This is a genomic window from Bacillus sp. YBWC18 (assembly GCF_002998775.1).
Taxonomy (GTDB): Bacteria; Bacillota; Bacilli; order Bacillales; family Bacillaceae; genus Bacillus.
This window is the reverse complement of the sequence record NZ_PVRI01000001.1, coordinates 919,970-977,640: the sequence shown is the minus strand read 5'-3', so window position 1 is coordinate 977,640 and position 57,671 is coordinate 919,970. Positions and strand designations below refer to the sequence as shown.

Here is a 57,671-nt window from a genome sequence, read left to right as displayed (position 1 = left end):
AATTATGGATACAGCAGCTGCATTTGTTGATGAAGAGGGGTTTTCTGCATTGACCATTGCTACATTGTCTAAAAGGCTGAACATCAGACCGCCTTCCCTTTATAATCACGTATCCGGTCTTCATGAGATTCAGGCGGCACTCGCAGTAAAAGGGCTGTCCATGCTTTGTGAAGAAGGCATACACGTAACAGAGGGGCTGGATAAAGAAGAAGCTGTTTTAGCCTTCGCCAGGCAGTATGTTGAATTTGTCCGGGAACATCCAGGCCTCTATGAAGCTGCCTTTTCACATATGGATGAGAAAAAAGTAAGAAGCGAGGCAGAGCGCCTTGCTGAATTTGTCCAATCCATCATGTCCCGCTTTGGTGTAAAAGAAGAAGAGATGACACATGTGGTAAGAGGACTAAGAAGCTTATTGCACGGCTTCGGTGATATTTCAAATAAAAAGGGATTTCAACGAAAAGAACAGCTTGAAGACAGTGTGAGCTATGCGGTCAGGCTTTATATCTCAGGTGTGTTGCAAAAAGAAGATCTGTCTCATTGACAGGTCTTTTTTTGCAGTGAATCGATATCTTAAAAGGGCGGCCGTCTTGAAGAATTTTTTTAACAGAAAACGAATAAAGATTTGACAGTTTTGTGAAACATGGTATGCTTGTTATGTGAAATAATTCACATAGAGGAGTAGAGGCAGATGAAAAGAAAGCCTGTTTATGTGGAAACAACCATTCATGCACCTATAGAGAAAGTATGGGAATATACGCAAAATCCAAAGCTTCATGAACAGTGGGATTTGCGTTTTTCAACCATTTCATTAAATGAATCCCAAAATGAACAGCCCCAATCCTTTTTGTATGAAAAGCATCTTGGGTTTGGTTTAAGTGTCACAGGGACAGGAGCGTATCGAACAAGAATGATGGATGAACGGAATGAGCGGGCATCCTCACTCAATTTCAAATCGTCACACCCATTGTCTTTTATCAAAGAAGGCAGCGGCTACTGGAAGTATATGAAAACAAGCGATCACATTGTATTTCAAACTCAATTTGATTACGAAACGAAAGAAGGAAAAGGTTGGACATGGGCAGACCGGATTCTTTTTCGCCCGATGATAGGATTTATGACGGCCTTTAGTTTTGGCGCATTAAAGACGTGGCTTGAAAAGGGAACGCATCCTCGGTTATTACTAGAGAGAACACTTGCTCATTACGGGATTTGTTTGCTGTTTGCCATCGTCTGGCTATGCCAAGCGGTCATCCCTTTTTCACATTCTGCTTTTGATCATAGCACGAGTTTTCGATTGTTTTATGCGCTTTTAGGCGTATCATGGCTAATTCCTAAGCTGTCAAAGAAATATCTCTTCATTCTACAAAGCATGTTTCTGCTGATCATGCTTTGTATAGGGATCCTATCCCCGCAAACGACGCTTCATGAGCCGCTTGTGATGAGTGCATTTTTCATCTTGTCGATTGCAGGTATGATAAATCTAAAAGATTGTGTAGATGTATTTTCCATCAAACGAAAAAGGGGAGGTAGACATGGTCGTTCATCGTCATCAAGTAAAGGATTACGATAAGCTGCATCCAAAACTAAAAGAGAGATACAACCGCGCGTTTTCTGCTGAAGGCACCATGGAGGAGATAGGCGGCGGGTCAAGACTCATTCGATTGATCTTCAGAATTGGTCCATTGTTTCGTTGTTTTTTCCCTGAGAGAGGAAAAGATATTCCTTTCCAAATTGTCAATGAGCCCTTTGTGACAAATAAGGGGGAGGAAGGGATGCACTGGTATCGAACGTTTTATTTCCCAAAGAAGGAGCGGCACTTTGATGCAGATATGATCATTGATCAGAAGAGTCATACAGTCCTAGACTACTTTGGAAAGCCTAGACTTCTTGTGTCAGAGCTTCATTTTACAGTAACAAAGCATGGTTTCCTGCACATTCAATCCGGCCGGCAGAAGTTTTTGATGTTCGGCAGGGAATGGCCGCTGCCTTCATGGCTTTATGGTGTGTCAGATGTAACGGAAGGCTACGATGAGGATGCAGGTGAATATACCATTGATGTCCACGTGAAAAATCGCCTGTTTGGTACTCTTTTTACATATAAAGGCCGTTTTACAGAAAGGGTGTCTCCTGATGAATAAGTGGCATTTGACCTCCAGTCTGATCTTTATGTCTTTTTTTATCGCCACCCGTTTGATGACAGGTCCAATAGCAGAATTTTTTGTTCTCATGGCAATTCTATTTTTTCTTCCCGCTGCCTTACACTTTTTTGAGAAAGAAGGGAAGAAACAAAAGCCAGGGATGCTGATCGGCTTTTTAATGAAAGCCTTTCCACTAGCCGCTCTTTGTGCAACCGCTGCTTTTATCTATCATTCCGCCTGGTTTGCATCGGGATGGCTTTTATATACATTCCTGTTGGCGTTATTTGGCTTTGCTCGTTTGCTGAAAAGAGGAATCTTTCCGCTTCATGAACTGATGATTGATGGTGCATGGATGTATATCGCTTTAGGCGGGCTTTGGTTTTGGCTGTACACAACAGATATACAGGTGATGACATTTTCGCCGATCATTGTGCTTTTGACCGCTATTCATTTTCATTACTCGGCTTTTTTTATCCCGCTTTTTTATGGATTTTTAGGAAGGCAGCGAACAAAAGAGACAGCTTTATATAAAGCGGCAGGCTGGGTGATTTTGCTGTCGCCTGTGATGATTGCTGTTGGGATTAGCTTCTCCCGTCTATTTGATACGTTCAGCGTCGTTCTTTATGTGGTTGCCCTCTACATATATGGAATCCTTTGTGTGAAAACAAAATTTCGGTCAACTTTCGCAAAAGGTCTTGTTGTGTTTTCTAGCTTTGTTTTAATGGGGACGATCGTGTTATCTCTTCTTTATTCAGCGGGTATGCTTATGCGAGTGACCTACATCAGCATTGATCAGATGATTTGGTTTCATGGCAGTATCAATGCTTTTTTTGTGATTTTGCCAGGTTTAATTGGCTGGTTGATCGAAGGACCGAAGGATCAATTGAAGCAGAAGGATTTTCCGATTTCGAAAGTGCATGGTCGCTTTCATTTGATCTCTTTTCAAGAGGAAAGAGTGCACGATCGAGAGAAGCTCGGTTTAGTCGATTCACTTGATGAATTAAATGGAACGACATTTTCAGCTGATCGGGTTTCACCTGTGATTCGCAGATTTTATGAGAACCCTATGGCTTTTACGTTAAAAGCAGCCGTCAGCTTTCATTGGTGGGTGAGGCCTTTTGTTTTTTTACTTCAGCCAGTGTTTAAGAAAATAGGTCAGCTTTATTTGGGGTCATCTCGTATTCCTTATGAAATGCCGGGAAGCCTTTGTAGATTTCAACACCCTAAGGAAGAAAGAGAGAATGTGCGTGCGTGGATTCGTCATAACGCAAAAGGGGAGCAAGTCTTTTTTGCACTTTATGCTCTTCATCACGATGCAGCTGCGGGTTATATGAATATTGCGCTGCCGCTTCCGTATTCTCAGCTGACTGCCATTTTAAAGCCTTTTAATGAAAAGGAAGACTTTCTATTAAAAAGCACACGTCCAAAAGGCAGTACCGGTGACGAAGGATTGTATTTACATACGCCTTTTATCACCATGAAACTGCCAATGGAAGAAAGCTTTCATATGAAGCCGGAGACAGATCAAAGTCTCACAGCGGTACACCAAATGAAGCTGTTCGGTATTCCTTTTTTAACGATTCATTATCATATTGACAGCGAAAGTCATCATGTTAGTCAATGATGTCACATGGTTCACCGTGCCGAATGATGTTCACAATCGCTTGCCCATCACTCGGATGATGATCTGCATACTGGACTGGCAGCAGTGCAAAAAATACATAGTAGACTGAGAAGTAAGCAAATTGATAGAAAAATTGGTGCTCTGGCAGGAAATCATTGGCGATCATTGTATTCAGTATGAGAACACTGAGCAGGTTGCATAATGAACCGCCTAAGTAGACAAGAATGTGCGAAAATCGGTTATTTTTCCTCATTTCTTCATAGTGGCAAAATGCATCTAGAAAATAGATTCGTCTAATTTCAACGACGCCTACTTTCAACACTTTTTTGCCTCTGCCAAGAGCAAAGGAAACCTTTGCCCCAAACATCCACGCGACCACAATATGGCCAAGCTGATGAAGGATGGCAACGATAGGAAGAATGACGAAAAACGACCAGCAAAACGTCCACATATCCGATAATGTAAACAAGTGTTAACCCTCCCCAATATATTCGGGAGGAAGCAGTAGGATTATTTGCCATTTTACTGAATTCATTTTCAGGATGCAAACATTTAATACACGACTATAAATTTATTATGTAAACTAAAAGGAGATTTTAGGGCTGAATAGGCTTTTTGAACCTCCTTTTTGACGAAATGAATGTGCTACAATGGATAATCAATAGATTACGTTACCTTTCGTGAAGGGGAGAGAGTCATATGGCAGATATTGAACAGTTCTTGGCGTTAGATATTCGTGTTGGGACGATCATAGAAGCAGAATTATTTGCAGAGGCAAGAGTGCCAGCGTTGAAACTCAAGATTGATTTTGGTGAAGAAATTGGTGTAAAGCAATCTAGTGCTCAGCTGACAAAGCGTTATACAGCGGAGAATCTTACCGGCAAACAAATTGTAGCAGTCGTTAATTTCCCGCCAAGAAGAATTGCAGGGTTCAAATCAGAAGTGCTTGTCTTAGGAGGCATGCCATCAAAAGAAGACGTGGTTTTGCTAGCCACAGATGAACCGGTTGAGAATGGAACAAAAATAGGGTAAGAAAAAAGACATCTTCCTCAGAAGATGTCTTTTGCGTATTGAGGCGGAATAACCACACGCCACATTCGTGTGTGTCTCAAAGAGACATGTTACCCGACTTACACAATTCAGCTCATCGCTTGATTAATATAGCATGGGATGAGCTTGAATGCAACCATTAAATGAATTCTTTCAGATTTTCATGTCATTTTACAAGATGAATGACAAGAAATCGATTATTTGGATTATTTTTTCAAAAAATATTGAAAAGTCAGATCAGATTTTATAAAATGAATTCATCTTAGTTTGTTTGGTCAATAAACTAAGATAGATTTCAAGCATTGATTCCTATATTGAAGGAGATGATTCCGTCATTCAACTGATTTGCTGCTTAAATGGGCTAAGCTGAAAGGATGAGATGTTCAGCTACATTTTTACAACAAATTGAAAGCGCTTTATATTTCCCGCATTGATTGCTGCTGCCCTCCATCATCTGTTCGTTAGAAGAGGCTAAGTGAAGAAGGGAGAAAGCTCATGGTTAGTGAGAATTTAAAGAAGATTCGTATGTCTGAAAAAGTGGGATATGCTTCAGGAGATTTCGCATGTAATTTGATTTATGCAACTGTCTCTACGTATCTATTATTTTTTTATACAGATGTGTACGGTTTATCAGCGGCAGCAGCAGGGACGATGTTTTTGGTTGTTCGCGCCATCGATGCGCTTGCAGATCCATTTATTGGTGCATTGGTGGACCGGACGAACAGCCGTTTTGGCAGGTTCAGACCTTACTTGTTATTCGGTGCGTTTCCTTTCGTCGTACTTGCCATCCTTTGCTTTACAACACCTGATTTTTCCGAAATGGGTAAACTCATTTATGCCTACATCACGTATGTTGGTTTATCGCTTACATACACATTCATCAACGTTCCTTATGGTGCTTTAACTTCCGCAATGACAAGAAATAACCAAGAGGTTGTCAGTATTACGTCCGTTCGTATGGTTTTTGCCAATCTAGGCGGTCTAGTTGTGGCTTTTTTTGTTCCTTTTCTTGCGACCTTTTTAAGTGATACGACAGGAAATACAGCACTCGGCTGGCAGATGACGATGGCTTTTCTCGGCGTTCTTGGCGGTGCATTACTGATTTTCTGTTTTAAAAGCACGAATGAACGTGTCACGCTTCAAAAGCCAGAGGAAAAGATTAAATTCAGTGATATCTTTGTCCAGTTGCGAGTGAATCGTCCGCTTGTTGTATTAAGCATTTTCTTTATTATTATTTTTGGTGTGAACTCGATCAGCAACTCTGTTGGGATCTATTATGTGACGTATAACCTTGGCAGAGAAGATTTAGTGAAATGGTACGGACTCATTGGCAGTCTGCCAGCTTTAATGGTGCTGCCGTTTATTCCTAAGCTGCACAAGCTGTTAGGAAAGAAAAAGCTGCTGAATTATTCTTTATTGCTGAATATCGTAGGTCTTCTTGCATTACTTGTGATACCGCCGAGTCAAATCACTTTAATACTTGTTTTTAGGCTCGTCGCTGCTGCGGGGAGTATTACAGCCGGTGCTTACATGTGGGCACTTATTCCAGAGACTGTTGAATATGGCGAATATAAAACAGGGAAAAGGATGGGCGGGCTCATCTACGCAGTCATTGGGTTCTTCTTTAAATTTGGGATGGCATTAGGCGGGATTGTTCCGGGGCTTGTACTCGATCGATTTGGCTATGTCGCGAACCAAATACAGACACCAGAAGCATTACTTGGCATTTTAATCACGGTAACGGTGATTCCTGTATGCTTACTGATTTTAGCGATGATTGATATTAATTTTTACAACCTAGATGAAGAAAAACACAAAAAAGTTGTAAGGGAGCTTGAGAATAGGGATCAAGTATATATCGATCATATGGATGATTTTAAAATGTAGGTCGTGAAGAGGAGGAAGTTGAATGAAAATTACCAATCCAGTGCTCAAAGGGTTTAACCCGGACCCAAGTATTTGCCGTGTAGGAGAAGATTATTACATGGCGGTCTCTACATTTGAATGGTTTCCAGGGGTGCAAATTTATCATTCGAGGGATTTAGTTCATTGGCGGCTTGCTGCGCGTCCTTTGCAAAAAACGTCGCAGCTGGACATGAAGGGGAATCCTGATTCTGGCGGAGTATGGGCACCGTGCCTAAGCTATGCAGATGGTCAGTTTTGGCTCATTTATTCAGATATCAAAGTAGTGGATGGTCCATTTAAAGATGGTCATAATTATTTGGTCACGGCAAGTGAAGTGGATGGTGATTGGAGTGAGCCGGTCCGTCTCAATAGCTCTGGCTTTGATCCTTCTTTATTTCATGACCAAAGCGGCAAGAAATACGTCTTAAATATGCTGTGGGATCATAGGGAAAAACACCATTCCTTTGCGGGTATTGCCCTGCAAGAATATAGCGTGACGGAAAAGAAACTCATTGGTCAGCGGAAGGTCATTTTTAAAGGCACGCCGATAAAATTGACAGAAGCGCCGCATCTTTATCACATTGGTGATTACTATTATTTATTAACAGCAGAAGGAGGTACCCGGTACGAGCATGCGGCAACAATTGCCCGTTCCTCGCAGATTGAAGGGCCTTATGAGGTTCATCCTGATAACCCCATTTTAAGTGCTTTTCACGCACCTGAACATCCGCTTCAAAAATGCGGGCATGCTTCCATCGTTCAAACGCATACAAATGAATGGTATTTGGCGCATCTCACTGGCCGCCCTATTCAATCAAGCAAGGAATCGGTTTTTCAACAGAGAGGATGGTGTCCTTTAGGAAGAGAAACAGCGATTCAAAAGCTTGAATGGAAGGATGGCTGGCCGTATGTTGTGGGCGGAAAAGAGGGGGCGCTGGAGGTTGAAGCGCCAGCGATAAACGAAAAGGTTTTTGCTCCTACACACCTTACAGTCGATGAATTTAAAGAATCAACGTTAAATAGACACTTCCAAACATTAAGAATCCCTTTTACTGATCAGATCGGTTCATTAACGGAAAAACCTCAGCATTTAAGGTTATACGGTCAGGAATCTCTAACATCTAAGTTTACCCAAGCTTTCGTTGCAAGGCGCTGGCAAAGCTTTTATTTTGAAGCAGAGACAGCTGTTTCGTTCTTTCCAGAGAATTTTCAGCAAGCCGCTGGTCTTGTGAATTATTATAATACGGAAAATTGGACAGCGCTTCAGGTGACATATGACGAGGAACTTGGCCGCATTCTTGAACTATCTGTCTGTCAAAACCTTTCCTTTTCTCAGCCGTTGACACAAAAAATCGTCATTCCAGAGGAGATCACGTATGTGTATTTAAAAGTGACCGTTCAGAAAGAGACATATACCTATTCTTATTCTTTTGATCAAAGAGAATGGAAGGAAATTGAAGTGTCATTTGAATCAAGCCATTTATCCGATGACTTCATTCGAGGAGGGGGATTTTTTACAGGGGCATTTGTCGGCATGCAGTGCCAGGATACAAGCGGCGAGCGTCTTCCTGCTGATTTCAACTATTTCCGTTATGAGGAAACAGATAAATAAAAAAGACAACACGCTAAGAGCTGTCTTTTTTATCTATGAACCTGTCATGGTGAGAGGGTGGCATCTTGCAGGAAAGCTTCAATGACTAAAGATGTCATCCCTAATACCGGTGCGTTGTGTCCTAATGACGAAGGAAGCAGCTCTACATGTGAACTGAATTGCGTATCCATCCTTGAGGATACCTCCTCTTGAATCACACGTAAAACCGTTGGCTGTGCTTCAATCACCTTGTTTCGTAAAATAATCGCTTGCGGGTTAAAGGTATGCAGGACGTTTGTGAGACCCACGCCAAGGTAAAAACCAAAGTTGCGCAGGGCATTGAGCGTTTTCATATCATTTAACGTCGCCAGCTGTTCCAAGTCTTGATGGGAGATGGGCTGATCATTTGTTTGAAGGGACTGAAACAAGGCTTTCTCAGATGCGTACAGCTCCCAGCATCCACGGTTTCCGCAGCTGCATGTTGGTCCATTAAAGTCGATGGTCATATGTCCCATTTCACCAGAAAAGCCGTATGCGCCTCTGTATAAATGATGATTGATAATGATCCCGATCCCAATGCCAGTGCCGATGCTGGCATAGATCAAATGATCATAGTGTTTAGCAGCGCCAAAGATTTTTTCACCATATGCACCCGCGTTTGCTTCATTTTCAATGAAGACGGGTACTTGGAAAGCGTCTTGGAGCGTTGTTTTCAGGTCAACATTTTTCCATTTGGAATGAGGCGTAAACACGATTTGTTCATCGGTATCCACTAACCCAGGTATACATAGGCCAATACCTATGAGCCCGTATGGGGAAGAGGGGATTTGTGCCATCAACTGCTGTATTAATTCAATTAAAATGCGTATGGTCACATCAGGAGAGCTTGATGGGAGCTTGATCTGCTCTTCATGAAGAATGGACCCTTCGAGGTCGGTTAAAATGCCGTTGACATAATCAACGCCGACATCAATCCCGATGGAGCAGCCAGCACGTTTATTAAACATCAGTAAAACCGGTCTTCTCCCGCCGCTAGACTCACCTTGACCGATCTCATAGACGAGATGCTCTTTCATTAATGTACTTACTTGAGAGGAAACAGTCGATTTATTTAACCCAGTGCGTTCAGATAATTTTGCTCTGGAAATTGGCGCATGCTGGAGAATTTCTTTTAATAATAGCTTTTGATTTATTTTTTTCACAAAGTTCTGATCAGCAATATCCACGTTATCCACTCCATTTGTTTCGTCTTTAGATTAAGTTAAAAAAAAGCTGTTTTTGTTTGCCTGTATTCTGTAAGAAGGATGATTTTAACTTTATTATAACGAAAATATTTCTAAAAAACTAAAAAATATGGAAAATTCAAAGTGAATTGATCATAGATTGAACATTAGTTTGTTGAATAAACTTACTAAGTATATTCATAGGAGGAATAAAAAATGGCCAACTCAAATATGAAAACGTTACACAACTTAGAAGGAATCGGAAAAATACAATATGAAGGAAAACAATCAAAAAATCCACTCGCTTTTAAACACTATGATCCAAACGAAATGATTGGCGGAAAAACAATGAAAGATCACCTGCGCTTCTCAGTCGCTTATTGGCATACATTGACTGCAGATGGAACAGACATGTTTGGAACTGGCACGATGCAGAGAGCCTGGGACTCCTATAGCGGAATGGATTTAGCGAAAGCTAGATTGGAAGTGGCCTTTCAACTTTTTGATCTATTGGATGTTCCGTATTTTTCCTTCCATGACCGTGACATTGCACCGGAGGGAGATACGCTTCAAGAGACCAATCAACAATTAGATATCATTTTAGATAGAATGAAAGAATACATGCGGGATAGCGGAGTAAAGCTGCTCTGGAACACGGCCAATATGTTCAAACATCCTAGATTTGTACACGGCGCAGCGACATCTTGTCATGCAGATGTCTTTGCCTATGCGGCCGCACAGGTAAAAAAAGGCATCGAAACAGCTAAAGAACTCGGCGCTGAAAACTACGTTTTCTGGGGAGGACGAGAAGGATACGATACTCTGCTGAATACAGATATGAAAAGAGAGCTTGACCACATGGCGTCGTTCTTGCATATGGCTGTTGATTATGCAAAGGAAATTGGGTACACTGGCCAATTTTTAATTGAGCCTAAGCCAAAGGAGCCAACCACTCATCAATACGATGCAGATGCAGCGACATCTATCGCCTTTTTAAAGCAATACGGATTAGATTCACATTTTAAATTGAATATCGAGGCCAATCACGCGACGCTTGCCGGTCATACGTTTGAGCATGAATTACGAGTAGCAAGAATACATGGATTGCTCGGTTCTGTGGATGCGAACCAAGGGAATACGCTGCTCGGCTGGGACACTGATGAATTTCCAACAGATTTATATGCCACAACTCTTGCTATGTATGAAATTCTGCAAAATGGCGGACTAGGAACTGGTGGTCTCAATTTTGATGCAAAAGTTAGAAGAGCTTCTTTTGAGCTTGAAGATATTTTGTATGCCCATATTGCGGGTATGGATGCATTCGCAAAAGGACTGCGGGTCGCTCATAGACTCATAGAAGATCGAGTGTTTGAAGATGTGATAAAGCACAGGTATCGCAGTTTTTCTGAAGGGATTGGCCGTGACATTTCAGAAGGAAAGGCAAACTTTCATACATTAGAAGAGTATGCGCTCAAACACCCTTTGATCAGAAACGAATCGGGAAGAGAGGAACAGTTGAAAGCCCGGTTAAATCAATATTTGTTAGAAGATTGATTGAAGGAGCGGACCTGTTTTGAAGGAGTGAAGACCATGAAGTATGTGATGGGAATTGATCTTGGAACGAGCGGAGTCAAAGCAATATTAGTAGATGAGAATGGAAAGGTGTGCTGCGAGGCCTCTAAGCCTTACCGCCTCATTCAAGATAAACCTGGATATTGTGAGCAGAACCCAGAGGATTGGGTTGAGCAAACAGTGGCTGCGATGAAAGAACTGATGGCAAGACAGCCTGTTCATTCAAAGAAAGTAGAAGGCATCAGCTTTTCTGGACAGATGCATGGTCTGGTTCTTTTAAATGAATCCCGCAAGGTACTCCGCCCTGCGATTTTATGGAATGATACACGAACGACAGCGCAATGTACACGCATCACAAAAAAGCTGGGGGAACGGCTGCAAAAGATCACGAAAAATCAGGCGCTAGAAGGATTTACACTGCCAAAATTATTATGGGTAAAGGAACATGAACCAGAAATTGATCAACAAATCGACATGTTTTTACTCCCGAAAGATTATGTCAGATTTCGTTTAACAGGGTCTGTTCATATCGATTATTCTGATGCGGCTGGCACATTGCTGTTAGATATTGGAGAGCAAAAGTGGAGTGAAGAGATTTGTCAGGCATTTGATATTCCTCCTCATATTTGTCCGCCGCTTGTCTCATCAGAGGATGAGGTCGGTACACTGTTGCCGCATATTGCACGTGAGGCGGGGATCGAAGAGGGTGCAAAAGTCTTTGCTGGCGGGGCAGACAATGCTTGCGGAGCAATTGGAGCTGGCATTTTATCCTCTGGCCGCACGTTATGCAGCATTGGCACATCTGGCGTCATTCTCTCTTACGAAGAGGATCATGAAAGAGCGCTTCAAGGAAACTTGCATTTGTTTCATCATGCAAAAAAAGACGCTTTTTACACAATGGGTGTCACCCTTTCAGCAGGATATAGCCTTAACTGGGTAAAACACTTACTGGCTCCAGAGGAATCGTTCCAATCGCTTTTAGAGGGTGCGGTTGATGTCGCGCCAGGAGCGAATGGATTGCTCTTTACGCCATATTTAGTCGGGGAGAGAACACCTCATGCGGATTCTACCGTTCGTGGAAGCTTGATTGGATTAGACAGCAGACATGAAAGGACACATATCGTAAGGGCTGTGCTAGAAGGGATTACCTTCTCGTTAAATGAATCCATCGCCTTATTCCGGCAAGCAGGGAAACACATAGATTCTATTGTATCCATTGGGGGCGGCGCGAGAAGCCGGACATGGCTTCAAATGCAAGCAGACATTTTTCAGGCTGAGGTCATCCAGTTAGACAATGAACAAGGGCCTGCTTTAGGTGCAGCTATGCTGGCCGCCGTTGGCTGCGGATGGTATCCGTCGCTTGAGGCATGTGCAGATCAGTTTATTCATCAAGCTGCTGTCTATGAGCCAGAGCAGCAGCATGCAAGTATATATGCTGATCTATTTCATCTGTATCAAAAGATCTATACACAAACAAGAGACATCCATGCCGGGTTAGAACAATACCGTTCTGTCTAGCAAGAAAGGTTACATGAAAGGAGGTGATGGGCTCGTTTCATCTTAGAGAAGGCAGAATAATATGATGAAAAAAGGAGAGGGATGAAAAATGAATTTGAAAAGATTGAGGCTGTTGTTTGTGATGTGTATTGGATTTGTGCTGACACTGACTGCTGTACCAGCTCATGCGGAAACGATTTATGATAATAGAATAGGCACACACAGCGGATACGATTTTGAATTATGGAAGGATTACGGAAATACCTCAATGACACTCAATAATGGCGGAGCATTTAGCGCACAATGGAACAATATTGGAAATGCTTTGTTTCGAAAAGGGAAGAAGTTTGATTCCACTAAAACTCATCATCAACTTGGCAACATCTCCATCAATTACAACGCAGCCTTTAACCCAGGCGGGAATTCCTACTTATGTGTCTATGGCTGGACACAATCTCCATTAGCTGAATACTACATTGTTGAGTCATGGGGCACCTATCGCCCAACAGGAACGTATAAAGGATCATTTTATGCCGATGGAGGCACATATGACATTTATGAAACGCTACGTGTCAACCAGCCTTCTATTATTGGGGACGCTACCTTTAAGCAATATTGGAGTGTACGTCAAACAAAACGTACGAGCGGAACTGTATCCGTCAGTGAGCATTTCAGAAAATGGGAAAGCCTAGGTATGCCAATGGGGAAAATGTATGAAACAGCATTAACTGTAGAAGGCTACCGAAGCAACGGAAGTGCAAATGTGATGACCAACCAGCTGATTATTCGATAAAATCAAATGAAAAAAAGCCAGCAGTTTTTGCTGGCTTCAGCGTGTAGACAAACCCTCGCATTCGTTGTCAGGTCTGCGCGCTGGTGCTCACGAATGTTAAATTCGCTCCGCGCCAGTGCTCGCCCTTCCTAGACTTCAAAGGTTTTCTATCACGCTGAAAAGAAGACAAAGTGCTAAAATAAAAATCATTTTAGCACTTTGTCAACAATCTAAAGCCAGCAGTTTTTGCTGGCTTTTCTTCTGTCTATGATAATTTTTCAACTTCCACTCTGCCAGAAAAGAACGTCGCGCCGCCGCCCATATCTGCCAAGCGATCTGGTGTTAATCCATTGACTAGATGTTTTTTGCCTTTTTGATCTGCCCATAATCCTTGACTGACCACAACACCAGATAATACATTTTGACCGACTGATACGACCAGCTCACATTCTCCCCGGTCATTCAGCACACGCACCATGTCACCATCTTCAATCTGTCTTGCCTTTGCATCTTGTTCATTCATATGAAGCTTAGGAAACTTCTCAAGCTTTTGATGCTTTTCATGAAGTGAGAAGGTCGAGTTAAGAAAATTATGATTCGGTCCCGGTATAAAGGTAAGCGGATAATCGCTTTCCTGATAGAGGGGCACGTAGGTTGGTAGTGCTGGATAGCCGTCTTTTTTCATTTGTTCAGAATAAAGCTCAATTTTCCCGCTTGGAGTAGAGAGCTTTAAGTCTTGGAAAGGTCCTCGTTTTGCTTTAATCCATTTCTTTTCTTTTAATGCTTCGTACGAAATGTCCTCATAATGCGGATTTTCCGGATGGTGAAGGGCTTGTTCCATGAGCTCCGCATCTGTCTCGCGGAAGGCTTCATCTTCAAAGCCCATCGCATGGGCTAACAGGCGGAACACTTCCGTATTGGATTTACTTTCTCCATAGCGTTCAATCACCGGCTCTTGAATTTGAATATAATGGTGCCAGTATGATGTATAGAAATCCTCATTTTCAAAAGCGGATGTTGCCGGCAGGACAATGTCTGCATACGCAGCTGTCTCTGTCAGAAATAGGTCATGAACCACTGTAAATAAGTCCTCTCTCAGCAAACCTTCTCTTACTTTATTTGCTTCAGGTGTCACAACGGCTGGGTTGCACGAGTAGACAAAGAGTGAATCAATGGAAGGCGCTGCATTCGTCAGCACACTGCCTAGCTGATTCATATTAAATGATCTAGGCGTGCGGTCCTTTAATAGATCCGGCCGCTGAAGAGCGGTTTCATTATAGCTGAGAAAAGAAGAGTTTGATTTCATCGCACCGCCGCCCTTGTAGAGCCATTGACCAGTCAGGGCAGGGAGGCAGGAAATGGTTCGAATACTCATCCCGCCATTATCATGGTGCTGCAAACCATTGCCAATGCGAATGAGAGATGGCGATGTCTCTGCGTACATTCTCGCAAGTGTAAGGATGTCCTCTTTAGAAACCCCAGTGATACCCTCAACGGTGTCTGGATCATACCGCTTCACATGCTCACGCAGCTCTTTATGACCGGTTGTATATTCCTCTAAAAAGGCTTCATCTGTCAGTCCTTCTTTAAAAAGGACATGCATGATGCCAAGGGCAAGTGCGCTGTCAGTACCAGGTCGAAGCGGAATAAACCAATCTGCCATCCGTCCGGTTTGGTTCTTGTGAACATCAATCACGACAATCTTTGCTCCTTGCTTTCGCGCTTTTTGTGCGAGGGTGATTTGGTGCATATTGGTCGACACAGCATTGATGCCCCAAAAGATAAATAGTTTCGTATGAATGGTGTCTTCTGGGTCTGTCCCGATGCTTGCACCCATTGTATATTTATAGCCAGTCGTTCCTGCTGACTGACAGATGGTCCGGTCTAACTGACTTGAACCAAGACGATAGAAAAAGCGGCGGTCCATGCCTTCTGCATTCAGATTGCCCATGTTCCCATAAAAGCTGTAAGGCAGAATACTTTCTGGACCTTTTTCTTCAATCAGCTTTGTCCATTTTTGACGAATGGTTTCAATGGCTTCTTCCCACGTAATCGGTGCAAATTGACCATCGCCTTTGCGTCCAACACGTTTCAAAGGAGTGGTCAGCCGTTTTTCATCATATAAACGGGCTGTGACATTCCGCACCTTGTTGCATATGTTGCCTTGGGTAACTGGGTGGTCTGGATCTCCCTGCACTTTTACGATCTTTCCATTTTCTTTATGTATCAAAAGACCGCACTGATCCGGGCAATCTAACGAACAAACTGATTTGAATATTCCGTCTTTCATTGCTGTATAATCGGTCATGAATTTTTGGCTCCCTTTCTGCATTCCGTTATCACTTTGTATGGACTTTATTTTAGCATGTTCGGAGATGGAAGGTAAGAAAGAGATGATGAATTGAAGAAAATGAAAAAGCCCCTCAAAAGGGACTTTTAAAAACGGGTGACCTGTACAGGAAATTCTTTTACCCCAAAAACAAATGTGCTTTGAATGGGTTTTAGCTGATCTGCCGCACAGGTGATGTCTTGAAACGTCTGGAGTAAGACCTCAAGGGCAATGTTGCTCTCAAGGCGGGCAAGCGGTGCACCGAGACAAAAATGAATGCCAAAGCCAAAGCTCATATGCGGATTTGATTTCCGGTCAAGACGGAACGTATCTGGATCGTCAAATTTCTGTTCATCGCGATTTGCAGAAGCGACCCAGCTAATGAGATAGTCACCTTTTTCAATTTTTGAGCCTGCAATCTCCACATCCTCGGCCGCGATTCGCCCAATGGCTTGAACAGGCGGGTAATAGCGTAACGTTTCCTCGGTCAATTGAGGAATAAGAGAGGGGTCCTGCCGTACTGCTTCGGCGATATGCGGCTGCTCTGTAAGCAGTCGTACTGCATTTGTAATTAAATTGGTCGTTGTCTCATTACCAGCAACAAGTAATAGAATACAAAAGCCAAGCAGTTCATTCTCGGTTAAACGCTCACCATCGATTTCCGATTGAATGAGAAGTGAGATCAGGTCATCAGCAGGGGATTCTTTTCGTTTTTGGATTAAGTGAGCAAAATAAGCGGACAGCTCTTCCTCTGCGCGTTTCTGCATATCGACAACTGCCTGAATGGCTTCTTTTGATTCATCCTTAGCGCCTGCCACTAGGGCATCAGAATGTTTCTTAATCAGATCTCTATCTTTTACCTCTGCACCGAGAAGCTCAGCAATAATCATCACAGGAAGGGGAGCTGCTAGATCTTGCACGATATCAAACGTACGTTGATCCTTGACTTGTTGCAGCAGGTCATGTGTCAGGTCTTTAATCTTACCTTCTAATTGCTTGATCGCTTTTGGCGTGAATGCTTTATTCACGAGTGCTCTCATCTTTGTATGTTTTGGAGGGTCCATTGTTAAAATACTCGTTTTCGAGGTGCTTCTTCCTCGCTGTGAGGAGAACACTTTCGGCTGCTTGAGAACAGATTGGATATCCGCATATCGAAAGAGATCCCAGCACTTTCTTGTCTCATCATATCTCATATCACTCTGCGCACGTAGCTCATTGTAAATAGGGAATGGGAAAAGAAGGTCATCGGTAGAACGGATTTCTTTCATTGGAATGACATTGACATAGTTTTCTTTCACTTTCATTATGAACGCTCCTTTTTCACTTGGTTTCTCTTTCACCGTATCACCAGTAAAATGTCATTTCAACGGACATGTTTTCTAAAATATGTCAATAGTCTAATCGGAAGATTCAAGCACATTCATCGTATAGGAAAATAGAAAGTCATTAAAAATGATAGCGCTTTCTAAAAAATAGAATTGAAGTCACCGAATCAAAAATAAAATGGGGAATTCAGTCGAAAGAAAGGGTACTATGATGCTAATTCGAATAGTTCTTTTGATCTAAATTGTTGTTTCGTAAAAGCGCAGTCAGCATACATATAGCAAGCGGTTCGCTATACAATCGGGACTTTTGAAAAGCACTAGCTCTTTCTTGACACGATTTCTCATCATGTTACGATAACTAACGTGTGAAAAACACGAACAAAAAGCGAACAAGGGAGAGGATCCATATCATTGATCAAAAGAAAGTTGCTTTCATTGGAGCAGGCTCTATGGCGGAAGGAATGATTGCAGGGATTGTGCGATCAGGACAGATGCCGCTAGGCCAAATTTACGCAACAAACAGACAAAATCAACATCGATTGAATGAACTAACGAAACGATACGGAATACAAACAGCCACAATGGATTCTTTTCCTTTTGAAGAAATGGATATGTTGATCCTGGCCATGAAGCCAAAGGATGCTGAAACAGCACTTGAATCGTTAAAACCTCATATTCAGAGAGACCAGCTGATCATGTCTGTCCTTGCAGGCGTTAAGCAATCATATATTGAAAATATGCTGCATGAAGGGCAGCCTGTTATGAGGGTGATGCCCAATACGTCAAGTACGATTGGGGCTTCAGCGACCGCTTTATGTGCTGGACGTTATGTGAAAGACGACCATATCAGCATGAGTCAGGCTCTTTTATCTGAAATGGGCGAAGTCTATACCATTCAGGAAGAGCAAATGGATATTTTCACTGGAATTGCCGGAAGCGGCCCAGCCTATTTTTATTTCTTAATGGAGAGAATCGAAGAAGCAGGAGAAGAAGCAGGTTTATCTAAGGAATTGTCTCGTCAAATTGGCGCGCAGACACTTCTCGGTGCTGCGAAAATGCTGCAAGAAACAGAAGAAGACCCTTCTACTCTAAGAGAGAAAATTACGTCACCAAATGGAACAACGGCTGCTGGATTGAATGCATTAGATGATTTTGGCGGTGGAGAAGCGATCAAGCAGGCCGTCAAACATGCTGCTAATCGATCAAAAGAGATCAGCAATCAGCAAAAACAAAAAGTATCTATATAAATAGAGCTCAGGTACAGGAGTGATAAGGTGTACGCAGATAAAGAGAGAAAACGAATTGTTGTGAAAATCGGAAGCAGCTCGCTTACTAGCTTTCAAGGGGAGATTAGTTTAAAAAAACTAGAAAACCTCGTCAATCAAATTGTGAAACTCAAAGATGCAGGACACGAAGTCATTTTGGTTTCATCTGGTGCGGTTGCAGCTGGTTACCGAAAACTAGGATTTATCGATAGACCCAAAACACTGCCGGAAAAACAGGCATCTGCCTCAATTGGGCAAGGCCTTTTAATGGAATCATATTCTACTTTATTTTTATCACACGGTTATATTGCCTCACAGCTTTTAATCACAAGAAGTGATTTTTCAGATGAAACGCGCTATCAAAATGTACGCAACACGATGAATGTGTTATTAGATCGAGGCATCATCCCAATTATTAATGAAAATGACACAGTGACGATCAATCGGCTGAAGTTCGGAGATAACGATACATTGTCTGCAAAAGTAGCTGGATTGATTGATGCGGATTTCCTTGCCATTTTATCTGATATTGATGGCTTGTATGAAGATAACCCGCATACAAACCCAAATGCAAAGAGAATTCTTGAAGTCACAGACATCACAGAAGACATCGAAGCAGCGGCTGGAGATGCAGGCAGCAGTGTGGGCACAGGCGGAATGAAATCAAAGCTCGATGCGTTTAAAATTTCCATGGCCGCTGGCATCAATGGCTTTTTAGGAAAAGCGGATACGCCTCACATTTTAGATAAAGCGATCAATGGGACAGAGGACGGCACTTATTTTACGGCTGATGAAAATTTAGCTCCGCTGAATTACAAGAAGCAGTGGATTGCCTTTCATTCTGGACCAAAAGGCGAGATCGTTGTTCAAAAAAAATCACAGGAGCACCTCATGCACCGCGAGAAAAGCCTTGATTCCGATGGCATTGTCAATGTAAAGGGTTCGTTTAAAAAAGGCGATGTCGTCCGTATTTTAGATCAAGATGGTAGAGAAATAGGGCTTGGTATTGTGAATTACCCAGCTGACGAACTTGCACTGAGCAGTGACTCGTTACAGGATGAAGTGGTTCATGTCGTCGATCTTGAAGCGTTTGTTTGTCATTTAGAATTATCGATACCAGTTTGCTAACCAAAAGGGAGGAATTCCATGACACTGACAGCTGAAGTTGTCACATCGGTCAAAGAAAAAGCAAAAAAAGCAAAGCACGTTTCAAAAAAACTAGGTTTACTTCATACAGAGGATAAAAACGAGGCGCTGCTTAAACTAGCAGAAGCGTTAGAACAAAAAAGCACCTTCATTTTACAGGAGAACCAAAAGGATGTAGATGCCGGGAAGGAAAAGGGCTTCTCAGAGGCACTCTTGGATCGTTTAATGTTAAATGAAGAAAGAATTCATGAGTTTGCGGAAAGCTTACGGCTTGTGACGAGATTAACAGATCCTGTTGGAGAAATATTGGATGAATGGACTCTTGAAAACGGCTTGCACGTGAAAAGCCGAAGAGTACCGCTCGGCGTGATCGGGATGATCTATGAAGCGAGACCGAACGTCACTGTCGATGCAGCAGGGCTTGCCCTCAAGGCAGGCAACGCAGTGATTTTAAAAGGCGGTTCCTCCGCTATTTCTTCCAACAAAGCCATTGTCCGTGTCATTCATGAAACATTAGATCAAACAAAGATTCCGCGTGATGCGGTGCAATTGATTGAACAAACAGACCGTTCATCGGTTCAAGCGATGTTCCATCTAAAAGAATGGATCGATGTCTTAATTCCGCGAGGGGGAGCTTCTTTAATCAAAACAGTGGTTGAACAATCCACTATTCCCGTCCTTGAAACAGGGACAGGAAACTGCCATGTCTTTATTGATCAAACAGCCAATGTAAAAAAAGCCATTGAGATTGTCATCAATGCAAAAACGAATCGTCCGGCTGTATGTAATGCACTTGAGACGCTGATCATCCATCGCGATTGGCTGAAAGAGAATGCGGCATCATTGAATGAAGCCCTGCTGGAGCACCATGTCACCGTACATGGTGACGAGGCAGCATTGTCTCATTTTTCAAACGCCATTCCTGCTGAGGAAGTGGACTGGGCAGATGAGTATTTAAGTCTTGATCTTGCAGTAAAGGTAGTCGATTCAATCGAGGAAGCCATACACCATATTGATCAGTACGGTACAAAACATTCAGAAGCCATCGTGACAGAAGATGAAAAGCAGGCACTCACGTTTTTAAACGCAGTCGATGCGGCGGCGGTTTATCATAACGCATCTACCCGCTTTACAGACGGCGGCGCACTTGGATATGGGGCTGAAATTGGCATCTCCACTCAAAAACTGCATGCAAGAGGTCCAATGGGACTTCCTGCACTCACGACAACGAAGCTGCTTCTATCTGGCGATGGCCAGATTAGAGGCTAGAAGAGATTCAAAAAACACTACCTTTTTTATGGGGTAGTGTTTTTTAGTGTATGCATATATTTATTTGCTAGAGCAAGTTTTCTTCATAACTTTCTCAAATTTAAAGAATTCAAATTCCTCAGGTGCTGAAAGCTCATTTTCTTGATCATCTGCATGAGGTTCGTTCGGATCTGGATGTTTCATGTGATAAAATTCAACAATTTGAAAGCCGCACTTATTGACATAAAAATGAATGTTGCGTTTTTCAAAATAGGGGGTCACAACCTCCCAAACAATCGTTTCTGGATATTGCGCCTCGATGGCTTTCCATGCTGCCTGACCAATGCCTTTTCCGTGTGAGGATGAAGAGATGTATAATAGGTCAACTGAGTTGTGATGGGTCTCTTTGTTGATTTTAATGACAACTCCGCCTGCCTTTTCACCATTTAGCTTAATATGATAAACAATGTGTTCATTCGAATGAAAAGATTCATCAATCACTTCATCTGGAGGAATCGGTCCATCATGCGCATCGCCAAATGCGTCGATCACGCCAGCTGTAAAAGCTTTCTGCAGCTCTTTTTTCATAAAAGGGAAATCCTCTTTATTTGCAAGTTCTAATGTCACTTCATGTTGAGTTATGTTGTTCATGTTTTTATCCTTTCCCAGCGTAGTGGTGGTTCTGCATGTTATCATGATAAAGGGTGGAGTAACTCCATAGTCAAGAGAGGAGCCTTAATCATGATCAATGATGTGCAAAAAACGTTTTTCACTGGAGAATTTGCCAAGTTATTTGATGTAAAAAAAGATACCCTGTTTTATTACGATAAAATTGATTTATTTAAGCCAGCTGGTGTCCATGAAAATGGGTACCGTTACTATACACTCGAGCAATTTGATCATTTTATAGCGATTCAATCCCTTCGAGCTGTTCAATTTCCGATAAAAGAGTTAAAACAATATTTTACAGAGCCTTCCCGCGAAAGGCTTCAAAGCCTAGCAACCGAACAAATAGAAAAGGTCAAACAAGAGATTGAAAAACTTCAAGATATCCAGTCTTTTCTTATGCGGGTGATGGAGACGACGCAAGAACTATCATCTATAAAAATAGGGGAGGTTCAGTTTCAAGAGATGCCAGAAGAACCTGTTGTATTAAGTGCATCGAACCCAATTGACATGAATACATCCGTAGAAGAAATATCACGTATTGTTGGAAAATTTCTAAAGGGGATTGGTATAAAAGGTGCTGCGGCAAATGGTGCTGTCTTAAAAAAGGAGCAGTTTCTTCAGCGTCACTATCATCAGTCAGATCGGCTGTTTTGCCGAATGGAAGCGCCGGGAGCAGTTAAAAAACCTGCGGGCCTCTATGCGGTGATGTATGATCAAGGATCATATGAGGAGATTGAATCTGCTTATTCGCGCTTGTTAGATGAAATCGAGAAAGAGGAAATGATGCTGGATGGAGATGTATTTGAGGAGTATTTGCTTCATTCACTCATGTCTAAAGATGAAGCAGAGTATATAACGAAACTCAGTGTAAAAGTGAAAAAGCGAGCTGATTAACAAAAAAGAGGATAGACCGCATGGGTGCGTGTCTATCCTCTCTTTATATTTAACCCACTTGATTCTCCGAAAATTGGCTCATATATAAGTCTGCATAAAAGCCTTTTTGTTTCAAGAGTTCACTGTGCGTTCCTTTTTCAATGATGGTGCCATCTTTCATGACTAGAATAAGGTCTGCATCCTTGATCGTCGACAGCCTGTGTGCAATGACGAAGCTCGTTCTGCCTTTCATCAATTCATTCATCGCTTTTTGAATGTGCATCTCTGTCCGTGTATCCACACTGCTCGTCGCTTCATCTAATATTAAGATCTTTGGATCAGATAAAATCGCACGGGCGATGGTTAACAGCTGGCGCTGACCTTGGGACAGGTTGCCGGCATCTTCTGTTAAGAGTGTGTCATATCCGTCTGGTAGTGTGCGGATGAAGTCATCAGCATAAGCATGTTTGGCGGCTTTGATGACATCCTCTTTTGAGACGTTCTGCCTGCCATAGGCAATATTGTCGTGAATCGTTCCTTCAAAAAGCCACGTATCCTGAAGAACCATCGCAAATAAGTCGCGTACTTGCTGACGGCTGAGGTCAGTTGTTTTGACGCCGCCGATGCGGATAGAGCCTTGATCTAATTCATAGAAACGCATTAAAAGATTGATGATGGTTGTTTTTCCAGCGCCTGTTGGTCCGACAATGGCAACCGTTTGTCCTTCTTTTACATCTAAAGTCAAATCTTTAATAATCGGATGGTCTTTTTCATACCCAAATTGAACTTGTTCAAAGCTCACATCGCCTGAAAGTGATTCAAGATCAATTGCTGCATCTTCCTCGGCACTTTCTTCTTCCTCATCGAGGATTTCAAATACCCTTTCAGCAGAAGCAATCGCTGATTGAACCAAGTTGGCGACGCTTGATGCCTGCACGAGCGGTTGAGACATTTGCTGCGTGTATTGGATAAACGCCTGCACATCTCCGACACGAATATTCCCATTAATGACAAGAATACCGCCGGCTACACTGACTGCCACATAGCCAAGGTTCCCGATAAACGTCATCAATGGCATCATTAAACCAGAAATGAACTGCGCTTTCCTTGATGATTCATACAGCTGTTCGTTTAATTGATCAAACGTATCAATCGCTTTCTTTTCGTAGCCATACGCACGAACCGTTTGATGCCCTGAGAACATTTCATTAATATGTCCGTTGATCATCCCGAGCTCTTTTTGCTGCGCTTTAAAATGCTTTTGAGAAAATGACGTAATGCCGCGGATCGCAAACAGGCTGAGCGGCAGCGTTAAACAAACAAGCAAGGTCAATAGCGGACTAATCAATAGCATCATGACGACAATCCCAATGACCGTAATGACAGATGTAATCACTTGGGTGAGTGCCTGCTGAAGCGATGTATTAATATTATCGATATCATTCATCACACGGCTCAGCGTGTCCCCATGGGTTGTTTTATCAAAATACCGAAGGGGGAGACGTGTGAGCTTGTCATTTGCTTCTTGCCGTAATTCAGCAATGGTCTGTTGGGAGACACCCGCCATCACATATTGCTGAACGAATGAAAAGAGAGAGGCAATGACATATAGCGCGACAAGCAGTAATAAAATACGTGAAATGACATCAAATTGAACAGCTGTTCCTTGAGTAAAGCTGTCAAACAGGGAAGAGGTGGCATCCCCTAGCAGCTTTGGACTAATGACGTTAAAGACGGTTGAACCGACCGCTGCAATGAAGACAATGATCAATTGAATTTTCCTCGGTTTTAAATAACCAATCAAACGAAGCAGTGTTTTCTTAAATTCCTTCGGTTTTGCGACAGGTCCTCTAGGGTGGCCGCCTTTATGGCCCATGCCGGAAGACATTTTCTTACTCATCCTCGCTCCACCTCCTGACCTTCCTGGGATGCAACAATCTCTTGATAGACAAGATTGTCCTTCAGTAATTGTTCATGTGTTCCGATACCTGCGATTTTCCCATCATCTAGTACGATGATTTTATCACTATGCTTCACTGTGCTGATTCTTTGCGCCACAATGATGAGGGCTGCATGTGCTTTTTCGGCTTCTAATGATGCCCGAAGCTTCGCATCTGTTTTGTAATCAAGTGCTGAGAAACTATCGTCAAACAGATAGAATGACGGCTTTCTCACTAGCGCTCTTGCAATAGAAAGACGCTGCTTTTGACCGCCAGATAGATTCGATCCACCCTGGTCAATTTCCGCATTGATTCCGCCATCTTTTTGCAAAACAAATTCTTCTGCCTGCGCCGTTCGCAGCGCCTGCCAGACGTCCTCATCGCTTGCATCCTGCCTGCCAAAACGCACATTATCGGCAATGGTGCCGCTAAATAAAACCGCTTTTTGAGAGACATAGCCCATCTGGCTTCTTAGTTTCTCCTGAGGCAGCTCTCTAATGTCTACACCATCTAGTGTAATCCGGCCATCTGTTGCTTCATAAAAGCGTGTCATCAGCTGGAGAAGAGTGGTTTTCCCAGAACCTGTACTTCCGATAATAGCTGTCGTTTCGCCAGTTTTGGCTTCAAACGTAATGTCTTGAACTGCCGGCTTCTCAGCATTTGAGTAATAAAATGACACATCTTCAAAACGAATGGATTGGGCTGGCGCGCGCAGGTCAGTAACAGTTCCTTCATTGTCTTGAATCTTCGGTTCCATGTTTAACACTTCGTTCATGCGTTTAGCTGATGCTTGTGCTCTTGGGACCATAATAAAACTCATCGACAGCATAATAAGTGCCATTAAAATCATCATCGCATATTGAATGAAAGCAATGAGATTCCCAACTTCCATCTCTCCGGCATCAATTCGGTTTGCACCTAGCCAGACAATGCCGATATTCGTGAAGTTCATGATGATCAGCATAAATGGAAACAAGTAAGCCATTAATCGGTTGACTCTAAGGCCAGTATCCTTGTAGGATGTGTTGGCTTCTTGAAAACGTTCCTTTTCATCATCTACACGGTTAAAAGCACGAATGACCCGGATGCCTGAAAGAGATTCTCGCATAATTAAATTCAGCCGGTCTGTTTTCTTCTGAAGCTGGCTGAATAGCGGAATGGCTTTTCTCGATACCAAATAGATAAATCCGCCAAGAAGGGGAAGAGCTGCTAAAAAGATGAGAGACAGGACAGCATCTCGGGATACAGCCAAAATAATTCCGCCCACAAGCATGAGCGGTGCTCTCGTCATCATTTGTAAAATCATGATCGTGACATCTTGGACTTGTTTCACATCATTTGTTGATCTTGTAATAAAGGAAGACGTCCCGATCCTTTGAAATTCTTCTAGTGAAAATTGTTCGACATGCACAAACAGCTGTCTTCTCATATCACGCCCGAAGCCAAGTGCAGTCTTTGATGACAAGTAAGACTTCCAGATCGTGAGCAAGATGGCAAGCAAAGAACAGGCCACCATCCAGCCGCCAACCTTCCATATGTAAGCAATATCTCCTTGGACTATTCCAACATCGACGATATCTGCCGTAAGCGTCGGTAAATACAGCTGGAGCATGCTGCTTAAAAAGGTGAGGATAACAATGGACACAACGGACAGCCGATACGGCTTTAAAAACGATAAAATTGATTTCATACGAATACCTTTCTTCCATATAGTGTGTTGTTCTGTAACCCATCATATACAAAGAGGGATTATTTCCACAAATGAAATGTCCTGTTTTAATAAATTATTTATATTGTTCAATTTTAGAAAAGAAATCCTTCACAAACACATAAAAATCATGGGCAGAAGGAGACATTTCTCGTGACTTAGACGCAATAATTCCAACAGTTCTTCTCACTTGCGGAAAATCGATCGGAATTTTCGCTGTAAATCGCGGTGTGGTTTCATAAAAGGCGCTTTCGGGTAATAAGGTAACGCCCATACCCGCTGATACAAGACCTTTAATGGCGTCTAAATCCTCTCCTTCAGATGAAATGGTTGGCTTATAGCCTGCCTGCTTGCAAGCATCAACTGCAATTTGTCTCAGCACATACCCTTCAGGAAATAACACGAAATGATCCTTTCTTAAATCACTTAAATGAATACTCTTTTGTCCGCTAAAGGGGTGGCTAACCGGCAAAAGGGCATAAATGCTTTCTGAAAACAAAATATTTCCTTCTATTTGAGGATCGTTTGTCGGTACGGGTCCTAAAAAGGCGAGATCAATATCCCGATTTTTTACAGCTTCAATGAGAAATTTATAGGATCCTTGACGAAGTAAAAAATCGACCTCTGGATATTCCTGCTTAAAGGCGGAAATGACTGAAGGAAGCACTTGGCTTGCTAGACTTGTAGGAAAGCCGATATTCACCGTTCCTTTGTGCGGATCTAAGTATTCATCAATTTGCTCTTTCGCATAATCAATGGCTTTTAGTGCCGTTCTGACATGATCTAAAAATTGTCTGCCGATTTTCGTTAATTTGATATTTCGGCCTTCTCGTTCGAATAAGGCCACTCCAAGTTCTTCTTCTAAATTCGCAATCTGCCGGCTGATAGCAGATTGGGCGACATGTAAGTTTTCAGCCGCTTCTGACACGTGCTCACGGTCTGCGACTTCTACAAAATAACGCAACTGACGAAGCTCCATTTTTACACTTCACACCCATCTATCTCAAAAAGAGATTGTTTTCATCTAAATTATATATTGTTTATATTAATTTGAAAACTTAAAATAAGTTACAGAGTTTGTGAGATTTTATGACTGTGAAAAAACGGATCTTTTAAACGGGGGAGAGAAACGATGACTTATAATCAACTACCACAACCACAAGGTCTCTACCGTCCTGAATTTGAACATGATGCATGTGGAATCGGACTGTACGCTCATTTAAAAGGGGAAGCGACACACAGCATCGTCAAAAAGGGATTACAAATGCTTTGCCAGCTTGATCACCGCGGCGGGCAAGGCAGTGATCCGTATACAGGTGATGGTGCCGGCTTAATGGTACAGCTGCCAGACGCTTTCTTTAGAAAAAGCTGCAAAGACTTTGCACTTCCTGAAAAGGGCCGTTACGGGGTAGGAATGGTCTTCTTTTCAAAAGAGGATGACGAGAAAACGCGTCAAGCCATCGAGCAAAAAATCAACGGATTCATTAAACAAGAAGGTCAAACATTAATTGGCTGGAGAACAGTCCCTGTCGATGCCGGGAAAATTGGTACTGTCGCAGCGAAGAGCTGTCCGGTTGTGAGGCAAGTCTTTATTGGGGCAAACGACAACATCACAGATCGTTTGTCATTTGAAAGAAAATTATATGTCATTCGTAAGCAGGCTGAGAACTGGGGAACAGCAGAGGAAAAGCAATTTTACTTTGTCAGCTTGTCGAGTCAAACCATTGTATACAAGGGGCTTTTAACATCAGATCAAGTCGATGCTTTTTATCTTGATCTTCAGGATGAAACATTTGTTTCTGCATTTTCACTTGTTCATTCAAGATTTAGTACAAATACATTTCCTACATGGGAAAGAGCCCATCCAAACCGTTACTTGATTCACAACGGTGAAATCAACACATTAAGAGGAAACATCAATTGGATGAGAGCAAGAGAACAACAATTCGTATCTGAAGCTTTCGGAGACGATTTAGACAAGATTTTGCCAGTGCTGAATGCAGACGGAAGTGATTCATCCATTCTAGACAATGCCTTTGAATTCTTTGTGCTTGCAGGCCGTACACCTGCTCATACAGCCATGATGCTGATTCCAGAGCCTTGGACTGAAAACACGCACATGTCAAAAGAGAAACGGGCATTTTATGAATACCATAGTTCTCTCATGGAGCCGTGGGATGGACCAACAGCCATTTCCTTTACAGATGGTAAACAAATCGGTGCCATCTTAGACCGAAACGGATTAAGACCTGCAAGATATTACGTCACAAATGATGATCATATCATTTTCTCTTCTGAGGTCGGCGTGATCGACACAAATGAAGAGGATGTCAAATACAAAGACCGTCTTGAGCCGGGCAAAATGCTGTTAATCGATTTAGAAGAAGGACGAATTATTTCTGACGAAGAAGTGAAATCGACGATTGCGAATGAACTTCCTTATCAAAAATGGCTTGATGAAGAAATGGTTCATGTCAATCGCTCGGAAGAAAATTCAGAAAATTCTAGTATAATGGATGATTTATTGACTCGTCAGCGTGCGTTCCATTATACGTACGAAGACATTCAAAAATATTTAATTCCTTTACTAGAAGAAGGTAAGGACCCAATCGGTTCAATGGGAAGCGACACACCGCTTGCTGTGTTATCAGATCGTGCGCAGTCTCTGTTTCATTATTTCAAGCAGTTGTTTGCACAGGTGACGAACCCGCCGATTGATGCTATTCGTGAGCAGCTTGTGACATCTACCATGACTTGGTTAGGTGCTGAAGGGGATATTTTACATCCGAATGAATATTCATGCCGAAGAATTAAACTTTATACACCGGTCTTAACGAGTGGACAATTTAACGGCTTGAAAACGATTGTTCATAATGCCTTTAAAAGCAAAACGATTCATACTCTATTCACCGATGATTTAAAGCGCGGATTGGATGCGATGTTTGAAGAGGCGGAAAAAGCGATCCGCGAAGGCGTATCTTTATTAATCCTTTCAGATCGTGAAATGACAGAACAAAAAGTGCCGATTCCACCGCTTCTAGCGCTCAGTGCACTGCATCAGCATCTTGTACGCCAAGGCTTACGGACAAAGGTTAGTCTGATCGTTGAATCTGGAGAAGTCAGAGAGGTCCATCATTTTGCTGCACTGATTGGCTACGGAGCAGATGCGATCCATCCTTATCTTGTGTATGAAACGTACAAACAGTTGATTGCAGAAGAAGCGATCTCTTTCAGCTTTGATGAAGCGGTCACAAAGTTTGGTAAAAGCGTGACCGAAGGTGTCGTCAAAGTCATGTCTAAAGTGGGAATTTCCACTGTGCAAAGCTATAGAGGAGCGCAAATCTTTGAAGCCGTCGGCATTAGTGAAGACGTCATTCAGGCGTATTTCACGGGAACAGCTTCTCAGCTTGGCGGGATCGATCTTGAGACCATTGCACATGAGGCAAAACTCCGTCATGAAGCAGGGTATCAGGCAGCGACTGACCAAACACTCGAATCAGGCAGTGATTTCCAGTGGAGAAAAAATGGAGAGCACCATGCCTTTAATCCAAAAACGATCCATACGCTTCAGTGGGCATGCCGCAATGAAGATTACGATCTATTTAAGCAATATACAAAGGCAGCGGACGAAGAAAGAATCGGCTTCCTTAGAAATTTATTTTCTTTCCAGCCAAAACAAAAGCCAGTTCGTCTGGAAGAAGTTGAATCTGCTGAATCCATCGTGCGCCGATTCAAGACAGGTGCCATGTCATTTGGATCTTTAAGTAAAGAAGCGCACGAAGCGCTTGCGATTGCCATGAACCGAATTGGCGGTAAAAGTAACAGCGGAGAAGGCGGAGAAGATCCTGCACGCTTTACAGTTGATGAACGCGGCGATGATCGCAGAAGTGCGATTAAACAAATTGCTTCCGGCCGCTTTGGCGTAAAGAGTCATTATTTGGTCAATGCAGATGAACTCCAAATTAAAATGGCGCAGGGAGCAAAACCTGGAGAAGGCGGACAGCTGCCAGGAAATAAAGTATACCCTTGGGTTGCCGATGTACGTGGCTCTACACCAGGCGTCGGATTGATTTCACCACCGCCGCATCATGATATTTATTCCATCGAGGATTTGGCGCAGCTGATCCATGATTTGAAAAACGCGAACCGTGATGCCCGCATCAGCGTCAAGCTTGTGTCTAAAGCCGGCGTTGGGACGATTGCAGCAGGTGTAGCAAAAGGGACGGCGGATGTCATTGTGATCAGTGGATACGATGGCGGCACAGGAGCTTCGCCGAAAACAAGTATTAAACACACAGGACTTCCTTGGGAGCTCGGTTTGGCAGAAGCACATCAAACCCTTGTGTTAAATGGTCTTCGCGAGAGAGTCGTTCTTGAAACGGACGGCAAGTTAATGACTGGACGCGATGTTGTCATGGCTGCGATTTTAGGAGCAGAAGAATACGGCTTTGCGACAGCTCCACTTGTCGTATTGGGCTGTGTGATGATGAGAGCATGTCATTTAGATACTTGCCCAGTCGGCGTCGCTACACAGAATCCAGAGCTTCGCAAAAAATTCATGGGGAACCCTGATCACATTGTGAATTTCATGATGTTTATTGCAGAGGAAGTAAGAGAAATCTTAGCGGAACTTGGCTTTACATCAATGGATGAATTAATTGGACGCACGGATGTTCTAGGAGTCAGTGAACGAGCAAAAGCACACTGGAAAGCAGGGCAGCTAGACCTTGAAACACTGCTTTATCAGCCAGAAGGAGCTCGTACATTCAGAACACCGCAAAATCATAAAATTGATGAATCACTGGATATGAATGAAATCCTCCCTTATGTACAGGAAGCGCTGAATCATCAAACACCGGTTGATCTATCATTGAATATTCGCAATATCAATCGTGTGGCCGGAACCATTACTGGAAGTGAAGTGTCTAAGCGCTACGGGGAAGAAGGCTTGCCAGAGGATACGATCACACTAAGGTTCACTGGTTCCGCAGGACAAAGCTTCGGCGCATTTGTGCCAAAGGGCATGTCTCTCTATTTAACAGGTGATTCAAATGACTATATCGGCAAAGGACTCTCTGGAGGCAAAATTGCGGTCAAAACCTCTGATCACTTTGTACAAAATGGACATGAAAACGTCATTGTCGGAAACGTCGCATTCTACGGAGCGACAAGCGGAAAAGCCTTTATTAACGGTCGTGCAGGTGAGCGCTTTGCCGTTCGTAATTCAGGTGTGCATGTGGTCGTTGAAGGAATCGGTGATCACGGCTGTGAATACATGACTGGCGGACGTGTCGTCATTTTAGGAGACGTCGGAAAAAACTTCGGCGCAGGCATGTCTGGCGGCGTAGCTTACGTCCATACATCCGATGCGAAACAGTTCAAAAGAATGTGCAACATGGAAATGATCATGTTTGAAAAGCTCACAGATCATGAAGAAGAACAAGAAGTGAAACAGCTGATTAAAGAGCACCTTCATTATACAAACAGCTCAAAAGCGTCAGCACTTCTCGAAAACTGGGCGCAAGAAAAGGATCAATTCATCAAGGTTATTCCGAGAAATTACAAAATGATGCTTCAAAGCATTGAAGAACAAAAACAAGCGGGCCTCAGTCATGAAGAAGCTGTCATGTTCGCCTTTGAAGCAAACACTAAACCGAAAAATCAAGAAACGGCAAACGGGCAAAAAGCAGCCCTCGCTCATTAAGAAAGGGGAGAGGACAATGGGCAAAGCAACAGGTTTTATGGATTATAAAAGAGAAAAGCCAAATGAACGTGACCCTCTCACTCGTCAAAATGACTGGAAAGAATATTCCGCTCCTTATACAGATGACGTATTGAAGAAGCAGGGCGCTAGATGTATGGATTGCGGCACACCGTTTTGTCAAATTGGGATGGAGATCAAAGGCGGCGTCTCAGGCTGCCCGATCTACAATTTAATTCCAGAATGGAATGACCTTGTGTACCGCGGGAGATGGAAAGAAGCTCTCGAAAGACTGCAAAAAACAAATAATTTCCCAGAATTTACTGGGAGAGTATGTCCAGCACCTTGCGAAGGGTCATGTACAGTTGCCATCAATGATCCAGCCGTTTCGATTAAAAATATCGAACGGACGATCATTGATAAAGGCTTTGAAAATGGATGGATCACACCAAGAATTCCTTCAAGCCGTACAGGCAAGAAGATTGCCATTGTCGGCTCAGGGCCAGCAGGACTTGCAAGTGCGGATCAATTAAACCAAGCAGGCCACGCCGTAACAGTGTTCGAACGGTCTGACCGCCTTGGCGGGCTGCTGACATACGGCATTCCAAACATGAAGCTGGACAAAGAAGTGGTGGAGCGAAGAGTCAAACTGTTGAGACAAGAAGGCATTGATTTTGTAACGAACACAGAAATCGGCGTCGATGTCACTGCCGACGAACTGAAAGAACAGTTTGATGCGGTCATCCTTTGTACAGGTGCACAGAAGCAGCGTGACCTGTTGATTGAAGGCCGGGAAGCTAAAGGGATTCACCTTGCGATGGATTATTTAACCCTCGCAACAAAAAGCATGCTTGATTCAGGATTTAAAGACAAAAACTTCATTGATGCAAAAGGAAAAGACGTCATTGTCATTGGCGGGGGAGATACAGGTGCGGATTGCGTCGCAACTGCACTTCGCCAAAAAGCAAAAAGTGTTGTTCAGTTCGGGAAGCACCCAAAACTTCCGGATACACGTGTAGGGGATAACATGTGGCCTGAACAGCCTTACGTCTTCTCACTGGATTATGCTTATGAAGAAGCACAAGCAAAATTCGGAGAAGATCCGCGTCAATATTCCATTCAAACCACAAAAATTGTGGCAGACAAAAATGGGAAATTAAAAGAGCTTCATACCATTCAAATGGAAAAGGTGAAAAACGAACAGGGGAAGTTTGAATTTCATGAGATTCCAGGGACAGAAAAGGTATGGCCTGCTCAGCTAGTCTTTATTGCAATTGGTTTTGAGGGAACTGAACAGCCGCTCGTGAAACACTTTGGCGTGGACAGCAAAAACAATCGTATTGACGCAAAGTATGGGGAGTATACAACAAATGTAGAAGGCGTATTTGCAGCGGGAGATGCAAGACGCGGGCAAAGCTTGATTGTCTGGGCAATTAATGAAGGCAGACAAGTGGCGCACGAGGTAGACCGTTATTTAATGGGGAGTTCGGTTCTGCCAAAATAGGTCATACAAAGGGTGTTTACACATATAAAGAAAAGCCATGGCCAAAGAGTGGTCATGGCTTTTTATGATTCAGAAATGGTGTGGTTGATGATGACTTTTTTGCGTTTAAGCTGCGATATGACTAAACAAATAAAGACAACTAGAACAAAAAGAGAAATGGTCAAAAAGCCAAACATATATGAGCCCGTCACTTCTTTTAAACTGCCCAGAATATTAGGTAAAAAGAAGCCGCCAATGCCCCCAGCAGCACCAACAATTCCGGTCACGATCCCAATTTCTTTATGAAATACTTGAGGCACCAGCTGAAAAACTGCGCCATTCCCCATCCCAAGACACATCATCCCGGTAAATAAAAGGGTAATGACCAAAGGTAAAGCTGGAAGACTGCTCACCCCTCCTAAGCAGATGCCGATGACTGCGAATAATCCAAGCAGTACTTTCATTCCACCTATTTTATCCGCAATGAGACCACCGATGGGGCGAAAGAAGCTGCCCGCCGCCACACAAAGAGTCACAAAATCACCTGCATGAATTTTCGAGATACCATATTGATCCACAAAGAAAATACTGAGAAAACTGGAAAGCCCGACAAATCCTCCGAATGTAATCGCATAAAGCAGGCAGAAAAACCATGTCGATTTCACCTGAAATACTGAAAAATACGACCGTAGCGGCTTTGGAGCGGGCTGATTTGGTGCATCTTTTGCTGTGAAAATAAAAAACAAAAAGACAAGACTTAACGGAATCAGGGCGAGCCCCATGACTGCATGCCATCCATAAATCTCGGCAAGACGTGGACCAAATAGTGTGGAGATCAGTGTTCCGCTGTTACCGGCACCTGCAATCCCCATGGCCACGCCTTGTAAATGAGGAGGATACCAGCGGCTTGCCATTGGCAAAGCAACAGCAAAGCTTGCTCCTGCTACTCCTAACAAAATACCAATCAGCACGAGCTCGGAAAGGGTTGTACCAGCGATGAACCCCCAGATGAGCGGGATGGTGGTGAAAAGCATGCCAATTACCGCTGTCTTCTTAGGTCCTATACGATCAGTGAATAAGCCAAGTACAATCCGAAAAAAAGAACCAGATAAAATCGGAATGGCAACAATCATGCCTTTCTCTGCGGTCGATAAAGCAAAGTCTTGCGCAATAAAAGCACCCAGTGCCCCTAATAAGACCCAGATCATAAAGCTCACATCGAAATATAAAAAGGAACTTAGCAATGTCTTAGGGTGACCACTTGATTTTAACTCTGAGAGTTTCATAAAATGCCTCCTCTATTTTGAATTTTCTGACTTAAAGATAGCGAGTTATCCCAAGTAATAAAAGTATCATGTTAGAAAAATTGACATGATTACACACTTTTTTACAGGCATGTGCCATAATCTATCCATACAATGTGTTGGGCAAGAAGCTTAGAGAGGTTGATTTCATATGGCAAAACGCAAACTCGTGTTTATCGGAAACGGCATGGCGAGTATGAAATGTATCGAACAGATGGTTCAAAAACAGCCAGAACACTATGCCATAACAGTCATTGGAAAAGAGAAGCGCCCTGCCTACAATCGAATAAAACTTTCATCGATTTTACAAAAAAGCGACTCATTATCTCAAATTGAACTCAAGGAAAAAGAATGGTACACCGCGCATGACATCATCATGTACAAAGGGGAAACAGTCGTCCATATCGATACAAACAAGAAGTGTATCATGACAGAAGCGCGCCGGGAAATTCCCTATGACAAGCTCGTCATCGCAACAGGATCATTGCCGTATTTTCTTCCTATTCAGGGCGTATCCAAAAAAGGGATTTATGCGTTTCGTACAATTGATGATTATGAGGCCATTTGTGCGGATGCGATGCGTTATCAACGAGCAGCAGTGGTCGGAGGCGGTGTGCTTGGTGTAGAGGTGGCGGCTGGCCTGCAGATTTCGGGACTTGAGACAACCATCATTCATCATGCCGAGTGGCTCATGCAGCGCCAATTAGATGAAACGGCTGCTAGTCTATTACAGCAGCAATTAACGCGCAAGGGCATCCAGATGAAAACAAATGCCCATACCATTGCATGCTTAGGGGACGAGAGGGTAGAAGGCGTTCTATTGAAAAATGGCGACATCGTGGATGCTGATCTTGTTGTCTTCACAACAGGTATCCGTCCAAACATACAGCTTGCAAAGAATCACGGCATTCATACGCGAAAAGCCATTGTCGTCAATGATATGATGCAAACAAATGTCCAAGATATTTATGCCATTGGGGAATGTGCAGAGCATAAAGGAATGGTGCATGGCCTTGTTCAGCCCATTTATGAACAAGCAAATGCACTTGCCAATCATCTATTAGGCGAGCAAATTACATCTGTACCTCATCCCATTTACTCAACAAAATTAAAGGTACCTGACATGCCTATCTATTCTGCGGGATGTATTGAACACCATTCTCCGTATACGTCAGTGGTGACATATTTAGATGAAGAGCAAGAAGTGTATAAAAAATTCGTCTTTGAACGCGAGGCACTAACAGGTTTTTTATTAGTTGGAGAACTGGAGAAAGCCGATCAGCTTTTGCAAGATGTGAAAGTGGGGCGTGATAAAAGTGTCGTCATGAAAGCTCTTCATGAGGAGCAGCCATCTCCTCTAGATTCATTAAAAATGGACGATCTCGTCTGCCAATGTCAAAGCGTTACAAAAGGGACGATTTTGAACACCATATCCGCCCATCAGCTGACAAGCTTAGAAGAGGTTCAAAAACAAACAGGGGCAGCAACGGGCTGCGGCGGCTGTCAAGAGCTCGTCCGTGCCTGCTGTCAGTTATCATCACATGAACAAATAGATGCGCCGGCCTCTTTTTGTTCATGTACAGAAGCTGATGAGCAGACCATTTTTTCGTTTATCAAAAAGCAACTGCTGCTGAATGTGGAGGAAATCAGAAGACATTTTCATTGGAAAACAGAGAACGGCTGCAGCAACTGCAGGTCTGCCATTCCATACTATCTCGAGCAATTCCAATCACCGATTGAAAAAATCAGCGATGCTGATCAAGAAGACATGCTGCCTCAGCTATACGGAGGGCGTCTTGAACTGGATTTCCTGAAAATCATGACGTCTTTGTTAGAACAAAAACTGATTGATCAGGCAGAGCTGACAGAGCATAAGCGAATACGGCTCATCGGCGTGTCAAAACAGGCGGCACAGATCGTCAAAAAACATTGGCCCATCATGGCGAAAGAGAAAAGAAGACTATCTTATGTCCTTACATGTGATTGTAGTCACGATCCAGCTGTCACAGCACTAGTAATGGAGTTTGAAAGACAAGTAGAAGACACACTTTTACCAGCCGTCACCTCTATTCATGTCGCCAGCTCTTCCTGCACGTGTAAACTATCTCCAATATATGACATTTGCATGAAGAGACAGCTGGGGGAATGGAACATTTATATAGGAGGTGACGTATGTCAGCCGAAGGCCGGCCAGCTTTTTTACACTTTGCCTCAATCAAGTGAGCTGATCCCTTTTTTAAAAGCGCTGCTTGAAGATTATAGAAAAAGTGCATACTTTCAAGAATCCATCGGCGATTGGCTTCTCCGATATGGACTTATTTCTATTCGAGAAAAATTGCTTGATGAGGAAAGAAGAAAAGAGCTCTGTGAACAATTTGACCAAAGCAGACAAAAGGATGTGAAGGTATGAGTCAGTCTTTTTTACGATATGCCCAGCAAATATCAGAGCAGGAAGAACGAAAGCGAGTGTATCAATCCCAATGTCCATTTTGCAGTATGCAGTGCAAAATGCAGCTAGTAGAGCAGCATGTGGAAGGACGAACCAGATATCAAACGATTGGCGTACACAATCCAACTACGCACGGGAGACTTTGTATGAAAGGGCAGCATGCACACCAGCACGCACTGCACAAAGAACGTTTGAATCACCCGCTCATCAAAAGAAACGGGCAATTTGTAAAAGCGTCATGGCAGGAGGCACTTAATGAAATCAAAACAAACATGGAATCCCTTCAGATGGCACACGGGCATGATGCCATCAGTGTGTACGGAAGCGCATCTATTACAAATGAGGAGGCGTACTTACTCGGAAAGTTTGCGAGAGTGGCGCTGAAAACGAAATACATCGATTACAACGGGAGACTTTGTATGTCGTCAGCAGCAACTGCGGCGAATCAAACATTCGGACTTGACCGGGGTCTTACGTTTCCTCTCAGTGACATCAAGCATACACGGGTATTGATATTGGTTGGAACGAATATAGCAGAATGTCAGCCAACCTTCATGCCGTACGTCGAAGAGGCGAAAAAAAACGGTGCATTTCTCATCGTCATCGATCCGCGCAAAACACCGACAGCCCAATTAGCCGATGTACATGTCAGCCTGAAACCAGGATCAGATGCTGCACTGGCAAACGGCATCTTGCACATTATGCTTCATGAACATTTAATAGATGAATCATTTATTCGTCATCGAACGTCAGGGTTCCAAAAATTAAAGGAGCACGTCTCGCGCATGTCCCTCTCAAACATTGCTGAGCAAACCGGTGTGACGATTGAAGTTCTGCAGAAAACAGCAAGGAAATTCGCACAAGAAAAGACAGGCATGATTTTCACAGCAAGAGGCATTGAGCAGCAAATAGACGGGACAGCATCTGTACGAAATTTCCTGAATATTCTGCTTGTTACTGGGAAGATCGGCCGCGTTGGGTGCGGCTATGGCGCAATAACCGGGCAAGGAAATGGCCAGGGGGCAAGAGAGCATGGACAAAAAGCAGATCAGCTTCCAGGGTATCGAGATATCACAAATTCTGCTCACAGAAAAGAAATAGCTGACATATGGAACATTGATGAAAAAGAACTCCCTGGAAAAGGCGTGTCTGCTTTTGAGATGTTTGAAAAAATGCAGGAAGGAGAAATAAAAGCGCTCTTTTTAATGTGCTCAAACCCCGTTCAGTCAGGCCCGCACGCGCGCTTTATTCAACAAGCCATCAAGAAATTGTCCTTTTTTGTAGCTGTTGATTTATTTATGTCTGAGACAGCTGCGCTGGCAGATGTAATTTTACCTACTTCGTCATATTTAGAGGATGAAGGTACGGTGACAAATGTAGAGGGGCGCGTTACGCTTAGAGAAGCAACCTATCCACTTAAGCATCAAAGAAAACACGATTGGCAAATCATTTGTGATATAGCAGCTGTATTAGGCAAAAGCGGCTATTTCTCCTTTTCATCCGCAGAAGAGATTTTTGAAGAATTAAGAGCCGCAACGAAAGGCGCAAAAGCGGATTACTCAGGCATGACCTATGAAAGACTGAGGAAGGAGCAAGGCATATTATGGCCTTGTACGCATCTAGAAGACCCAGGAACCGAAAGATTATTTGAACATGTATTCTCACATTCTGACAGTTTAGCAAAGTTTGCCGTCGTCACACACGGAAAAAATGTGGCAAAGGAACCAGTCAGTCAAGAATATCCTCTTTATTTAACGACGGGCAGAGTGATGGCTCACTACCAAACGGGCGTTCAAACAAGAAAAAGTACCTCTCTTGTTGCCCGGCAGTTTGAATCTTATGCAGAGCTTCATCCTGACACAGCAAAAACGTATGGACTTCAGCACGGGGAGCTTGTGACCATCCAGTCAAAAAGAGGAAGTGTCATCATGAGATGCCGCATATCAGACACCATTCGAAAAGATACCGTGTTTGTTCCATTTCACTGGAGTAAACATCAATCCATTAATCAATTAATTAGTGAACAACTAGATCCGCACAGTAAAATGCCAGGCTTTAAATATTGTCCTGTACAGCTGTCAGCCTATGTGAATTAAAAAATATGTGAGAAATCATAACATGTATTTTCCATCTATGTTTAGATGATGGTACTTTCTAAAAAATGATCACATGAGGGGTGTTTTATCATGAAAGAAAAACTCGTATTAGTGGGGAACGGTATGGCTGGCATTCGAAGCCTCGAAAACATTTTAAAAGCAGACAGCGAACGATTCGACATGACGGTATTTGGAAGTGAACCGCATCCTAACTATAACCGGATTCTTTTATCGAAGGTGCTTCAAGGAGATACGAAGGTTGAAGATATTACACTAAACGATTGGAATTGGTATCAGGAGCATGATATTCAGTTGTTTACAAATGAGACCATTGTGAAGATCGATACAGATAACCAAACAGTCACCAGTGATCAAGGACGGACCGTGCATTATGACCGATTGATTTTAGCAACAGGGTCACTTCCGTTTATCCTGCCGATTCCAGGGAGTGATAAAAAAGGCGTGACGGCCTTTCGTACATTGCAAGACACAGAGGAAATGGTCAATGCCTCTAGCAGGTACAAAAAAGCAGCAGTCATTGGAGGCGGCCTTCTTGGACTGGAAGCAGCACGCGGCCTACTCAACTTAGGCATGGAAGTGAATGTCATTCACCTCAGCTCTCATTTAATGGAACGCCAGCTAGACCCTATTGCAGGTCAGCTTCTACAAAAAGCATTAGAAGAACAGGGCATGAACTTCCTGTTAGGAAAACAGACAAATGAGATTTTAGGAGATACAAGAGTTGAAGGGTTATCATTTTCAGATGGCACGACACTTGAGACAGACCTAGTCGTCATGGCTGTAGGAATTAAACCAAGTAAAATGCTTGCAGAGATAAGCGGCCTTGAAGTGAACCGAGGTATTATTGTCAATGATTTCATGGAAACGAGTGTCCCAGGCATTTATGCCGTCGGAGAATGTGTAGAACACAGAGGACAAACGTACGGGCTTGTCGCTCCTTTATACGATCAAGCGAATGTGCTTGCTGGGCATGTATGTGACATGAATCCTGTGCCATATGAAGGCTCTGTTCTGTCAACGCAACTGAAAGTATCGGGGGTTGACGTGTTTTCAGCTGGTGACTTTATAGAAAACGATGAGAAAAAAGCGATCAAAATCTTTGACGAACAAAAAGGCATCTATCAAAAACTAGTCTTCCAGCAAAACCGATTAGTAGGTGCCGTCATGTTTGGAGAAACAAGCGATGGACCTCGTCTATTCTCGTATATTAGAGAAGGGGTAGATATGTCGGATATGGAGAAGGTATCTGTCTTAACCTCGAATGATCCGGCGCAAGAAAGCACGATTGAAAGCATGGCAAATGACCATATCGTTTGCGGCTGTAATGGTGTCTCAAAGGGTCAGATTGTGGAAGCCATTCAAAAAGAAGGCTTAACAACGATTCAGGAAGTGAAGCAATGTACAAGTGCCTCACGATCATGTGGAGGCTGCAAGCCCGTTGTCGAAGAGATTCTTTGGCACACGTTGGGCGATGATGCGAACCGAACAGCCCAAAAAGAAACCATCTGCGCCTGCACCACTCGTTCACGAGATGAAGTCATTCATGAAATCAAAGAGAAGGGCCTGCAGCATGTCAAAGAAGTGATGAACGTACTTGACTGGGAGACAGAGGAAGGCTGTTCAAAATGCCGACCTGCCCTGAATTATTATTTAGGCATGCTTCAACCTCTTGAGTACAAAGATGAAAAGAGCTCACGATTTGTGAATGAACGCATGCATGCCAATATTCAAAAAGATGGCACCTATTCGGTTGTTCCGCGGATGTACGGCGGCGTGACAAATGCAAATGACCTGAGAAAAATAGCTGATGTCGTCGACAAATATGAAATACCGCTTGTGAAAATGACTGGCGGCCAGCGTATCGACCTTCTAGGTGTCAAAAAAGAAGATTTACCTAAAGTATGGGCAGACCTGGATATGCCATCTGGTTATGCATACGGAAAATCTTTAAGAACGGTCAAAACTTGTGTTGGAGAACAATTTTGCCGGTTCGGCACACAGGACTCGATGGCTCTTGGCATTGCACTTGAAAAGAAATTCGAAGGTCTTGCGACACCGCATAAAGTCAAAATGGCTGTCTCTGCTTGCCCTAGAAACTGTGCAGAATCTGGCATTAAAGACCTTGGAATTGTGGGAATTGATGGAGGGTTTGAATTGTACGCCGGCGGAAATGGCGGCACACACTTGCGGGCTGGAAATTTATTGATGAAGGTCAGTACAGCAGAAGAAGTAGAGCAAGTGGCAGCTGCGTACCTTCAATATTACAGAGAAACGGCAAATTATCTAGAAAGAACCTCTGCTTGGGTTGAACGACTTGGATTAGATCATATTCAATCAGTACTCCTAGATGATGAGAAACGAGAAGCCTTAATCCAAAGAATGGACATCGCACTGTCAACGTATGAGGAGCCTTGGCAGGAGCTGCGCGAGAGTCAAAAAGACACGAAACAATTATTTCAAAAAGCGACGGCTTCTGTATAAATCAATTGAAGGGATGAGATCATATGACAGTTTCAGTTGTAAAAGTTCACATTGGCACCCTATCAGATTTTCCGCTGCAGCTAGGAAAAACAGTCGCAGCCGGTACTCTTGAATTAGCTGTTTTTCAAACCTCTAATAAGCAGTTCAAAGCCATTGAAAACCGCTGCCCTCATAAAGGCGGTGTTCTGGCTGAAGGAATGGTAAGTGGAGACCATGTCTTCTGTCCAATGCATGATTGGAAGATTGATCTTTCGTCAGGGAACGTTCAAGCACCAGATCACGGATGCGTTAAAACGTATGAAACATTGGTCGAGGGGGACGATGTCTTTATTTTATTGCCCTCATAAATAGTTTAGATCCTTCCTTTCATGTATATGCTGTATGTAAATGCAGCAAGAAAGGAAGGAATTTCTGTGCCGTTTTTTAGTATTTTGATTGAACTATTTATCGGGTTTTTCGCCTTATTTTTTATTACAAAATTATTAGGGAAAACACAGTTTGCACAAATCACGCCGTTTGATTTTATTTCTGCACTGATTTTAGGCGAAATGGTCGGAAACGCCATTTTTGACCCAGAAGTCAAGATTCAGCACATTTTGTTTGCTGTTGCGGTATGGGGCGTTCTCATCTATACAGTTGAATGGTTTTCACAACGCTTTAAAGGTATTCGAGCCTTTTTAGAAGGAAGACCTACGCTTGTCATTGATAAAGGAAACATTCACTACAATCGTTTGAAGAAAAATATGCTTGATCTCAATCAGCTGCAGACACTGATTCGCGCGAAAGGTCATTTTGCCTTGCATGAAATAGAATATGCCATTTTGGAAACAGACGGCTCTGTCAGTGTTCTTCCGAAAATGAAATACGCAACTGCCACAGCAGAAGATGTGAACGTGAAGGGAAAAGAAGTCAAATTGCCTAGAACATTTATTATTGATGGCGAAATTTTAAAAGATGACCTACAAGAAGCTGGCTTTGACGAAACATGGCTGAGTGAGCAATTAAAAAAGCAGCACATTTCTTCTCATCGAGACGTTCTATTTTGTGAATGGATTGAAAATGAAGGGATTTATGCGATAAAATATGAAAAGTCTAAAAAACATCCACAACAAAATTAAGTGGGTGTTTTTTTTGTGTGTCATGAATAGGATCAAAAAGAATGTTTGATTGAAAATGTTCACAAAGAGGAGGAGATGTGCGATGAAGTATGGAAAGGTATGGCTTGTGGTCGTCTTGTCTTTATTACTATTTAACTCAGCTTCACTTCAAGCAGCCGAACATCAGAATCAAACAAACCGCGTCCTTGTGGTCGATCAAAAGGGAAATGGCTCGTTTCGAACCGTTCAGTCTGCCATTGATGCGATTCCAGCGAACAATCAACAGCGCGTAACGATCTATATTAAAAATGGTGTATATAAAGAAAAGATCCTGCTTCCTCAAAATAAACCACACGTGTCCTTTATCGGCGAAAACCAGCACAAGACGATTCTGACGTATGATGATACAAATGCAAGTACTGGCAGCACAACTAATAGCTCCAGCACTATGATTCGTTCGAACGACTTTTACGCAGAAAATATCACCTTTCAAAATACAGCTGGCAGACATGCTGGTCAGGCGGTTGCGCTGTATGTGTCTGGCGACCGGGCTGCGTTCAAACAAATAAGAGTCTTAGGGTATCAAGATACACTTTATGCAACAGGCTCAGGCCGGCAATATTATGAAAACTGCTATATCGAGGGCACGGTCGATTTTATTTTTGGATCAGCCACAGCTGTGTTTAAAAGAGCTGAAATAAAAAGTCTTGGAAATGGGTATATTACTGCAGCATCCACAACAGAAGCACAAAGGTATGGTTATGTATTCATCGATTCTACGTTGAAAAAGGGGACGGCAGCTGCTCAATCGGTTTATTTAGGACGTCCGTGGAGGCCTCATTCCGCTGTGACATTCCTCTATACAAAAATGGATGAACATATTAAGGCAGAGGGATGGCATAACTGGGATAACCGTGATAACGAAAGAACAGCAAGATATAAAGAATATGGATCGACTGGGACCGGAAGCAATGTAGCAAATCGCGTAAAATGGTCCAATATTTTAACGGAAAACGAAGCAAGTCAAATCACGGTGCAAGCTGTTCTTGGCGGAGCCGATGGCTGGAATCCAGAAAAAAGGTAAAGGGCTTGTCAGTTTTCGTCAAAGAAAGCTGACTTTTCTGTTTAAAAAACCTTTGAGAACAAACGTTCTTTTGTGTATAATGAACATATTCTTCTAAAATTGGCTGCGATAAAAAAGGAGGGATTGCGTGAAGCGTTTTTCACAGCTCTTGTTTTTACAAATATGTATCCTGTCGATTTTATTTCTCCCTTTTTCAGCAAAAGATGATCAACTTACAGCTCGTAACGACTCACTGCCGTGGATGACAGCTTTAGATGAATTCATACGAACAGCACCTGATTTAGAGGGCGCGATCTCCGGCATCAGCGTCCGCAATACTTCTGACTCCTCTCTTCTTTATGAACATCAAGCCGATATTCGTCTTACTCCTGCTTCTAATATGAAACTGCTCACATCAGCCATCGCCCTTGATATACTAGGAGAAACACACACATTCCTGACAGATATCTGGATGGATGGTTCTATTCAAAAGAAAACGTTACATGGCAACCTGTATCTACGCGGTACCGGGGATCCGACTTTATTAGAAGAGGATTTTGCAGCACTTGCCAAACAAGTGAAAAAGGCCGGAATACATACCATTCGCGGACAGCTTGCGGCAGATGACACTTGGTATGATGATACGCGATATTCTATTGATTTGCCTTGGAGTGATGAGGATCAATATTACGGTGCACAAATCTCTGCTCTCACAGCTTCACCGAATCAAGATTATGATGCAGGAACCGTGATTCTCGAAGTAAAACCAGGAAAGAAAGCAGGGCAAAAAGCGACCTATGACATCATCCCGAAGACTTCTGTCCCTCAAATCATGAATCAAGTAAAAACCGTGCCAGAAGGCGGAAAAAAGAAGATTTCTTTTAAGCGCTCTCACGGCACAAACAAGATTACGTTGACTGGAACCATTCCGGTTAAAGCGAGTTCATCTAGACAATGGGTAGCGTTATGGGAGCCAACCACTTATGCGTTAGATTTAATGAAACGAGCGTTAAAGGCGGAAGGGATTCAAGTAAAAGGACCGCTTAAAACAAAACAAGTTCCTAAAAAAGCTAAGAAAATTGCCACCCATTCATCGATGCCTTTATCAGATCTGCTTGTTCCCATGATGAAACTCAGCAACAATACCCATGCAGAAATTTTGCTAAAGGAACTTGGAAAACAAGTGAAAAGCAAAGGGAGCTTTGAGGATGGACTGGATGTCATGTATGAACGGCTTCCCGCGTTTGGCATCGATCCTTCGCATGCAGTGCTGCGAGATGGGTCGGGCATATCACCTATTAACCTTGTTTCTGCCAACCAGTTCACGTTATTTTTGACAAACATTCAAAAGGAAAAATGGTTTAAGACCTATGAACATGCGCTTCCGTTAGCAGGGGCAAGTGAACGAATGGTCGGAGGGACGTTAAGGAACAGATTGAAAGAACCAGCTACACTAGAAAAAGTACGTGCAAAAACAGGTTCATTAACAACGGTTAGCACACTTTCTGGATATATTGACACGAAGAGCGGAAAGACGGTCGCCTTTTCCATTTTATTAAATCATCTTGTTGATGACGAAAAAGGGAAAGAGATAGAAGACCATATTGTCAGCATTTTAGCTGAGAATCTTTAGATAGAGAAGGAGTACCATCATGACGTTAGATAACAATCAATCTTTAGTAAAAACCATGTCCATTTTTCTCGTCCCGCTTTTGCTTAGCAATATTTTGCAATCAATCGGACAGCTTGTATCCATCGTTCTTGTCGGTAGATGGATTGGAGAGGATGCAGTAGCTGCTATTTCTGCATTCTTTCCGCTTTTCTTTTTACTCGTTTCTTTTTCCATTGGAATTGGATCGGGAAGTTCCATCCTTATTGGACAAGCGTATGGAGCGAAAAATGAAAAAAGATTAAAAGAAATTATTGGCACAACGCTTTCATTCACCTTTTTAATCGGACTTTCTTTAGCGATCATTGGAGGTTTATTTGCAACAGACATCCTAAATCTCATGGGAACACCTGCAAATATTGTGGAGGAAAGTGCGGCATACGCCAGAATTCTATTCATCTCAATGCCGATCTTATTTCTTTATTTTGTTTACACGACCTTCCTGCGAGGAACTGGGGATTCAAAAACGCCTTTTTATTTCTTAATGATTAGTACGGCAACGAATATTTTAATGCTGCCCATTTTATTATTTGGCTGGCTGGGACTGCCGGCATTTGGTTTATACGGCGCTGCATATGCTTCTGTGATTTCAACCATTGTGACGTTTATTATTCTACATATCTACTTATATAAGACAAAGCACCCGCTTCGCATTGATGCATCAGTGAGAAAGCATTTATTGATGAAAGGGGATCTACTAAAAACATTATTAAAGCTCAGCATTCCATCGAGCATTAATATGATCCTTATTTCTTTATCAGAAATTGCTGTTATTTCTTTTGTCAACGATTATGGATCACAGGCCACAGCTGCCTATGGTGTTGTCAATCAAGTCGTGAGCTATGTACAGATGCCGGCAGTGAGTCTTGGCATTGCAGTCTCTATCTTTGCAGCACAATTCATCGGTGCAGGGAATAACAACCGCTTGAAAGATGTGATAAAAATCGGGTTAGGGCTCAATTTTGCCATAGGCGGATTCATTATTATCATCGTTTATCTCTTTGCACCACAGATTTTATCTATCTTTTTAACAGATTCTAAGACGATTGACATTGCCTATAGCTTGGTCGTCATTACATTATGGAGCTATCTTATTTTTGGAACGGCCCAAATTGTTGCAGCCACGATGAGAGCAAGTGGAACAGTTTTATGGCCAACAATCTTTAGTATTTGCTCCATTTGGCTTGTAGAAGTACCAGTCGCTTATGTGCTATCGCACTACACATCCCTTGGCATCAAGGGCATATGGATTGGCTATCCTGCGGCTTTCTTTGTGAACTTACTCCTTCAATACGGCTACTATCAGCTCGTATGGAAGAAAAAACAAATTGTAGCGCTTGTTCAGTCATAATGTGAAAGTGTGAAGCAGCATATACATACGAAGATCTATCACTTTTCAGGAGGTCTGATCTTCTATGTTTTTGAATCAAAGAAGTGAACTGAGCTCGCACAATATCGGTGATTTTTCTTATGCCGGACCAGATTTCCAAGTGCTGACATGGGGGGAAGGTGCGACACTAAACATTGGGAAGTTTTGTTCCATCGCAAACGAAGTGAAAATTTTCCTTGGCGGTGAACACCGGACAGATTGGGTCACAACGTATCCGTTTAATCAAATTTTCAAAGAAGCTGCCCACATCAAAGGACATCCCAAATCAAAAGGAGATGTGCAGATAGGACACGACGTATGGATTGGATATGGCGCGACGATTATGTCAGGAGTATGTATAGGGAACGGAGCAGTGATCGGAGCAAATAGTGTCATCACAAAAGATGTGCCGCCATATGCAATTGCTGCAGGAAATCCGCAGCAGCTCATGAAATATCGGTTTTCATCCGAAATGATCGAAAAACTGCAGTTATTAGAATGGTGGAATTTAGAGTTTGCAATCATCCAATCTATTTTTCACCTTTTGCAGTCTCATGATATTGAACATTGTATAAATGTAATAGAAGACATAAAAAAGAAAGGCTGAAAAAGCCTTTCTTTTTTAGTTTAGCTAAGCCGTATGATGGTCAAGGCAGCACCTGCAGCAGCACCCCCGCCAACTAAAACAGCTGTGACAACTGCCCCAAAAAACTGCAGTGAAATGATGCTTCCAGCTGTTAAATTAACGATTACAGTATTATTGATAAACGAAGTAGAGATAACAGGTGATTGAACAGAACCAGGCACAGTAGTTGCTCCATTTAAAAGCAAACATGTATTAATTAAAAGAGCTGCAGTGGTGTTGACTTGATACGTAATATAATATTTACCAGTTTGCAGAACGGTAAAAACAGTACTTGTGCCGTTTGCTGTAAAACCAGTAATGTTTTGAAAGTTTGCAAAGGAATATTCGTTCCTCCGGCTACAGTAACAATGGTAGGACCAGAACTATTAGCAGCATAAAGTGCTGTATCCGTAAAACCACCTGTTCCAGTTGCACCAGTGATTCCTGTAACTCCAGTAGGTCCCGTTGATCCGGGGTAGTACCAGCGAAGCTGTCACTACCCGCAATAAGGAATAAAGTTAAATATGCAAAGTATTTTCTTTTTCTGATTGTATTTCTTCGATTGGAATTCTCTCCATCATATCCAATTTAAAGATACCATAAGGATTTACATGGCTATAGATAAGTGGACTTAACGCTCTTAAGTCTTCAGGTGTCATCATATCTTGCCACTGCTTTTCCGATAATACAAATTGAATCATGAGTGTATTAATATACACGAGGCAATTTTGCAATAAATGTAGGGAAAGAACGGCAACCTCCTGGTCTTCCAATATATTTGTTGAAATTTTCTCCACCCTTTCCGTAAAAAATAAAGCTGTTGGCGGAATTCCAATTCTCTACAACATTGAGGCCTTCATTAATTTCTCTCCGAATGTCTTCCGAGCCTATATAATCACACAAGAAAATGGTTTTAATGACTTTTCCCAACTCAGAAAGGGCCTGATAAGTAGGGTCTTTTTTGTTACAGCAATTGCATAACAAACACTACTTTATAAAAAGTAGTAAAGTTAAAAGCTCCAGTTACTCTTTTCCGCAATCAGGCCATATTGTCGAGGATTGTTTGAATGAATTTCCAGTTTGACTCGTTATGATTGTGACGATCTTTACTTAAACCAAAGGCAGTAAAGTTGAACAAGAATGTAAGTAAGTAATACGGATTAGACCATTACTGTGCAACACTGTCTACCTTTTGAAAGAATGTTCTTAAACGTGTAGGGCAGGTTAGTAGAAGAGGGATTTAAAACATAATTATAAATAAATTCTGTTTTGAAAGAATTAAGATCCAACTTAACGGACTCTTGAATCTTTCAGAATTTCCAATAGTAGTTATGATTTTTTTAGCAAAATAGGTATATATGGATATACAAAAAGGTACACCTTAACTGAGTGCACCTTTTGTTTTTATAAATTGTATATTTCTCTGTTTATATTCACAATATCCTTATGTGAAAATTCGCCTTCCTTTTTTTCTGCAAAGAGCTCTGCAAACCGTTCCATCACCTTGTCCCGTAGTAAGGGTGCTTTTTCTTTATTTGCCTTTTTCAACGCTTTCGTAAGATCATCTTTTGTTAACTCTGTGCAGTAAGCAGGAGTTCCTGGCTGCTGTCTCCAAGAGTCACTTAAAGAACCACTGTCTACTGCGTCAAAGCCTAACTTGTTTACTACTTCCATGATTTCGTATTTTTGTGTAGGATCATTACCAGCAACTGCCATCGCGATTCGTCCACTAGAATCCTCGGATTTTCCTTCATGTTCTAAAGTGTAGGCTAATAAGTTGTTGAAAGCTTTTATGATAGGTCTGCCTAATTGATTTGAAACCCAAACACTTTCAACCATCCCGTTCTCTATTTCTTCAATTTTACCGTTTCTAAAAGGATAATAATTTGAAGTATCTACAATGATGACTGCCTCACCAACTTGATCGATAGTGTTCCGAATGTTTGGAAGTACATTTATAGGGAGCGATAGTATTAGAACATCAATATTTTTAATGGCATCCTCTACCCGCACAGCTGTTCCAGCAAGTTCTTTTCCTTCTAAATGTTCAATTCCTCGCGCATCTGCAATTTTGACATCATGTCCAATCTTAACCAATTTTTTCGAAATAATTGACCCAATTGGTCCAGCACCTATAATTCCAAATCTCATGATTGTTCCTCCTAAAGTATTTGTATATAAAAGAATTATTCAGCTTAAAGTTACACAATCATATGTTTATCAAATTGTAAACATATATTAGATAATAAAAAGTATTGAGTATTTCTGTTACATATACTAGAATAAAATCATTTCTCATCTTTTTAAAGTAGGCAAAAAAAATTGACGTAGTACAGTTTTTTGTACTTAACAGTAGAAAGCGGGTGAAGAAGGTGTCTAGGATATGTAAGGATGGATTTGATAAAGAGTGTATAAAGGAACAAAGAGAATTTTATGGCATTGCTTATACCCAAAATATCCTCTCCGGACGTTGGAAATATGTAATTCTATGGTATTTAAAGACCAAAGAGCGTCGCTATAGTGAAATTAAAGCCTTTTTATGGGATATTTCACAAGGTTCTCTTACAAAGCAACTTCGAGAACTGGAAACGGATGGTTTAATTAATCGCAAAGTTTTTCCAGAGGTTCCTCCTCGTGTTGAGTATTCACTAACCTCAAAAGGGGAAGAATTGATCCCTATTATTGATTTGATGGAAGAGTTCGGGAAGAAGTTTGGGGAGCAGGCAGACTAACCAAGGCCCTCACATTTATTGGTTACAAGTTACCCCTAATTCAAAACTAAATGATTTAAGGCCTAGGCTGTCATTGCGGCAGCTTTTTTGTAATACCAAGCTATTAAGTACAAAAAAATGTACTATGGCAACTTTTATTGCCCTCTTTTAAAAATTGAGAATTTGTTTTATTCTAGTGTCTGTAACAAAATTACTCCATACAACAAGTTGATAGGCAAAACGGTGTAATATACAGAATCCGGACATTTCAGTGTTTAACAGATAATGATGCATTGATCCATATCCCTTTGTCGTCCGTTCTAGATAAATTCAGCCTGATAAAATGAGAGTAGTTCTCTTAAGTTAGATGGACAACTAATTTTTAACTATGATATAGTTAGCTTACTAAATACATCGTAGTAATGGGGGTATACCTATGAACGATATAGTTGGATGCGAAATTCGTGAGTCATTAGATAAAATTTCATCCAAAATGCGTCGAGATTATAGCGAAAATCTAAGAGAACTTAATCTTCATGTAGGCCAGGATAGACTACTCGCTCGTTTGTGGTTAGGTGATGGAATAACACAAATGCAACTATGTGAACATTTAAAATGTGAGCCGCCTACGGTAACAAATATGGTTAAATCGTTGGAGCAAAATGGGTTCATATACCGTAAACGTGATGAACAAGATGCAAGGGTTATGCGAATTTACCTAACTGACAGAGGGAAAGAATTAGAGAAACCTGTTGATTTCAAATGGAAGCAGCAACAAGAAAAATTACTCGGTTCAATTTTACCGGAAGAACGCTTAATCTTAAGGGAACTTATGAAGAGAATGGAGAGAAACTTATTCTAAAGTTTTCTCTATGTTGATATTTAGCATGCTAAATAAAATCAGTCTATATCGTTTAGTTACTAAGAAAAAGAAAAAGTTTATAGGAAACCACTGAAGAGGATGCGTCTAGTTGAAACATTGATATCCATACTTGCTAAAATGTTTCAAATTAGTTAGTAAGCTAATTTTGTGTTTTACAAATTTATTGAATCTAATTAGAAAGAGTTTACAGCGGCTTTTTTGTTTACTTGGAGCCTTTTAAAAATAAAGGAGTGAAGATACATGAAAAGAAAAGAAATGCAACTGGCACTACAAATGGTCTCTGGATATGGAGCTGAATTCAACGCTTGGAGAATGCCTGGTACAGACCCAGCAGCCTACACAAATACGGATGGTTATGTGGAGCGAGCTAAATTAGCTGAAAAAGGGAAATTTCAAATGATTTTTATCGCTGATACTCCTGGATTATACAATGACTTAGGTCCTCAGACTCCTATGTTCCCTATGGATCCTATGTTAGCACTAATGGCTGTAGCTAGAGAAACGAAACATATTGGGCTTGTTGCTACCCTATCAACGACATTCAATTATCCATATAACATAGCACGTCAGTTCAAAGCACTGGATGTTATAAGTCATGGACGTGTAGGATGGAATGCTGTCACCACATCAAATCCAGTAGCGGCAGCAAATTTTGGTGCTCAGATTGCCAGTCGCCAAGAACGATATGACATGGCTCATGAATTCATCCAAATTGTTCAAGCATTGTGGGGGAGTTGGGAATCAGACGCTTGGACGTTAGATGTAGAAGGAGGAAAATTTGCCGACATGGACAAAATTCGGCCTATTAATCTTCAAGGGGAATATTATGCATCTCGTGGTCCTTTGCCCATCCCACCCTCTGAGCAAGGTCAGCCAGTTATTTTTCAAGCAGGTGGAGGGGTTGAAGGATTGGAATTGGCGGGAAGATACGCTTCTGGTGTTTATGCAAATCCTTATGATATAGAATCTGCTCGTGAACACAGACAAGCGCTTCGACAAAGTGCTGCCCGTTTTGGCAGAAATCCCGATGACATCAAGATGTATACAGGTTTTATGTTTTCCCTAGGCTCAACTGAAGAAGAAGGACTAGAACGACGAAGACAGCTTATGAGTTTTAATCCTGAAGAGATTCCAGGAAGGGTAAGTTACCTTGGTTCAATGGTTGGTTTACGACTATCGGAGAATTCGGTTGATATTGATCAACCTTTATCAGCTGACTTGTTGAAAAAGGCATATGCCAATCCAATGGATCCACGGTCCCACAGAGCTTTAGAGCTGCTGAAAAGAGGGATCTCCATTCGTGATGTTCTTGCTCATGGGGTTATTAACTATCATCCAGTAGTTGCAGGTACCCCCGTACAAGTTGCTGACTTCTTGGAAGAATGGTTTTTGGCTGGTGCATGTGACGGCTTCTCGGTTGTTCCGGATATAGCCTATGATGGAGTTGCTGATTTTGTGGAACTGGTTGTCCCAATTTTGCAGGACCGCGGTTTATTCCACAGGGAATATGAAGGGAAAACACTGCGCGAGAATATGGGAGTTCCTTACCAATACGGAAGGCTGAAAGAGAACAATAATTAATAGAGGAGAGGTTCAAATGAATAATACCCTTGAATTGCTTCATAATCATACATCCATTCGTTCTTTCACTAATCAACCACTGACAGAGGGACAACGAGATGCAATCTTTAAGGCAGCTAATCAAACTTCATCATTCAGTCTACTACAAGTGGTTTCTATCATTAGAATTACAGATCCAGAATTACGAAAAAAAGTGATGCAGCTCTCTGTAAATCAACCTTATATTGAAGAAGCAGCAGAATTTTGGATTTTTTGTGCAGATTTTAACAGGAATCATGAAATTGCACCCAAGGTTGACCTTGACTATATTGAATACCTATTAATAGGTACATTCGATGCTGGGTTAATGGCTCAAAATGCTTTAACTGCGGCGGAATCAATGGGACTCGGTGGTGTTTATATCGGTGGAGTAAGAGCTAATATCTCAGAATTAACCGAGGTATTAAATTTACCAAAGTATGTGATTCCGTTAGTGGGGCTATGCATAGGACATCCTGCTGGAGAGAAGCCTGGACTAAAACCACGTTTGCCTCAATCGATGGTCATGTTTGATAATCAGTATCAACCACTAGATGAAGAAAAATTAACAACTTATGACCAACAGATGCGTGAATATTACCAAAATCGTCCGGTTAAAGCGCCTTTCACAGTTAAGAAAGTAAAGGGATGGAAAGATCACATCGAGGATCATCTTGAAAGAAGTAGACTCCCTTTTATGCTTGAGTATTTAAACAAACAAGGATTTGCTAAAAAATAATCTGATATTAATTAAAAATAGATTTATGAGGATATATAAAATGAAGAATCAATACAATACGCGGGCCATCTTGACAGCGTTACTTATCTGCGGTGCTGTTGGCATGTTTAACGAAACCTCTCTAAATATAGCATTGACTAATTTAATAGAAGTGTTCCAAATTTCGCCTGCAACCGCACAGTGGTTAACAACCAGTTTTATGCCCTCTTGGTATTTTAATGCCAGTGAGTGGGTTGCTGTTGCAGACGTTTTCCACAAGGAAGCTGTTCATAGGTTCGGTCATGAGTTTAATCGTAGGTACATTGATTGCGGCACTGGCATTCAATTTTGAAATGTTGATGTTCGCCCGAGTTTTACAGGCGGTTGGCATGGGATTGTTGCTTCCACTCATATTTAATACCGTTCTTGTTATATATCCACTGGAAAAGCGGGGGGGCGGCGATGGGATTGGTCTCTCTGGTTATCATGGTCGCACCAACGTCTGGACCGACTATAGGCGGTCTATTAATAGAATATTTTACATCTTTTGGATATCCCTGCCACTTTTGGTCATAGGGTTATTGATAGGGCTTAAGTATTTGAAAAACATTACCGATGTCACTAAGCCTCGGATTGATCTACTATCTGTTGGATTCGGAGGAGTTGTCTTTGGCTTCAGTAAGGCCGGCGAAGGATTTGAGGTTGGAGTAGCATGGTTGTGATCACATCAATCGTCATTGGGCTCGTCGCGTTGGTATTATTCATAAAACAGGACGGGGGTATGTGTGTTGGAGGTATTTAACTTAAACAACTTATTATTACCTTGATATTTCCTTATTGCGGGTGGTGTCAGCTTCGCTGGTACTACCCCGATCCGGTGATTCCAGTAGCCCTGGTAGGTCCAGTAGGACCAGCAGAACCTGTGCTACCTGTTGAACCTGTAGCACCAGGTGCTGCCAAAAGCGTATAATCCGGTGACGTATCTGGCGTACCTAAAGGTGAAGCAGAGTCCACAATATACGTACCACCTTCATAAGTGACCACTTGACCCACTGAATATGTTGTTGCTATTGCAGGATCATATGCTTCAGCACCACTTAATTCTATCCCTGTAGGGCCAGTCGGACCAGTTTTCCCAGAAGCTGCCAAAAGTGTATAGTCGGGGGAGAGCCCAGGTATTCCTGATGGAGCATCTACATTGGCTATATAAATACTGCCATTAAACGTGACAACTTGACCCGCCTCGTAATCTTGTGATTGTGAGGGGTTAAAAGGGAGGGCGCCGGTTAATCCGCCAGCAGGTCCAGTTGGTCCGGTTGGCCCAGCGGGACCTGCTGGGCCTCTTCGTCCAACCCTTTGAATTGTTTTTCTCTTTTTTCACAGGGGGATTCCCTCGAGACCTGTTTTGTTTTGAATGTTCTTGATTGATAAATGGACAGTCTCTTCTTTGAGGACGGTCATGACGTGTTCTTTTGTAATGAGGCTGCTCATGATATTTACCGCAAAAGGGACATTTGTGATCGAATTGATTGTACAAATTGCCCATCTCCTAAAATTGATATTTCATTCTATGTGCAAATTTTCAAATTTGAAGTAAAACCTAGAAACTCATCATTTCGAAAATCATCGAATCAAATCATTTAAATGTTTCATGATTTTATGTTATGGTGTTGAAAGTATATAACTAGTATGATTTTTGACAGAAATGGGGACATCATTTATGAGTCAATCAGTTTTACAGCGCACAGCTTATTCCGTTTTAAATTTATCCTCTGTGACAGAAGGAGGCACCATTAAGGAGTCTTTTGAACATAGTATGGATTTAGCAAAAAAGGCGGAGAAGTGGGGTTATCATAGATACTGGCTAGCAGAACACCATAATATGGAAGGTGTTGCGAGCTCTGCAACGTCCGTTTTAATTGGATATATTGCTGGGGGAACCGAAAAAATTCGAGTAGGATCTGGCGGGATTATGCTGCCAAACCACTCTTCACTTGTCATTGCTGAACAATTTGGGACACTTGAGACATTATATCCGGGGAGAATTGATTTAGGTCTTGGCAGAGCACCGGGAACGGATCAGTTAACGGCAAGAGCTCTCAGACGTAACCTTCATAACGGAGAAGATTTCCCGGAGCAGCTTGAAGAACTTCGGCAATATTTCAAACCAACAGGTCAGGTTAAAAAACATGTAAGAGCAGTACCAGGCGAAGGACTGGACATTCCCATTTGGCTCCTTGGTTCAAGTGGTTTTAGCGCAAGGCTTGCAGGAGAACTTGGATTGCCATTTGCCTTTGCGGCACATTTTTCACCTAAAAATACAATTCCTGCTTTAGAGTTGTATAGACAGTCATTTAGACCTTCTGATGTGTTAAAAGAGCCTTATGCCATGGTGGGTGTGACCGTTTTTGCTGCAGATCAAACAGAGCGAGCTGAATATTTGGCGACCTCTCATTATCAGCGGTTTTTGAGTCTCATTCGAAATACTCCAGGAAAACTCAAAGCGCCTGTCGACAGTATGGACGGCCTTTGGAGTCCGTATGAAAAAGCGATGGTGGATGAACAATTAAGTTCGACAATGATCGGGGATAAAGAAAAGGTGAAAAAAGAATTGGAAGCCTTTATTGAAGCCACTCAAGCAGACGAAGTGATGATTAATTCGGATATGTTTGACCATCAAGAAAGAATGCGCTCGTACGAAATCATCGGAGAGATCTTCCAAGAGGCACAAGAAAAATAAACATGAAAAAAGAACTGCACAAAGCAGTTCTTTTTTATTTATGCTTTTGTAAAAATACGAAATGGTTGTCCAATTGGCAGCACAGTTCGGCCAAAATGAGTATTGAGCACAACAGCTGCTGAACCATAAAACGAAAGCAGGGAAATGATCAATTCTGCGATACCGGCAAAGGTATGAGTCACATCGTACATCACACCAAACGAGCTAAGGGAAAGACCAAGGAATAAGAAATCAATAAAGACGAAAATCAAAAATAATACTTTATGTGTTTCCATTGCACCAATCGTCATAAACAAGCTGAAAATCAAATAACCGATAAACGCAAAACCTAGTTGTTTTGGATCTGCTGCTCCCGCAAGCGTTTTCCCAAAAACGCCGGCTTGAATGAGCCAAGTCGTTCCAACGCCCATCCAAAAAAGACCGAATGCGCCAAAGGCAGTGGCTCCAAAAATATTATGATGCTTTGAATCTTGTATGGACGCGATTAGCTGCGCGATGCCTCCAAGGAAGATAGCCCAAGGTAAAATAAGGGAAGTGCCATCTGTAATTCCTAGTTTTTGTGAGGACGCAACGAGCGTCACCATTGCTAAACCAAACAAACCAAGTGGTGTTGGGTCTGCAATTGATAATCGAATAGCTTGAACATTCTGTTTTTCCATAATGACCTCCTACAATTTGCACTTACAAAAGATACTCGAATTAGACCGAAACGTCAAGCTCTTTTTTAGTAGACACTTGCAACGTCTTCCAAATAAATCTATATTTAATACATATCAAATGTGATAGAAAAAGAGGGATAAAATGAGTAAAGGCTTAGCTGGAAAAACGATTGCCATTTGTGGAACGAGAAAAACAGAAGAAATGCGTACACTTGTCGAAAAGCAAGGGGGACAAGCCGTTATTCGTTCTCTTCAAGGAACCGTATTTTTAGCCAAAGAGGAGTTAAAGCCAGGCATTGAAACCTTTGTGAAGCAAGGTGCGGATTGGGTGATTTTCACAACAGGCATCGGGACAGACACATTGATTGAGAGTGCAGAAGAGCTTCATCTGGGGGAAGCATTTATGCACATTCTATCAAATGCGCATATTGCTTCAAGAGGGTATAAAACCTTTGCAGCACTCAAAAAACGCGGAATTCAGCCAGACGTATCTGATGAAGATGGAACGGTTCGTGACATGATCTCAAAGCTTGAAGACAAGGAGTTTCATGGCAAACGCGTCATGGTGCAGCTTCACGGGGAAAACGCTCCGGCTCTCATCCAGTTTTTACATGACAAAGGGGCTGATATTTTGCCGCTTTTACCTTATCAGCACACACCTCCTGAACCAGAGGCCGCAGAAACATTGCTTCAAGAAATGAAAGATGAAAAAGTCCATGCCGTCTGTTTTACAACCGCTGTTCAGGTTCACGCCTTTTTCACATTAGCGGCAAAATGGGGCAGAAAACAAGAACTCCAAGAGCTATTCGAGCAGCACGTACTGGCAGTGGCCGTCGGAAAAGTCACAGCTGAAGCTTTAAAAGAAGAGGGAATAGACAGAATTCTAGCTCCGTCACTTGAGAGAATGGGTGCAATGATTATGGAATTATCCCAATATATGAAAAAACAATCATCACATTCATAGAAAAAACGCCTTTCACCCGATCAGTGGAAGGCGTTTTTCATTAGATTGTCCGTTTTCGGTTCGTACGAATTTTTTTGAGGACAAAATAAAGAACGATCAGGACAATCGCAATGGCCATAATAGGGGTTGTATAAGCGTGAGCAACACTTTGAATGTGATCCCAC

General features: G+C 42.3%; 45 protein-coding genes and 2 pseudogenes (2 of these 47 running past the window's edge). 32 read left to right on the top strand and 15 right to left on the bottom strand.

Going from position 1 to position 57,671, the window contains the following annotated elements; genetic code table 11:
* The 4 genes from C6348_RS05020 to C6348_RS05005 form a co-directional block, all read left to right on the top strand.
* Positions 1 to 541, top strand: the 3' portion of a protein-coding gene (locus C6348_RS05020) for a TetR/AcrR family transcriptional regulator (protein ID WP_034660905.1). The gene continues 32 nt to the left of window position 1, outside the view; the window shows 541 of its 573 coding nt (coding positions 33-573); the start codon falls outside the window, past its left edge; its stop codon occupies positions 539 to 541.
* 147 nt (positions 542 to 688) lie between these two features.
* Positions 689 to 1,570 (top strand): membrane protein, encoded by an 882-nt coding sequence (locus C6348_RS05015; RefSeq protein ID WP_034660904.1) that lies wholly within the window; start codon positions 689 to 691, stop codon positions 1,568 to 1,570.
* Entirely contained in the window at positions 1,533 to 2,138 is a 606-nt protein-coding gene (locus C6348_RS05010; RefSeq protein ID WP_106042162.1) for a DUF4166 domain-containing protein, read from the top strand. The genes C6348_RS05015 and C6348_RS05010 overlap by 38 nt, the downstream gene beginning before the upstream one ends.
* Positions 2,131 to 3,762: a YndJ family protein gene (locus C6348_RS05005; RefSeq protein WP_106042160.1), complete on the top strand. Its 1,632-nt coding sequence runs from the start codon at positions 2,131 to 2,133 to the stop codon at positions 3,760 to 3,762. Before C6348_RS05010 ends, C6348_RS05005 begins: the two co-directional genes overlap by 8 nt.
* Here C6348_RS05005 and C6348_RS05000 read toward each other — a convergent pair.
* Complete coding sequence (locus tag C6348_RS05000; RefSeq protein WP_034660901.1) at positions 3,752 to 4,231, bottom strand: site-2 protease family protein; 480 nt, start codon at positions 4,229 to 4,231, stop codon at positions 3,752 to 3,754. The genes C6348_RS05005 and C6348_RS05000 overlap by 11 nt on opposite strands.
* A gap of 230 nt (positions 4,232 to 4,461) precedes the next feature.
* Here C6348_RS05000 and csaA point away from each other — a divergent pair, with 230 nt between their 5' ends.
* From csaA to C6348_RS04985, 3 genes are all read left to right on the top strand, one after another.
* Positions 4,462 to 4,794, top strand: coding sequence for a chaperone CsaA (csaA, locus tag C6348_RS04995; RefSeq protein ID WP_060596531.1), 333 nt, complete (start codon positions 4,462 to 4,464; stop codon positions 4,792 to 4,794).
* 513 nt (positions 4,795 to 5,307) lie between these two features.
* Positions 5,308 to 6,699 carry an MFS transporter gene (locus C6348_RS04990; protein ID WP_095285278.1) on the top strand — a complete coding sequence of 464 codons (1,392 nt, stop codon included), beginning with the start codon at positions 5,308 to 5,310 and terminating at the stop codon, positions 6,697 to 6,699.
* Positions 6,700 to 6,721: 22 nt separating this feature from the next.
* Positions 6,722 to 8,329 (top strand): glycoside hydrolase family 43 protein, encoded by a 1,608-nt coding sequence (locus C6348_RS04985; RefSeq protein ID WP_106042158.1) that lies wholly within the window; start codon positions 6,722 to 6,724, stop codon positions 8,327 to 8,329.
* Positions 8,330 to 8,373: 44 nt separating this feature from the next.
* On the opposite strand, the gene xylR is transcribed toward C6348_RS04985, so the two are convergent.
* Complete coding sequence (gene xylR / locus C6348_RS04980) at positions 8,374 to 9,534, bottom strand: transcriptional repressor XylR (protein ID WP_034660898.1); 1,161 nt, start codon at positions 9,532 to 9,534, stop codon at positions 8,374 to 8,376.
* Positions 9,535 to 9,747: 213 nt separating this feature from the next.
* Between xylR and xylA the strand changes: the two genes are divergently transcribed.
* The 3 genes from xylA (at position 9,748) to C6348_RS04965 (ending at position 13,393) form a co-directional block, all read left to right on the top strand.
* Positions 9,748 to 11,085, top strand: coding sequence for a xylose isomerase (xylA, locus tag C6348_RS04975; RefSeq protein ID WP_060596530.1), 1,338 nt, complete (start codon positions 9,748 to 9,750; stop codon positions 11,083 to 11,085).
* Positions 11,086 to 11,121: 36 nt separating this feature from the next.
* Positions 11,122 to 12,621: a xylulokinase gene (gene xylB / locus C6348_RS04970; RefSeq protein WP_106042156.1), complete on the top strand. Its 1,500-nt coding sequence runs from the start codon at positions 11,122 to 11,124 to the stop codon at positions 12,619 to 12,621.
* Between the two features lie 88 nt (positions 12,622 to 12,709).
* The gene (locus C6348_RS04965; RefSeq protein WP_034660895.1) at positions 12,710 to 13,393 is read left to right on the top strand and encodes a glycoside hydrolase family 11 protein; all 684 of its coding nucleotides are present in this window, start codon (positions 12,710 to 12,712) and stop codon (positions 13,391 to 13,393) included.
* 244 nt (positions 13,394 to 13,637) lie between these two features.
* On the opposite strand, the gene C6348_RS04960 is transcribed toward C6348_RS04965, so the two are convergent.
* Together C6348_RS04960 and C6348_RS04955 are read right to left on the bottom strand one after the other, a co-directional pair.
* Complete coding sequence (locus C6348_RS04960) at positions 13,638 to 15,680, bottom strand: molybdopterin oxidoreductase family protein (protein ID WP_106042331.1); 2,043 nt, start codon at positions 15,678 to 15,680, stop codon at positions 13,638 to 13,640.
* Between the two features lie 128 nt (positions 15,681 to 15,808).
* Positions 15,809 to 17,005 (bottom strand): cytochrome P450, encoded by a 1,197-nt coding sequence (locus C6348_RS04955; protein ID WP_106042154.1) that lies wholly within the window; start codon positions 17,003 to 17,005, stop codon positions 15,809 to 15,811.
* Between the two features lie 470 nt (positions 17,006 to 17,475).
* Here C6348_RS04955 and proC point away from each other — a divergent pair, with 470 nt between their 5' ends.
* Genes proC through C6348_RS04940 form a run of 3 tightly spaced genes read left to right on the top strand, consistent with a single transcriptional unit; the run spans position 17,476 to position 20,706 of the window.
* Entirely contained in the window at positions 17,476 to 18,273 is a 798-nt protein-coding gene (gene proC, locus C6348_RS04950; RefSeq protein ID WP_066030788.1) for a pyrroline-5-carboxylate reductase, read from the top strand.
* Positions 18,274 to 18,300: 27 nt separating this feature from the next.
* Complete coding sequence (gene proB / locus C6348_RS04945) at positions 18,301 to 19,419, top strand: glutamate 5-kinase (RefSeq protein ID WP_060596525.1); 1,119 nt, start codon at positions 18,301 to 18,303, stop codon at positions 19,417 to 19,419.
* Between the two features lie 18 nt (positions 19,420 to 19,437).
* Positions 19,438 to 20,706 (top strand): glutamate-5-semialdehyde dehydrogenase, encoded by a 1,269-nt coding sequence (locus C6348_RS04940; RefSeq protein ID WP_106042152.1) that lies wholly within the window; start codon positions 19,438 to 19,440, stop codon positions 20,704 to 20,706.
* Between the two features lie 60 nt (positions 20,707 to 20,766).
* Here the strand turns inward: C6348_RS04940 and C6348_RS04935 are convergent, their stop codons facing one another.
* Positions 20,767 to 21,336 (bottom strand): GNAT family N-acetyltransferase, encoded by a 570-nt coding sequence (locus tag C6348_RS04935; protein WP_106042150.1) that lies wholly within the window; start codon positions 21,334 to 21,336, stop codon positions 20,767 to 20,769.
* Between the two features lie 90 nt (positions 21,337 to 21,426).
* On the opposite strand from C6348_RS04935, the gene C6348_RS04930 reads away from it, so the two are divergent.
* Positions 21,427 to 22,248, top strand: coding sequence for a MerR family transcriptional regulator (locus tag C6348_RS04930; protein ID WP_106042148.1), 822 nt, complete (start codon positions 21,427 to 21,429; stop codon positions 22,246 to 22,248).
* A gap of 49 nt (positions 22,249 to 22,297) precedes the next feature.
* On the opposite strand, the gene C6348_RS04925 is transcribed toward C6348_RS04930, so the two are convergent.
* The 3 genes from C6348_RS04925 to gltC form a co-directional block, all read right to left on the bottom strand.
* Entirely contained in the window at positions 22,298 to 24,127 is a 1,830-nt protein-coding gene (locus C6348_RS04925; RefSeq protein WP_106042146.1) for an ABC transporter ATP-binding protein, read from the bottom strand.
* The gene (locus tag C6348_RS04920; protein WP_106042144.1) at positions 24,124 to 25,857 is read right to left on the bottom strand and encodes an ABC transporter ATP-binding protein; all 1,734 of its coding nucleotides are present in this window, start codon (positions 25,855 to 25,857) and stop codon (positions 24,124 to 24,126) included. The genes C6348_RS04925 and C6348_RS04920 overlap by 4 nt, the downstream gene beginning before the upstream one ends.
* A gap of 94 nt (positions 25,858 to 25,951) precedes the next feature.
* Positions 25,952 to 26,854, bottom strand: a complete 903-nt coding sequence (gltC, locus tag C6348_RS04915; protein ID WP_034660886.1) for a glutamate biosynthesis transcriptional regulator GltC — start codon at positions 26,852 to 26,854, stop codon at positions 25,952 to 25,954.
* A 153-nt stretch (positions 26,855 to 27,007) separates the two neighbouring features.
* On the opposite strand from gltC, the gene gltB reads away from it, so the two are divergent.
* Positions 27,008 to 31,579, top strand: a complete 4,572-nt coding sequence (gene gltB, locus C6348_RS04910; protein WP_106042142.1) for a glutamate synthase large subunit — start codon at positions 27,008 to 27,010, stop codon at positions 31,577 to 31,579.
* A gap of 16 nt (positions 31,580 to 31,595) precedes the next feature.
* A complete protein-coding gene (gene gltD, locus C6348_RS04905; protein WP_106042140.1) occupies positions 31,596 to 33,080 on the top strand; it encodes a glutamate synthase small subunit in 1,485 nt (494 codons plus the stop codon).
* Between the two features lie 62 nt (positions 33,081 to 33,142).
* Here gltD and C6348_RS04900 read toward each other — a convergent pair whose 3' ends face one another.
* Positions 33,143 to 34,345: a nitrate/nitrite transporter gene (locus C6348_RS04900; protein WP_034660883.1), complete on the bottom strand. Its 1,203-nt coding sequence runs from the start codon at positions 34,343 to 34,345 to the stop codon at positions 33,143 to 33,145.
* 169 nt (positions 34,346 to 34,514) lie between these two features.
* Between C6348_RS04900 and C6348_RS04895 the strand changes: the two genes are divergently transcribed.
* The 9 genes from C6348_RS04895 (at position 34,515) to C6348_RS04855 (ending at position 47,215) form a co-directional block, all read left to right on the top strand.
* Positions 34,515 to 36,773 carry an FAD-dependent oxidoreductase gene (locus C6348_RS04895; protein ID WP_106042138.1) on the top strand — a complete coding sequence of 753 codons (2,259 nt, stop codon included), beginning with the start codon at positions 34,515 to 34,517 and terminating at the stop codon, positions 36,771 to 36,773.
* A complete protein-coding gene (gene nasC, locus C6348_RS04890; protein WP_106042136.1) occupies positions 36,770 to 38,908 on the top strand; it encodes an assimilatory nitrate reductase catalytic subunit NasC in 2,139 nt (712 codons plus the stop codon). The genes C6348_RS04895 and nasC overlap by 4 nt, the downstream gene beginning before the upstream one ends.
* A 90-nt stretch (positions 38,909 to 38,998) precedes the next feature.
* Positions 38,999 to 41,410 (top strand): nitrite reductase large subunit NirB, encoded by a 2,412-nt coding sequence (gene nirB / locus C6348_RS04885; protein ID WP_106042134.1) that lies wholly within the window; start codon positions 38,999 to 39,001, stop codon positions 41,408 to 41,410.
* 23 nt (positions 41,411 to 41,433) lie between these two features.
* Complete coding sequence (gene nirD / locus C6348_RS04880) at positions 41,434 to 41,757, top strand: nitrite reductase small subunit NirD (protein ID WP_034660879.1); 324 nt, start codon at positions 41,434 to 41,436, stop codon at positions 41,755 to 41,757.
* 27 nt (positions 41,758 to 41,784) lie between these two features.
* Positions 41,785 to 42,528 carry a DUF421 domain-containing protein gene (locus tag C6348_RS04875; RefSeq protein ID WP_189293913.1) on the top strand — a complete coding sequence of 248 codons (744 nt, stop codon included), beginning with the start codon at positions 41,785 to 41,787 and terminating at the stop codon, positions 42,526 to 42,528.
* Positions 42,529 to 42,610: 82 nt separating this feature from the next.
* Positions 42,611 to 43,591: a pectinesterase family protein gene (locus C6348_RS04870; RefSeq protein WP_034660878.1), complete on the top strand. Its 981-nt coding sequence runs from the start codon at positions 42,611 to 42,613 to the stop codon at positions 43,589 to 43,591.
* Between the two features lie 127 nt (positions 43,592 to 43,718).
* Positions 43,719 to 45,203 (top strand): D-alanyl-D-alanine carboxypeptidase/D-alanyl-D-alanine endopeptidase, encoded by a 1,485-nt coding sequence (dacB, locus tag C6348_RS04865; RefSeq protein ID WP_106042132.1) that lies wholly within the window; start codon positions 43,719 to 43,721, stop codon positions 45,201 to 45,203.
* A 19-nt stretch (positions 45,204 to 45,222) separates the two neighbouring features.
* Positions 45,223 to 46,590: an MATE family efflux transporter gene (locus C6348_RS04860; RefSeq protein ID WP_106042130.1), complete on the top strand. Its 1,368-nt coding sequence runs from the start codon at positions 45,223 to 45,225 to the stop codon at positions 46,588 to 46,590.
* Positions 46,591 to 46,654: 64 nt separating this feature from the next.
* The gene (locus C6348_RS04855; protein ID WP_106042128.1) at positions 46,655 to 47,215 is read left to right on the top strand and encodes a CatB-related O-acetyltransferase; all 561 of its coding nucleotides are present in this window, start codon (positions 46,655 to 46,657) and stop codon (positions 47,213 to 47,215) included.
* A 20-nt stretch (positions 47,216 to 47,235) separates the two neighbouring features.
* Here the strand turns inward: C6348_RS04855 and C6348_RS19020 are convergent, their stop codons facing one another.
* The 3 genes and pseudogenes from C6348_RS19020 to C6348_RS04840 all read right to left on the bottom strand — a co-directional run bounded on the left by C6348_RS19020 (position 47,236) and on the right by C6348_RS04840 (position 49,384).
* Complete coding sequence (locus tag C6348_RS19020; protein WP_223251529.1) at positions 47,236 to 47,553, bottom strand: BclA C-terminal domain-containing protein; 318 nt, start codon at positions 47,551 to 47,553, stop codon at positions 47,236 to 47,238.
* 198 nt (positions 47,554 to 47,751) lie between these two features.
* Positions 47,752 to 48,199, bottom strand: a pseudogene (locus tag C6348_RS04845) (Tn3 family transposase); the annotation flags it as partial.
* Positions 48,200 to 48,637: 438 nt separating this feature from the next.
* The gene (locus C6348_RS04840) at positions 48,638 to 49,384 is read right to left on the bottom strand and encodes an NADPH-dependent F420 reductase (protein WP_106042126.1); all 747 of its coding nucleotides are present in this window, start codon (positions 49,382 to 49,384) and stop codon (positions 48,638 to 48,640) included.
* A gap of 221 nt (positions 49,385 to 49,605) precedes the next feature.
* Between C6348_RS04840 and C6348_RS04835 the strand changes: the two genes are divergently transcribed.
* The 5 genes and pseudogenes from C6348_RS04835 to C6348_RS04815 form a co-directional block, all read left to right on the top strand.
* Entirely contained in the window at positions 49,606 to 49,965 is a 360-nt protein-coding gene (locus tag C6348_RS04835; RefSeq protein ID WP_170938387.1) for a winged helix-turn-helix transcriptional regulator, read from the top strand.
* Positions 49,966 to 50,380: 415 nt separating this feature from the next.
* The gene (locus C6348_RS04830) at positions 50,381 to 50,806 is read left to right on the top strand and encodes a MarR family winged helix-turn-helix transcriptional regulator (protein WP_034660872.1); all 426 of its coding nucleotides are present in this window, start codon (positions 50,381 to 50,383) and stop codon (positions 50,804 to 50,806) included.
* Positions 50,807 to 51,067: 261 nt separating this feature from the next.
* Positions 51,068 to 52,408 carry an NtaA/DmoA family FMN-dependent monooxygenase gene (locus C6348_RS04825; protein WP_106042124.1) on the top strand — a complete coding sequence of 447 codons (1,341 nt, stop codon included), beginning with the start codon at positions 51,068 to 51,070 and terminating at the stop codon, positions 52,406 to 52,408.
* A gap of 16 nt (positions 52,409 to 52,424) precedes the next feature.
* Complete coding sequence (gene nfsA, locus C6348_RS04820; protein ID WP_060596507.1) at positions 52,425 to 53,165, top strand: oxygen-insensitive NADPH nitroreductase; 741 nt, start codon at positions 52,425 to 52,427, stop codon at positions 53,163 to 53,165.
* Between the two features lie 40 nt (positions 53,166 to 53,205).
* Positions 53,206 to 53,907: pseudogene (locus C6348_RS04815) on the top strand (MFS transporter); the annotation flags it as partial.
* Between the two features lie 101 nt (positions 53,908 to 54,008).
* Here the strand turns inward: C6348_RS04815 and C6348_RS18850 are convergent.
* Positions 54,009 to 54,293 (bottom strand): hypothetical protein, encoded by a 285-nt coding sequence (locus C6348_RS18850; RefSeq protein ID WP_189293903.1) that lies wholly within the window; start codon positions 54,291 to 54,293, stop codon positions 54,009 to 54,011.
* 571 nt (positions 54,294 to 54,864) lie between these two features.
* Between C6348_RS18850 and C6348_RS04805 the strand changes: the two genes are divergently transcribed.
* Positions 54,865 to 55,884 carry an LLM class flavin-dependent oxidoreductase gene (locus tag C6348_RS04805; protein WP_060596504.1) on the top strand — a complete coding sequence of 340 codons (1,020 nt, stop codon included), beginning with the start codon at positions 54,865 to 54,867 and terminating at the stop codon, positions 55,882 to 55,884.
* Positions 55,885 to 55,922: 38 nt separating this feature from the next.
* Here the strand turns inward: C6348_RS04805 and C6348_RS04800 are convergent, their stop codons facing one another.
* Positions 55,923 to 56,543 carry an acetate uptake transporter gene (locus C6348_RS04800; RefSeq protein ID WP_106042122.1) on the bottom strand — a complete coding sequence of 207 codons (621 nt, stop codon included), beginning with the start codon at positions 56,541 to 56,543 and terminating at the stop codon, positions 55,923 to 55,925.
* A 142-nt stretch (positions 56,544 to 56,685) separates the two neighbouring features.
* Between C6348_RS04800 and C6348_RS04795 the strand changes: the two genes are divergently transcribed.
* Complete coding sequence (locus C6348_RS04795; protein WP_106042120.1) at positions 56,686 to 57,507, top strand: uroporphyrinogen-III synthase; 822 nt, start codon at positions 56,686 to 56,688, stop codon at positions 57,505 to 57,507.
* Between the two features lie 40 nt (positions 57,508 to 57,547).
* Here the strand turns inward: C6348_RS04795 and uptA are convergent, their stop codons facing one another.
* Positions 57,548 to 57,671 carry the final stretch of an undecaprenyl phosphate transporter UptA gene (uptA, locus tag C6348_RS04790; RefSeq protein WP_095285257.1) on the bottom strand. It continues 479 nt past the right edge of the window, so 124 of the gene's 603 nt are visible here — the last part of the coding sequence; its start codon lies beyond the right edge, outside the window — the gene reads right to left on this strand; its stop codon occupies positions 57,548 to 57,550.

Coding starts and splice junctions, on each gene's coding strand:
- C6348_RS05015 (WP_034660904.1), top strand. CDS start 689: ATGAAAAGAAAGCCTGTTTATGTGGAAACAACCATTCATGCACCTATA.
- C6348_RS05010 (WP_106042162.1), top strand. CDS start 1,533: ATGGTCGTTCATCGTCATCAAGTAAAGGATTACGATAAGCTGCATCCA.
- C6348_RS05005 (WP_106042160.1), top strand. CDS start 2,131: ATGAATAAGTGGCATTTGACCTCCAGTCTGATCTTTATGTCTTTTTTT.
- csaA (WP_060596531.1), top strand. CDS start 4,462: ATGGCAGATATTGAACAGTTCTTGGCGTTAGATATTCGTGTTGGGACG.
- C6348_RS04990 (WP_095285278.1), top strand. CDS start 5,308: ATGGTTAGTGAGAATTTAAAGAAGATTCGTATGTCTGAAAAAGTGGGA.
- C6348_RS04985 (WP_106042158.1), top strand. CDS start 6,722: ATGAAAATTACCAATCCAGTGCTCAAAGGGTTTAACCCGGACCCAAGT.
- xylA (WP_060596530.1), top strand. CDS start 9,748: ATGGCCAACTCAAATATGAAAACGTTACACAACTTAGAAGGAATCGGA.
- xylB (WP_106042156.1), top strand. CDS start 11,122: ATGAAGTATGTGATGGGAATTGATCTTGGAACGAGCGGAGTCAAAGCA.
- C6348_RS04965 (WP_034660895.1), top strand. CDS start 12,710: ATGAATTTGAAAAGATTGAGGCTGTTGTTTGTGATGTGTATTGGATTT.
- C6348_RS04960 (WP_106042331.1), bottom strand. CDS start 15,680: ATGACCGATTATACAGCAATGAAAGACGGAATATTCAAATCAGTTTGT.
- C6348_RS04955 (WP_106042154.1), bottom strand. CDS start 17,005: ATGAAAGTGAAAGAAAACTATGTCAATGTCATTCCAATGAAAGAAATC.
- proC (WP_066030788.1), top strand. CDS start 17,476: ATGGCGGAAGGAATGATTGCAGGGATTGTGCGATCAGGACAGATGCCG.
- C6348_RS04940 (WP_106042152.1), top strand. CDS start 19,438: ATGACACTGACAGCTGAAGTTGTCACATCGGTCAAAGAAAAAGCAAAA.
- C6348_RS04935 (WP_106042150.1), bottom strand. CDS start 21,336: ATGAACAACATAACTCAACATGAAGTGACATTAGAACTTGCAAATAAA.
- C6348_RS04930 (WP_106042148.1), top strand. CDS start 21,427: ATGATCAATGATGTGCAAAAAACGTTTTTCACTGGAGAATTTGCCAAG.
- C6348_RS04925 (WP_106042146.1), bottom strand. CDS start 24,127: ATGAGTAAGAAAATGTCTTCCGGCATGGGCCATAAAGGCGGCCACCCT.
- C6348_RS04920 (WP_106042144.1), bottom strand. CDS start 25,857: ATGAAATCAATTTTATCGTTTTTAAAGCCGTATCGGCTGTCCGTTGTG.
- gltC (WP_034660886.1), bottom strand. CDS start 26,854: ATGGAGCTTCGTCAGTTGCGTTATTTTGTAGAAGTCGCAGACCGTGAG.
- gltB (WP_106042142.1), top strand. CDS start 27,008: ATGACTTATAATCAACTACCACAACCACAAGGTCTCTACCGTCCTGAA.
- gltD (WP_106042140.1), top strand. CDS start 31,596: ATGGGCAAAGCAACAGGTTTTATGGATTATAAAAGAGAAAAGCCAAAT.
- C6348_RS04900 (WP_034660883.1), bottom strand. CDS start 34,345: ATGAAACTCTCAGAGTTAAAATCAAGTGGTCACCCTAAGACATTGCTA.
- C6348_RS04895 (WP_106042138.1), top strand. CDS start 34,515: ATGGCAAAACGCAAACTCGTGTTTATCGGAAACGGCATGGCGAGTATG.
- nasC (WP_106042136.1), top strand. CDS start 36,770: ATGAGTCAGTCTTTTTTACGATATGCCCAGCAAATATCAGAGCAGGAA.
- nirB (WP_106042134.1), top strand. CDS start 38,999: ATGAAAGAAAAACTCGTATTAGTGGGGAACGGTATGGCTGGCATTCGA.
- nirD (WP_034660879.1), top strand. CDS start 41,434: ATGACAGTTTCAGTTGTAAAAGTTCACATTGGCACCCTATCAGATTTT.
- C6348_RS04875 (WP_189293913.1), top strand. CDS start 41,785: ATGCTGTATGTAAATGCAGCAAGAAAGGAAGGAATTTCTGTGCCGTTT.
- C6348_RS04870 (WP_034660878.1), top strand. CDS start 42,611: ATGAAGTATGGAAAGGTATGGCTTGTGGTCGTCTTGTCTTTATTACTA.
- C6348_RS04860 (WP_106042130.1), top strand. CDS start 45,223: ATGACGTTAGATAACAATCAATCTTTAGTAAAAACCATGTCCATTTTT.
- C6348_RS04855 (WP_106042128.1), top strand. CDS start 46,655: ATGTTTTTGAATCAAAGAAGTGAACTGAGCTCGCACAATATCGGTGAT.
- C6348_RS04840 (WP_106042126.1), bottom strand. CDS start 49,384: ATGAGATTTGGAATTATAGGTGCTGGACCAATTGGGTCAATTATTTCG.
- C6348_RS04830 (WP_034660872.1), top strand. CDS start 50,381: ATGAACGATATAGTTGGATGCGAAATTCGTGAGTCATTAGATAAAATT.
- C6348_RS04825 (WP_106042124.1), top strand. CDS start 51,068: ATGAAAAGAAAAGAAATGCAACTGGCACTACAAATGGTCTCTGGATAT.
- nfsA (WP_060596507.1), top strand. CDS start 52,425: ATGAATAATACCCTTGAATTGCTTCATAATCATACATCCATTCGTTCT.
- C6348_RS04805 (WP_060596504.1), top strand. CDS start 54,865: ATGAGTCAATCAGTTTTACAGCGCACAGCTTATTCCGTTTTAAATTTA.
- C6348_RS04800 (WP_106042122.1), bottom strand. CDS start 56,543: ATGGAAAAACAGAATGTTCAAGCTATTCGATTATCAATTGCAGACCCA.
- C6348_RS04795 (WP_106042120.1), top strand. CDS start 56,686: ATGAGTAAAGGCTTAGCTGGAAAAACGATTGCCATTTGTGGAACGAGA.